General features: G+C 58.0%; 37 protein-coding genes. 27 read left to right on the plus strand and 10 right to left on the minus strand.

What is annotated here, in order from left to right:
• Positions 1 to 722: 722 nt before the first annotated feature.
• The 7 genes from K5D32_RS08435 (at position 723) to K5D32_RS08465 (ending at position 7,738) form a co-directional block, all read left to right on the plus strand.
• The gene (locus K5D32_RS08435) at positions 723 to 1,637 is read left to right on the plus strand and encodes a glutamate/aspartate ABC transporter substrate-binding protein (protein WP_221576094.1); all 915 of its coding nucleotides are present in this window, start codon (positions 723 to 725) and stop codon (positions 1,635 to 1,637) included.
• Between the two features lie 192 nt (positions 1,638 to 1,829).
• On the plus strand, positions 1,830 to 2,576 hold the full coding sequence (locus K5D32_RS08440) for an amino acid ABC transporter permease (protein WP_221592571.1): 747 nt from the start codon (positions 1,830 to 1,832) through the stop codon (positions 2,574 to 2,576).
• Positions 2,573 to 3,241, plus strand: coding sequence for an amino acid ABC transporter permease (locus tag K5D32_RS08445; protein WP_198723824.1), 669 nt, complete (start codon positions 2,573 to 2,575; stop codon positions 3,239 to 3,241). Before K5D32_RS08440 ends, K5D32_RS08445 begins: the two co-directional genes overlap by 4 nt.
• The gene (locus K5D32_RS08450) at positions 3,238 to 3,972 is read left to right on the plus strand and encodes an amino acid ABC transporter ATP-binding protein (RefSeq protein ID WP_025261520.1); all 735 of its coding nucleotides are present in this window, start codon (positions 3,238 to 3,240) and stop codon (positions 3,970 to 3,972) included. Before K5D32_RS08445 ends, K5D32_RS08450 begins: the two co-directional genes overlap by 4 nt.
• A gap of 68 nt (positions 3,973 to 4,040) precedes the next feature.
• Positions 4,041 to 5,936 (plus strand): ATP-binding protein, encoded by a 1,896-nt coding sequence (locus K5D32_RS08455; RefSeq protein WP_221576096.1) that lies wholly within the window; start codon positions 4,041 to 4,043, stop codon positions 5,934 to 5,936.
• A gap of 118 nt (positions 5,937 to 6,054) precedes the next feature.
• Positions 6,055 to 7,380 carry a sigma-54 dependent transcriptional regulator gene (locus K5D32_RS08460; RefSeq protein WP_221576197.1) on the plus strand — a complete coding sequence of 442 codons (1,326 nt, stop codon included), beginning with the start codon at positions 6,055 to 6,057 and terminating at the stop codon, positions 7,378 to 7,380.
• A gap of 19 nt (positions 7,381 to 7,399) precedes the next feature.
• Positions 7,400 to 7,738: a GlpM family protein gene (locus K5D32_RS08465; RefSeq protein WP_025261523.1), complete on the plus strand. Its 339-nt coding sequence runs from the start codon at positions 7,400 to 7,402 to the stop codon at positions 7,736 to 7,738.
• A gap of 124 nt (positions 7,739 to 7,862) precedes the next feature.
• Here the strand turns inward: K5D32_RS08465 and K5D32_RS08470 are convergent, their stop codons facing one another.
• Entirely contained in the window at positions 7,863 to 8,528 is a 666-nt protein-coding gene (locus tag K5D32_RS08470; protein ID WP_221576097.1) for a GntR family transcriptional regulator, read from the minus strand.
• A 252-nt stretch (positions 8,529 to 8,780) separates the two neighbouring features.
• On the opposite strand from K5D32_RS08470, the gene K5D32_RS08475 reads away from it, so the two are divergent.
• From K5D32_RS08475 to K5D32_RS08500, 6 genes are all read left to right on the plus strand, one after another.
• The gene (locus K5D32_RS08475; RefSeq protein WP_221576098.1) at positions 8,781 to 10,013 is read left to right on the plus strand and encodes an NRAMP family divalent metal transporter; all 1,233 of its coding nucleotides are present in this window, start codon (positions 8,781 to 8,783) and stop codon (positions 10,011 to 10,013) included.
• Positions 10,014 to 10,033: 20 nt separating this feature from the next.
• Positions 10,034 to 10,792, plus strand: a complete 759-nt coding sequence (locus K5D32_RS08480; protein WP_221592569.1) for a LamB/YcsF family protein — start codon at positions 10,034 to 10,036, stop codon at positions 10,790 to 10,792.
• An 8-nt stretch (positions 10,793 to 10,800) separates the two neighbouring features.
• Positions 10,801 to 12,405, plus strand: coding sequence for a 5-oxoprolinase/urea amidolyase family protein (locus K5D32_RS08485; RefSeq protein ID WP_221599852.1), 1,605 nt, complete (start codon positions 10,801 to 10,803; stop codon positions 12,403 to 12,405).
• A complete protein-coding gene (locus K5D32_RS08490; protein WP_221599854.1) occupies positions 12,402 to 14,141 on the plus strand; it encodes a biotin carboxylase N-terminal domain-containing protein in 1,740 nt (579 codons plus the stop codon). Before K5D32_RS08485 ends, K5D32_RS08490 begins: the two co-directional genes overlap by 4 nt.
• A gap of 149 nt (positions 14,142 to 14,290) precedes the next feature.
• On the plus strand, positions 14,291 to 15,532 hold the full coding sequence (locus tag K5D32_RS08495; RefSeq protein WP_221592566.1) for an OprD family porin: 1,242 nt from the start codon (positions 14,291 to 14,293) through the stop codon (positions 15,530 to 15,532).
• A 167-nt stretch (positions 15,533 to 15,699) separates the two neighbouring features.
• Positions 15,700 to 17,583 carry a methyl-accepting chemotaxis protein gene (locus K5D32_RS08500; protein ID WP_221599856.1) on the plus strand — a complete coding sequence of 628 codons (1,884 nt, stop codon included), beginning with the start codon at positions 15,700 to 15,702 and terminating at the stop codon, positions 17,581 to 17,583.
• A 129-nt stretch (positions 17,584 to 17,712) separates the two neighbouring features.
• Here the strand turns inward: K5D32_RS08500 and K5D32_RS08505 are convergent, their stop codons facing one another.
• Together K5D32_RS08505 and K5D32_RS08510 are read right to left on the minus strand one after the other, a co-directional pair.
• Positions 17,713 to 18,360, minus strand: a complete 648-nt coding sequence (locus K5D32_RS08505) for a DsbA family oxidoreductase (protein WP_221576104.1) — start codon at positions 18,358 to 18,360, stop codon at positions 17,713 to 17,715.
• Between the two features lie 46 nt (positions 18,361 to 18,406).
• On the minus strand, positions 18,407 to 19,399 hold the full coding sequence (locus K5D32_RS08510) for an alpha/beta fold hydrolase (protein ID WP_221599858.1): 993 nt from the start codon (positions 19,397 to 19,399) through the stop codon (positions 18,407 to 18,409).
• A gap of 284 nt (positions 19,400 to 19,683) precedes the next feature.
• On the opposite strand from K5D32_RS08510, the gene metR reads away from it, so the two are divergent.
• On the plus strand, positions 19,684 to 20,601 hold the full coding sequence (gene metR, locus K5D32_RS08515; RefSeq protein WP_221576106.1) for a LysR family transcriptional regulator: 918 nt from the start codon (positions 19,684 to 19,686) through the stop codon (positions 20,599 to 20,601).
• Positions 20,602 to 20,666: 65 nt separating this feature from the next.
• On the opposite strand, the gene K5D32_RS08520 is transcribed toward metR, so the two are convergent.
• The 3 genes from K5D32_RS08520 to K5D32_RS08530 form a co-directional block, all read right to left on the minus strand.
• Complete coding sequence (locus K5D32_RS08520; protein ID WP_221599860.1) at positions 20,667 to 21,074, minus strand: NUDIX domain-containing protein; 408 nt, start codon at positions 21,072 to 21,074, stop codon at positions 20,667 to 20,669.
• Entirely contained in the window at positions 21,071 to 22,162 is a 1,092-nt protein-coding gene (ddlA, locus tag K5D32_RS08525) for a D-alanine--D-alanine ligase (protein ID WP_221599862.1), read from the minus strand. Before ddlA ends, K5D32_RS08520 begins: the two co-directional genes overlap by 4 nt.
• 155 nt (positions 22,163 to 22,317) lie before the next feature.
• Entirely contained in the window at positions 22,318 to 22,596 is a 279-nt protein-coding gene (locus K5D32_RS08530; RefSeq protein ID WP_025261537.1) for a type B 50S ribosomal protein L31, read from the minus strand.
• A gap of 322 nt (positions 22,597 to 22,918) precedes the next feature.
• Here K5D32_RS08530 and K5D32_RS08535 point away from each other — a divergent pair, with 322 nt between their 5' ends.
• The 7 genes from K5D32_RS08535 to K5D32_RS08565 all read left to right on the plus strand — a co-directional run bounded on the left by K5D32_RS08535 (position 22,919) and on the right by K5D32_RS08565 (position 31,589).
• Complete coding sequence (locus tag K5D32_RS08535; protein WP_221576109.1) at positions 22,919 to 23,284, plus strand: hypothetical protein; 366 nt, start codon at positions 22,919 to 22,921, stop codon at positions 23,282 to 23,284.
• Between the two features lie 468 nt (positions 23,285 to 23,752).
• Positions 23,753 to 24,499 (plus strand): antibiotic biosynthesis monooxygenase, encoded by a 747-nt coding sequence (locus K5D32_RS08540; protein WP_221592563.1) that lies wholly within the window; start codon positions 23,753 to 23,755, stop codon positions 24,497 to 24,499.
• A 71-nt stretch (positions 24,500 to 24,570) separates the two neighbouring features.
• Positions 24,571 to 26,478, plus strand: a complete 1,908-nt coding sequence (locus K5D32_RS08545) for a hypothetical protein (protein ID WP_221599864.1) — start codon at positions 24,571 to 24,573, stop codon at positions 26,476 to 26,478.
• A gap of 5 nt (positions 26,479 to 26,483) precedes the next feature.
• On the plus strand, positions 26,484 to 27,524 hold the full coding sequence (locus K5D32_RS08550; protein WP_221599866.1) for a ferritin-like protein: 1,041 nt from the start codon (positions 26,484 to 26,486) through the stop codon (positions 27,522 to 27,524).
• Between the two features lie 179 nt (positions 27,525 to 27,703).
• Positions 27,704 to 29,317 (plus strand): FMN-binding glutamate synthase family protein, encoded by a 1,614-nt coding sequence (locus K5D32_RS08555; protein WP_198725506.1) that lies wholly within the window; start codon positions 27,704 to 27,706, stop codon positions 29,315 to 29,317.
• Between the two features lie 163 nt (positions 29,318 to 29,480).
• Complete coding sequence (locus K5D32_RS08560; protein ID WP_221599868.1) at positions 29,481 to 30,617, plus strand: OpgC domain-containing protein; 1,137 nt, start codon at positions 29,481 to 29,483, stop codon at positions 30,615 to 30,617.
• A gap of 258 nt (positions 30,618 to 30,875) precedes the next feature.
• Positions 30,876 to 31,589 (plus strand): hypothetical protein, encoded by a 714-nt coding sequence (locus K5D32_RS08565; protein WP_221599870.1) that lies wholly within the window; start codon positions 30,876 to 30,878, stop codon positions 31,587 to 31,589.
• Positions 31,590 to 31,639: 50 nt separating this feature from the next.
• Here K5D32_RS08565 and K5D32_RS08570 read toward each other — a convergent pair whose 3' ends face one another.
• On the minus strand, positions 31,640 to 32,548 hold the full coding sequence (locus K5D32_RS08570; RefSeq protein WP_260407313.1) for a hypothetical protein: 909 nt from the start codon (positions 32,546 to 32,548) through the stop codon (positions 31,640 to 31,642).
• Positions 32,549 to 32,826: 278 nt separating this feature from the next.
• On the opposite strand from K5D32_RS08570, the gene K5D32_RS08575 reads away from it, so the two are divergent.
• Entirely contained in the window at positions 32,827 to 33,513 is a 687-nt protein-coding gene (locus tag K5D32_RS08575; protein ID WP_221599872.1) for a hypothetical protein, read from the plus strand.
• Between the two features lie 51 nt (positions 33,514 to 33,564).
• On the opposite strand, the gene K5D32_RS08580 is transcribed toward K5D32_RS08575, so the two are convergent.
• Entirely contained in the window at positions 33,565 to 34,476 is a 912-nt protein-coding gene (locus K5D32_RS08580) for a hypothetical protein (protein ID WP_221599874.1), read from the minus strand.
• A 305-nt stretch (positions 34,477 to 34,781) separates the two neighbouring features.
• Here K5D32_RS08580 and K5D32_RS08585 point away from each other — a divergent pair, with 305 nt between their 5' ends.
• The 3 genes from K5D32_RS08585 (at position 34,782) to K5D32_RS08595 (ending at position 39,324) form a co-directional block, all read left to right on the plus strand.
• Entirely contained in the window at positions 34,782 to 37,889 is a 3,108-nt protein-coding gene (locus K5D32_RS08585) for a biosynthetic peptidoglycan transglycosylase (RefSeq protein WP_221599876.1), read from the plus strand.
• Positions 37,890 to 37,960: 71 nt separating this feature from the next.
• Positions 37,961 to 38,557 carry a PadR family transcriptional regulator gene (locus K5D32_RS08590; protein WP_221576116.1) on the plus strand — a complete coding sequence of 199 codons (597 nt, stop codon included), beginning with the start codon at positions 37,961 to 37,963 and terminating at the stop codon, positions 38,555 to 38,557.
• Positions 38,554 to 39,324: a siderophore-interacting protein gene (locus K5D32_RS08595; protein ID WP_221599878.1), complete on the plus strand. Its 771-nt coding sequence runs from the start codon at positions 38,554 to 38,556 to the stop codon at positions 39,322 to 39,324. Before K5D32_RS08590 ends, K5D32_RS08595 begins: the two co-directional genes overlap by 4 nt.
• A 29-nt stretch (positions 39,325 to 39,353) precedes the next feature.
• On the opposite strand, the gene K5D32_RS08600 is transcribed toward K5D32_RS08595, so the two are convergent.
• Both K5D32_RS08600 and K5D32_RS08605 read right to left on the minus strand, forming a co-directional pair.
• Positions 39,354 to 40,016, minus strand: coding sequence for a Pr6Pr family membrane protein (locus K5D32_RS08600; RefSeq protein ID WP_221576118.1), 663 nt, complete (start codon positions 40,014 to 40,016; stop codon positions 39,354 to 39,356).
• 38 nt (positions 40,017 to 40,054) lie between these two features.
• Positions 40,055 to 40,282, minus strand: a complete 228-nt coding sequence (locus K5D32_RS08605; protein ID WP_025261551.1) for a VF530 family DNA-binding protein — start codon at positions 40,280 to 40,282, stop codon at positions 40,055 to 40,057.
• 252 nt (positions 40,283 to 40,534) lie between these two features.
• Between K5D32_RS08605 and K5D32_RS08610 the strand changes: the two genes are divergently transcribed.
• Both K5D32_RS08610 and K5D32_RS08615 read left to right on the plus strand, forming a co-directional pair.
• Positions 40,535 to 42,565 (plus strand): TonB-dependent receptor, encoded by a 2,031-nt coding sequence (locus K5D32_RS08610; protein ID WP_221599975.1) that lies wholly within the window; start codon positions 40,535 to 40,537, stop codon positions 42,563 to 42,565.
• 348 nt (positions 42,566 to 42,913) lie between these two features.
• Complete coding sequence (locus K5D32_RS08615; RefSeq protein ID WP_221599880.1) at positions 42,914 to 45,331, plus strand: glucose/quinate/shikimate family membrane-bound PQQ-dependent dehydrogenase; 2,418 nt, start codon at positions 42,914 to 42,916, stop codon at positions 45,329 to 45,331.
• Positions 45,332 to 45,412 lie beyond the last annotated feature (81 nt).

The raw sequence follows: 45,412 nt of genomic DNA on the forward strand, positions 1-45,412 counted from the left end.
GAATATCTCTGCTCATCCCGGTAGGAGCGAATTCATTCGCGAATAAATTCGCTCCTACACACAATCGTGAGGACACCGCAGAACGCGACGTTGGTGAAGGCTGAGTGTAGGTAGTGATCCGGTGGGAACTCTGCATGGATGCAGAGTTAGCCGCACAGGGCCATGGATGGCCCATTGCGGCGACCGCCGGATCACTGCCGGAACGAAGGAACCCTGCCGTCAGGCGGGGCCGAACCCGGAGCAATGGCTTTGGTTACTTTGGCCGAAACCAAAGTGACGCGCCGTAAAGGCGCAAGGCGGCCTCAAGCCGAACCCTTAATCCGCAAACACATGGCCCATGTTTGCTGCGCGACAGCGCGGTGCCAAGGCGGCGGGTGATCTCCTACGAAATTACGCGCAGGAGTTTTCGCGGATAAATCCGCTCCTACGAAATTCCGCGTAGGAGCGAATTCATTCGCGAAAACCCAACCCCATTCCCCATTCGGTTTTCCGAACAAGCCATTACCCGGAGTTCGGAAACCCGGACACAGGCTATTCGTTGCGCCTCCAGAAAAAACAATTAAATCAAATAAAATCAAATACTTGAACAACCACAAGTCCCTTGGCACGACTCCTGCTCTACACTTTTAGTCGATCGCTTCGACTGTCGCGTGTGTCTAGCCCGGACGCGGTTGAAGCATTCACTGAGAAATCTTAATAAAAACGAATTCGAGGATTCATCGATGCGTATCGTTCCCCAACTGTTGGGCGCAGCAATCGCTGCCACTCTGATCAGCACTCCGGTTTTCGCAGAAGAATTGACCGGCACACTGAAGAAGATCAAAGAATCAGGCACCATCACCCTCGGTCACCGTGACGCTTCCATCCCGTTTTCCTACATTGCCGATGCTTCCGGCATTCCGGTTGGCTACTCCCACGATATCCAGCTGAAAATCGTTGAAGCCATCAAGAAAGAACTCGACATCCCGGACCTCAAGGTCAAGTACAACCTGGTCACGTCCCAGACCCGTATCCCGCTGGTTCAGAACGGCACCGTTGACGTGGAATGCGGCTCCACCACCAACAACGTCGAGCGCCAGCAGCAAGTGGACTTCTCGGTCGGCATCTTCGAGATCGGTACTCGCCTGCTGTCCAAGGTCGATTCGTCCTACAAGGACTTCGATGACCTGAAAGGCAAGAACGTCGTGACCACCGCCGGCACCACCTCCGAGCGCATCCTCAAGGCGATGAACGCTGACAAGCAGATGGGCATGAACGTGATTTCCGCCAAGGACCACGGTGAATCCTTCCAGATGCTGGAATCGGGTCGCGCAGTCGCTTTCATGATGGACGACGCACTGCTGGCAGGCGAAATGGCCAAGGCCAAGAAGCCGACCGACTGGGCTGTGACCGGCACCGCGCAATCCTATGAAATCTACGGCTGCATGGTTCGCAAAGGCGACGCACCGTTCAAGAAAGCGGTCGATGACGCCATCGTCGCCACTTACAAGTCCGGCGAAATCAACACCATCTACAACAAGTGGTTCCAGTCGCCGATTCCACCAAAAGGCCTGAACCTGCAGTTCCCGATGAGCGACGAACTGAAAAAGCTGATCGCCGAGCCGAACGACAAGGCTGCTGAACCCAAGAAAGCCTGAGTAACCGACACACCGTGAACTCACGGTTTTCCGAACGGGCTGCGGTCTGTTCGGAAAACCGCTCATCACTCACTGTACCCAGACGATAAGCGCCAGGACGGAGTCCGAAGGCGGGTCTGGTGTGCATAAGGGCTCGAACGGATTCATGCGAGACGGGTGCGTGCATTTCGACAACAAGAGGGGGAGACCCTGATGAATTACAACTGGGACTGGGGCGTATTCTTCAAGTCCACCGGTGTCGGCAGCGAAACCTATCTGGACTGGTTCATTTCCGGCCTGGGCTGGACCATCGCCATTGCCGTCGTCGCCTGGATCATTGCCTTGATACTGGGTTCCATACTCGGTGTCATGCGAACTGTGCCAAGCCGTCTGGTGGCTGGCATCGCCACGATCTACGTGGAAATCTTCCGTAATGTGCCACTGCTGGTGCAGCTGTTCATCTGGTACTTCCTGGTGCCCGACCTGCTGCCTGAAAACCTGCAGGAGTGGTACAAGCAAGACCTCAACCCGACTACTTCAGCATTCCTGAGCGTCGTGGTCTGCCTGGGTCTGTTCACCGCTGCACGGGTTTGCGAACAAGTGCGTACCGGTATCGAAGCCCTGCCGAAGGGCCAGGAGTCCGCGGCCCGCGCCATGGGTTTCAAACTGCCGCAGATCTACTGGAACGTCCTGCTGCCACAGGCTTACCGGATCATCATTCCGCCACTTACCTCCGAATTCCTGAACGTGTTCAAGAACTCTTCGGTGGCATCGCTGATCGGTCTGATGGAGCTGCTGGCGCAAACCAAGCAGACCGCCGAGTTCTCCGCGAACCTGTTTGAAGCGTTCACTCTGGCGACACTGATCTACTTCACCCTGAACATGAGCCTGATGTTGCTGATGCGCCTGATCGAGAAGAAAGTCGCAGTGCCGGGCCTGATTTCCCTGGGGGGTAAATAATGGACTTCAGTGGAATCATTCCAGCTCTTCCAGGCCTGTGGAACGGCATGGTCATGACCCTGCAACTGATGGCCCTGGGCATCGTCGGCGGTCTGGTCATCGGTACCATCCTGGCCCTGATGCGCCTGTCATCGAACAAGCTGCTGGCCAATGTGGCCGGTGCCTACGTGAACTACTTCCGTTCGATCCCGCTGCTGTTGGTCATCACCTGGTTCTACCTGGCTGTGCCGTTCGTGCTGCGCTGGATCACCGGTGAAGACACGCCGATTGGTGCATTCACCTCCTGCGTCGTGGCGTTCATGATGTTCGAGGCTGCGTACTTCTGCGAAATCGTGCGTGCCGGTGTGCAGTCCATCTCCAAGGGTCAGATGGGCGCCGCCAAGGCCCTGGGCATGACCTACGGGCAAATGATGCGCTTGATCATCCTGCCTCAGGCGTTTCGCAAGATGACTCCGCTGCTGCTGCAACAGAGCATCATTCTGTTCCAGGACACGTCTCTGGTTTACACGGTCGGTCTGGTGGATTTCCTCAATGCCTCGCGCGCCAGTGGCGACATTATCGGCCGCGCCAATGAGTTCCTGATCATCGCCGGTGTGGTGTATTTCACGATCAGCTTTGCCGCCTCGTTGCTGGTGAAGCGTCTGCAAAAAAGGTTTGCCATATGATTTCCATCAAGAACGTCAACAAGTGGTATGGGGACTTCCAGGTACTGACCGATTGCAGCACCGAGGTCAGCAAGGGTGAAGTGGTTGTGGTCTGTGGTCCGTCCGGTTCCGGCAAATCGACCCTGATCAAATGCGTGAACGCACTGGAGCCTTTCCAGAAAGGCGACATCGTGGTCGACGGCACGTCGATCTCCGATCCGAAGACCGACCTGCCGAAACTCCGTTCGCGGGTCGGCATGGTGTTCCAGCATTTCGAGCTGTTCCCGCACCTGAGCATCGTGGAAAACCTGACCATCGCGCAGATCAAGGTGCTGGGCCGCAGCAAGGCCGAAGCCACCGAGAAAGGCCTGAAGCTGCTGGACCGGGTCGGTCTTTCCGCACACGCCCACAAGCATCCGGGCCAGCTTTCCGGTGGTCAGCAGCAGCGTGTGGCGATTGCCCGTGCTCTGGCGATGGACCCGGTGGTCATGCTGTTCGACGAACCGACTTCCGCCCTCGACCCGGAAATGGTCAACGAAGTGCTCGACGTGATGGTGCAACTGGCCCACGAAGGCATGACCATGATGTGCGTGACCCACGAAATGGGCTTTGCCCGCAAAGTGGCCAACCGCGTGATCTTCATGGACAAAGGCCAGATCGTCGAAGACTGCGCCAAGGAAGAGTTTTTCGGTGATGTCAGCGCACGTTCCGAGCGCGCCCAGCAGTTCCTCGCCAAGATCCTCCAGCACTAAGGAATACCGTTCGCTACCCTGCCCTGCCTCCCGGGGCACGGGTAGCTGTTCGGCTCAGGACGACTGTGATGAAATGCGACCCTCATATCTATAGCGCTGCGCCGCCATCACTCGCCGTGAAACCCCGTCTGATACGCCAACTGTTTCTGCCCCCGCTGATCCTCCTGCTGATGATCGGCCTGGGCTATATCGCTTATCTGTTCAGTGAAACCCACGGCATCAAGAGCCTCAGCGAAAATGGCGAACGCCAGCTGGAGCTGCATGCCCGTACGGTCGAAAGCGAGATCAACAAGTACACCTACCTGCCCAGTGTCCTGGAGCTTGAGTCCAGCGTTTCGCAACTGCTGAGAAACCCGACGCCCGACCTGCAGGGCAAGGTCAACAGCTACCTGGAAGGCCTTAACCGCCGCAGCCGCAGCCGCGCCATTTATGTCATGGACACCACCGGACGCGTGCTGGCCACCAGCAACTGGCGCGATGCTGATAGCTATCAGGGTGAAGACCTGTCGTTCCGCGCCTATTTTCAGGATGCCGTGCGAGGCTTGCCCGGCCGTTTCTACGGGATCGGCACCACCGTGGGCGAATCCGGTTATTACCTGGCCCACGGGCTGGAAGAACGAGGCCGGATCATTGGCGTCGCCGTCATCAAGGTGCGGCTCGAAGCGCTGGAAGAACGCTGGCAGCGGGCGCGCATGGAAGCCTTTGTCAGCGATGAGAACGGCATCATCATCCTGTCCAGCGACCCGGCCCGTCGCCTGAAGTCGGTTCGCCCGCTGAACCCGACCATCAAGGAGCGTCTGGCGCGCAGCCTGCAATATTACTGGTGGCCGCTGAACGAACTGGTGCCGCTGGAACGCGAAACCCTGGCCGAAGGTGTCGAAAAGCTCACCTTCCCGGCCAATGTCAGTGTTGACAAGGAACACACGCAAGTCAGCTATCTGGCCCAGACCCGCCAGTTGAGCGACACGCCCTGGCACCTGACGCTATTGACGCCGCTTGAAGATCTGCGCCGCGAAGCCGCCAGCCAGGGCATGCTGGTTGCCGTAGCCTGTGCGCTGGTGGCGTTTTTGCTGATTGCCTGGAACGAGCGTCGCAAAGTGATTTCCACCCGGCTGGCGGCCCGTGAAGCCTTGCAGGCTGCCAACGACGAACTGGAACGCAAGATCGCGGAACGCACCGAACACTTGCGCGCCAGCAACGAACGCCTCAAAGCACAGATCCGAGAACGCCGACAGGCCGAGGACACTCTGCGCAAGGCCCAGGATGAACTGGTTCAGGCCGGCAAACTGGCCGCCATCGGCCAGATGTCCACCAGCATCGCCCATGAACTGAACCAGCCACTGGCGGCGTTGCGCACCTTGTCCGGCAATACCGTTCGCTTCCTCGAACGCGGCGCTCTGGACACCGCCAGCACCAACCTGCGCACCATCAACGATCTTGTGGATCGCATGGGCCGCATCACCGCCAGCCTGCGGGCCTTTGCCCGGCGCGGTAACGATCAGGGCCAGGCGCAGTTGCGCAAGGCGGTGGATGCGGCCTTGCAGTTGCTGAGCGTCCGGCTCGAGAACATTGCCCTGAACCTGCATCAGGACTTCACCGATGCCGGGCTGGGAATCGATCAGACGCGGCTGGAGCAGATTCTGGTCAATCTGATCGGCAATGCTCTGGACGCCATGCACGCCCAACCGCTGCCCGAATTGTGGCTTGAAGGCGAGGTGGTCGAGGATCGCTATCGCTTGCGCGTACGCGACAACGGCCATGGAATCGACGACGAAGCCCGCAAGCATCTGTTCGAGCCGTTTTTCACCACCAAACCCGGTGAACAGGGTCTGGGCCTGGGCCTGACTCTTTCCGCCAGCCTCGCGGCAGCAGCAGGTGGCAGCCTGAGTGCGGAGTATCCGGCAGGCGGCACAACCTTCGTGTTGTGGCTACCGCTGGTCAAGGATGTGGGGGCGGACTCATGAGGGTTTCCATATGCCTTTCGACCTTCACAGCGCCTTTCGCGAATGAATTCGCTCCTACAGATGTGGGTATTTGCGAACACCTCAAAGGACTTGAGCGTTCACCATGAGTAATTCCAAAATGACCACCGATCTGACTGTACTCATCGTCGAAGACGATCCCCATGTGTTGCTCGGCTGCCAGCAGGCGCTGGCGCTGGAAGACATTCCCAGCGAAGGCGTATCCAGTGCCGAAGAGGCTCTGGCGCGCATCGGTGACAATTTTGCCGGAATCGTCATCAGCGATATCCGTCTGCCGGGTATCGACGGGCTGGAGTTGCTGACCCGTCTCAAGGCCCGCGACGGCAGTCTGCCGGTGGTGCTGATTACCGGGCATGGCGATATCTCCATGGCGGTCAATGCCATGCGCGACGGCGCCTATGACTTCATGGAGAAACCCTTCTCGCCGGAGCGGCTGGTGGATGTTGCCCGCCGCGCACTTGAGCAACGCGGGCTGGCGCGGGAAGTCTGGGCGCTGCGCAAGCAACTGGCAGAGCGTAATTCGCTGGAGGGCAAGATCATCGGGCGCTCACCGGCCATGCAGAATCTGCGAGCGCTGATCGCCAACATTGCCGACACCTCGGCCAACGTACTGATCGAAGGCGAAACCGGTACCGGTAAGGAACTGGTCGCTCGCTGCCTGCATGACTTCAGTCGTCGCACCAAGAATCAGTTCGTGGCACTGAACTGCGGCGGGCTGGCGGAAAGCCTGTTCGAGTCGGAAATCTTCGGTCACGAAGCCAATGCATTCACGGGTGCGGGTAAACGCCGGATCGGCAAGATCGAACATGCGCACAACGGCACGCTGTTCCTCGATGAAGTGGAAAGCATGCCGATCAACCTGCAGATCAAGCTGTTGCGGGTCTTGCAGGAACGCACTCTGGAACGACTGGGCTCCAACCAGAACGTCGAGGTGGATTGCCGGGTCATCGCGGCGACCAAGTCCGACCTCAACGAACTGAGCAAGGCCAACCAGTTCCGCAGCGACCTGTATTACCGCCTCAACGTGGTCACCCTTGAGCTGCCGCCATTGCGTGAGCGGCGCGAAGACATCCTGCAATTGTTCGAGCATTTCTTGCAGTTGTCTTCCCTGCGCTTCGACCGCGAGCCGCCACAACTGGACCGGCAAACGGCATCGGCCTTGATGAGCCATGACTGGCCGGGTAACGTGCGCGAGCTGCGTAACGTGGCCGAACGCTATGCGCTGGGATTGCCGGTGTTCAAGAAGTCCGATCAGGCCGAAAGCGAGAGTCTGGGGTTTGCCGAAGCGGTGGAAGCCTTCGAGCGAAGCCTGTTGCGCGAAGCCCTGCAACGCAGCGGCGGCAACCTCAGCCAGGCCAGTCAGGAACTGAGCATGGCCAAGACCACGCTGTTCGACAAGGTCAAGAAATACGGGCTCCAAGCCTGAAACCCTACAGGAAGAAATCGTGGATCTGTTACTCAAGGCCCTGCTGGGCGCAGCCGTTGTCGTGATCCTGGCCGCACTGGCCAAGACCCGCAATTACTACATTGCAGGCCTGGTACCGCTGTTCCCGACCTTTGCCCTGATTGCTCATTACATCGTCGGCAAGGGCCGCTCGCTGGATGACCTGAAAACCACCATCCTGTTCGGCATGTGGTCGATCATCCCCTACTTCGTTTACCTGGCGGCCCTGTACCTGATGGTGGACCGCTGGCGCCTGGAAGTGTCCCTGGCGATGGCCGCACTGGCCTGGCTGGTCGCCGCCAGCGTGCTGGTAACGTTATGGGTGCGGTTTCACGGCTGATTGATTGTGCAGACTGTGTGGGACCGAATTTATTCGGGAAGAGGCCTGCACACTCACTGCCTCTTCATCGTCAGCCATACCGCCTCCCGGATAAATCCGGTCCCACACCAACCATGACCGAAGCCTACCGCTTCATGCTGCGCTCATAAGCCGCCAGAACGGTGCGTTCCGATTGCACCAGATAGGTTTCAAGCATGGCGGTCGCGTCATCGACACGCCCCTCTTCGACGCAGCGCAGGATCGCGGCGTTCATGTCCAGATAAGGCAAGTGCAGGAATTCGGGATCGTCGAGCAGCCCGAAGGCCAATCGCAGTTCAGCTGATATCTGCCCGTAGAACACCACCAGCCGCGGGCTGTCGGCCAGTTCGACAATCCCCCTGTGAAACATCATGTTGGCAGTACCGACCGCCACCCAGTCCCTGGCTTCCCTGGCACGCATGCCCGCCTCTACCGCTTCACGCATCTTCAAGGCACCCGGGTGCAACGGGAAGCCCTGCGCAATGGCCTTGCATTCGATAAAGCGGCGCACGCGGTAAATGTCGATGATCGACGCCATATCGGGCTCGGCCACGGTCACGCCACGGTTGGGTTCGTGCTTGAGCAATCCTTCGCGGGTCAGGACCCTGAACGCTTCTCTCAAGGTGTTACGGGAAATCTCCAGGCTCTCGGCCAGTGCCGCTTCAGACAGGCGCTGACCGGGAACCAGTTCGCCCTCAACCAGCATTCTGCGGATTTCCTGGGTGATGGTTTCTCCCAACGTGCGAGGAAGTGAGGGAGATGCGTCGTTCATGAGCAATCCAGAATGAGAAAAACCGGCAGATGTTCCCTGAGAGCTTAGTGCGTGGCAAGGCACAAGCGTGCCGCGTGCGTCATTAAGTAGCGTATCTGAGTGAAAGGGTAACAATATGGTGCAAATGATTCATTCAAGCAGCTATGATTGTTCAACAATTTATCCTTTATAAACCTACATCTCAGCGGTATTGAATGAAGCTTGGCACGCTCATTGCTCAAGCAAGGTACCACTCACTGTAGGAATCATGCCGTGACACAGACCACCAAAGAGTTTACAAAAGCGCGGCGCGCATCTTTGATCGCCGCCATTTTCATGATGGCCACGTCAGCTATCGGGCCAGGCTTCCTGACCCAGACGGCGACGTTCACCGCGACTCTGGGCGCTGCGTTTGCCTTCGGCATCCTGGCTTCGATCCTGATCGACTTTGTCGTTCAACTGAACGTCTGGCGAATCGTGACACTGACCAAAATGCGCGCAGCCGATCTGGCCAACGCAGCCATTCCAGGGAGCGGGTATCTGCTGTCGGTACTGGTGATCTGCGGCGGCCTGGTTTTCATGCTGGGTAACATTGCCGGTGCGGGCCTTGGGTTGAATGCCTTGACAGGCCTTGATCCCAAATGGGGCGGATTGTTGAGCGCGCTGCTCGCCATCGCGATCTTCTCGTCCCATCGGGCGGGCGTTGCCATGGACCGCATCATGATCGTGCTGGGACTACTGAAAGTGGGCCTGATTCTTTTCGCGGCCTTCGCGACCCATCCGCCGCTGGGTGAAGCCTTGCGTCAAACGGTATTGCCCGACCTGATCGACTTCGCCTCCATCACGACCATCGTCGGTGGCACCGTCGGCGGCTACATCACTTATGCCGGTGCTCACCGCCTGCTCGATCGCGGTACGGTGGGTGTGGAAAATATTGAAGCGGTATCTCGTGCTGCACTGACGGGCATTCTGGTCACCGGCGTTGCCCGTTACGTCCTGTTTCTGGCTATCCTCGGCGTCGTCGCCAGCGGTGTCGTGATCGACGTGTCGGGCAAAGGCGCAAACCCTGCTGCCCAGGCGTTCCATGCGGCTGCAGGCGATATCGGCATGATGATGTTCGGTCTGGTGCTGTGGGCTGCGGGTATCAGCAGTGTGATTGGTGCGTCTTATACGACGATGTCCTTCACCACCGTGTTCTCGAAACGCATTACCGAGCGTGTCCGTAACCTGGCCACCGTCGGTTTCATTGTCATCACGCTGTCGGTGTATATGGTGTTGGGCAAACCACCGGCAGCCCTGCTGATATTCGCGGGCGGCTTCAACGGCCTGATTCTGCCGCTGGGCCTGAGCATTTTCATGTACGTGGGCTGGCGCCGTTCGGACCTGATGGACGGCTATCACTACCCTCGCTGGCTGCTGGTACTGGGCGTGCTGACCTGTCTGCTGTCGTGGTTCATGGCCTACAAGTCCGCAGGTGCCATCTTTGCCTTCATCGGCGCGGCCTGATTTCAACGGAGATAATTTAGATGCGTGCAATTGACCTCAACAGCGACCTGGGCGAAAGCTTCGGCGCATGGAGCATGGGTGACGATGCGGCGGTTCTCGAAATCGTCAGCAGCGCCAACGTCGCCTGCGGCTTTCACGCCGGTGACCCGGCCGGAATCCTGCGAACCCTGGAAGCAGCAGCGGCTCGTGGCGTTGCCATCGGTGCCCATGTGTCCTACCCGGACCTGGTGGGTTTCGGACGACGCAACATGGACGTGCCCTCCGACCAACTGACTGCCGATGTGATTTATCAAATCGGCGCGCTGCAAGGCCTGGCCCGCAGCGTCGGCACTCGGGTGAGTTACGTCAAACCCCACGGCGCGCTGTACAACACCATTGCCGGCGATCAGCGTCAGGCAGCGGCGGTTATCCAGGCGTTGCTGCGCATCGATCCCCAGTTGAAGCTGGTATGCCTGGCCAACTCGCCACTGATCGGCTGGGCCACGGAGGCTGGTCTGTCCTGTGTTGCCGAGGCCTTTGCCGACCGCGCCTATACCGCCGAGGGCACGCTGGTATCGCGATCGAAACCGGGAGCCGTGCTGCACGACCCCGAACTGATCGCTCAGCGCATGTTGCGTCTGGTACGCGATGGCGTCATCGAGGCGGAGAACGGCAGCCTGATCAATCTGCAAGCGGATTCGATCTGTGTACACGGCGACAACCAGGACGCGGTCGCTATCGCCCGCAACCTGAAAAACTGCCTGCTTGAAGCAGGCGTCACCATCCGAGCATTTACCTGAGGTGGATCATGCGTTTCTATCCGGTCAGCCTGGACGCGCTCCTGGTTGAGTTGGCGAATCTGGACGAGACTCTCGCCCTGTTCGACTCGCTACAGCAGGAGCCCATTGTCGGCGTGCAGGAAATCATTCCCGCTGCACGTACGGTGCTCGTGAGCTTTCGTCCCGCATCCATCAGCCGTGAGGTGCTGGCGGCAAGGATCGCTTCGCGCAATGTCCACGGCAAGGTTCGCGAAGCCGGCAAGCTGGTCGAGATTCCCGTGCATTACAACGGCGAAGATCTGGCCGATGTGGCCCGCGAACTGGACATCAGTGTCGAGGAAGTGATCAAGCGCCACACCGGCAGCGATTACGATGTGGCCTTCTGCGGCTTTGCGCCGGGTTTTGCCTACCTGAGCGGCGGTGCCGGTTTCCAGGTGCCACGCCGCAGTACGCCGCGCACCCGCATTCCGGCAGGTGCCGTGGCGCTGGCGGGGGGGTTCAGCGGAGTCTACCCACAGGCCAGCCCCGGCGGCTGGCAGATCATCGGCGTGACCGAGTCGAAAATGTGGGACCTGGAACGTGATGAACCGGCCTTGTTGCAGCCGGGCTATCGCGTGCGTTTTTGCGATGCCGGTCCCCTGCCCGTCCAGAATGTGTCGGTAAGTGTGCCAAGCCGCCCGGCAACATCGCCCGTCACCGGGGACTGTCTGGAAATTCTCTCGCCCGGCCTGCAAACCCTGTTTCAGGATCTCGGTCGCCATGGCCGCGCCGGACAAGGCGTATCGGCCTCGGGTGCCATGGATCCGGGATCATTGCGCGCCGCCAACCGAGCGGTGGGTAATGATCCGGGCAGTGCCTGCCTGGAAATTCTCATGGGTGGTCTGAACTTCACCAGTCACGGCCCGTCAGTGGTCGCCGTCACCGGAGCCACTGCCGCGATAGAAGTGCGTACCGTTGAAGGCCAGTTGCTGCGCCCGGCGCTCTACACACCGTTTGCCTTGCAGGACGGTGATCGGGTCAGCATCGACGCGCCTACGGCGGGGCTGCGTAACTATCTGGCGATTCGTGGCGGCTTTACCCATGAACCGGTGCTGGGCAGCCTGTCCACCGACACCCTGGCTCAGGTCGGCCCTGCGCCTCTGGCGACAGGTGATCGTATCGGCTTCAAACAAAGAGTCGGCGGGCCTGCGGTATCGGTCACCGAGCAACCGGCATTCGATATGCCACGCGCCGATCAGGTCATCACCCTGGATGTGGTCATGGGGCCACGTAGCGACTGGTTCACGCCAGAAGCTCAGGCGCTGCTGGCCGAACAGACTTGGAAAGTGACACCGCAGTCGAACCGTATCGGCATTCGACTGGCGGGCGATCAATCACTGGAGCGTGTCATTGAAGGTGAGTTGCCCAGCGAAGGCACCACCGTTGGCGCCATCCAGGTTCCGCCCAGTGGCCAGCCGGTGTTGTTCCTGGCCGATCACCCGCTGACCGGTGGCTACCCGGTTATCGGCGTGGTTGCGCCTTATCACCTGGACCTGGCCGGTCAGATTCCGGTCAATTCCCGTATTCGCTTCAAGCCGCTGGGCGCCTTTGAGCCCGTGCGTCCTGCCCTTTCAGACGAGACAAAAAACCAATGAAAAAGGTTCTGATTGCCAACCGTGGCGAAATTGCCGTCCGTATTGCCCGTGCCTGCCGCGACTATGGCATTGCCTCGGTGGCGGTGTATGCCGATGCCGACATCGATGCGTTGCATGTGCGCCAGGCCGACGAGGCCTATGCGCTGAACGGCGAGCGGCCTGCCGATAGCTACCTGAACATCGAAAAGCTGCTGGCCGTCGCAGCACGCGCCGGTGCCGACGCCGTTCACCCCGGTTATGGCTTTCTCTCGGAACGTGCCGAATTCGCCCGCGCAGTGATCGATGCAGGCCTGACCTGGATCGGCCCGGACCCGAGCACCATCGATGCCCTGGGCGACAAGGTCCAGGCCCGAAAAATTGCCCTGAAGGTTGGCGCACCACTGGTGGCCGGTACTGAAGACCCGGTGAACGACGCCAGCGAAGTGGTTGCCTTTGCCGAGCAACATGGTTTGCCGATTGCTATCAAGGCAGCGTTCGGTGGCGGTGGTCGCGGCTTGAAAGTGGCCTGGAAGCTCGAAGAAGTCAGCGAGCTGTACGAGTCGGCAGTGCGTGAAGCCATCTCGGCATTTGGCCGTGGCGAATGCTTTGTCGAACGCTTCCTGGACCGCCCTCGGCATATCGAGGCACAGATCATCGCCGACCGCCATGGCCGGGTCGTGGTGGTGGGAACCCGCGACTGCTCGCTGCAGCGCCGTAATCAGAAGCTGATCGAAGAAGCACCGGCGCCTTATCTCGACGAAGCCTTGCGTCAGCGTATTCACGATTCGGCACGGGATATCTGCGCCGAGGCCGGTTATGTCGGCGCGGGCACAGTGGAGTTCCTGCTCAGCGCCGATGGCACCTTGTCGTTCCTTGAGGTCAACACCCGCTTGCAGGTGGAACATCCAGTGACCGAAGAAACCAGCGGCATCGATCTGGTCATCGAGCAGTTGCGGGTTGCCGAAGGCCTGCCGCTGTCGTTCGAGGGCACGCCGACGCCTCGCGGCCACAGCTTTGAGTTCCGCATCAACGCCGAAGACGCGGGCAACGGCTTCCTGCCGACGCCAGGTGCTATCGAACTGTTCCAGGCACCGTCCGGCCCTGGTGTACGACTGGACACAGGCGTGGTCGAAGGCTCGCGAGTGTCGCCGAACTTCGACTCGATGATCGCCAAGCTGATCGTCACAGGCGCAACCCGCGAGCAGGCCATTCGCCGTGCCCGCCGCGCCCTGGCCGAGTTCCGCGTAGACGGCGTGGCGACGGTGCTGCCGTTCCATCGCGCCGTGATGGACCATGACGACTTCACCGCCGCCGATACTTTCGCCGTACATACCCGCTGGATCGAAACCGATTTCGCCGAAAAGGTCACCATCGCTCCGCGCAGCGCTGCACCCGCCGATTCTGGCGTGCTGCGCACCTTCGTCGAGATCGACGGCAAGCGCCATGAACTGGGTTTGCCTGCGGCACTTCTGCGTGGCGTCAGCCTGAACGCGGCAGCACCCGGCACTGAAAGTGTGGCGACAGCCGAAGCGCAAGACCCGCAAGCGATTGTCACTCCGGTTGCAGGCAATCTGCATGCCTGGGTCGTCGCTGACGGTGAATCCGTGCAGGCCGGGCAAGTTATCGCGGTGATGGAAGCGATGAAGATGGAAACTTCGATTCTGGCACCTTGCGCCGGTCAATTGCAGATATCCAGACAGCCCGGTAGTTACTTTGAAGCCAAGTCCATCATTGGCCGTATAGAAACATCACGCTGATTCATAGTTTTCCTGCTGGCAAGTTACGCACAACCGGGTATTCCCCCGGTTGCGGCGTGCTGCCCGCAGGAAATGTTCCCGGCAAGTTGCAACACCCATAAAAACAAACGATATCGATTGAATCTGCCATTCCTCGGAGCATAACGAAAATGTCGATCAATAAGACTTTTGCACTCGTCAGTACATGCGCGCTGTTTATTCCAATGACCGCTTCGGCAGACTTCATTGCCGATAGCAAGGCCAGTGTCGACCTGCGCAACTTCTACTTCAACCGTGACTTTCGCAACGGGCCACCCACCGCCCAGCGCGACTCGGCTCAGGAATGGGCGCAAGGTGCGATGCTCAGGTTCGAGTCGGGTTACACCGCCGGAACCGTAGGCCTGGGCATCGATGCCCTCGGCATGGTCGGCCTCAAGCTGGATGGCGGTGATGGCTCCGGTGGTACGGGTTTGCTGCCTGCCGACCTGAGTTCAAGAAACGGCCGAGGCTCCCAGAACGAATACTCCAAACTGGAACTGACGGCCAAGGCCAAGGTGTCCGAAACCGTGCTCAAGGTCGGCTCCCTGGCCTTCCGCTCTCCGGTGGTGTCGAGCAATGACACACGCCTGCTGCCCTCCACGTTCGAGGGTGCGATGCTGACCTCGAAGGATATCGACAAGCTGGTCTTGCAAGGCGGCAAGCTGGAGCAGATCAAGTTCAACAGCTCCTCGAACTATCAGGACTTCACCGGTAACCGCATCGGTGGCGTCAGTGATGAGTTCAACTTTGCCGGCGGCACCTACAACTTCAGCAAGACCCTCAGCACCAGCCTGTATTACGGCAATCTGGAAAACGTCTATCGGCAGTTCTTTGGTGGCGTGGTCTACGAGATTCCGCTGGCGGCTCAGCAGTCGCTGAAGTTCGACCTGCGCTATTCCAAAAGCACCGAGGACGGTAACTTCCGCAACCTCGACAATCGCGCCGCCAACGGCATGGTTTCCTACACCCTGGGCTCCAACGTGTTCAGCGCCGCCTACCAGCGCATGAGCGGCGATGATCCGTTCCCCTACATCGCCAATACCGACCCTTACCTGGTCAACTTCGTGCAGATCAACGACTTCGCCAACACCGAAGAACGTTCGTGGCAGTTGCGCTATGACTACAACTTCGCCGCGCTGGGCATTCCCGGCCTGACCTTCATGAGCCGTTATGTCAGTGGTGACAATGTGCGCGTGTCGGGCAGTAACTCGGGCAAGGAATGGGAGCGTAATACCGATATCGGTTATGTCATTCAGAGTGGTTCGCTGAAGAATGTGGGTATCAAACTGCGCAATGCAACCGTTCGCTCGAACTTCGGCAATGACCTGGATGAAACCCGGTTGATTCTAAGTTACACAGTCGCCTTGTGGTAACACCAATAAGCTTCAAAGACTTTTAGCTGTAGAGCCTGTTACTTAACTGGAAAAACTTCACATGTAGGCCTCTACACGTGCGGGACTCGTGCGCCCGGAAGTTATCGATAGCAGGGATGCTTTAAACCGAACTGTTGTGCAACCGATCCATACGCAGAGAAACAGCGATGAGACATCTCAGGTTCAACCAGAAGATATTACTGATCGCCGCGCTGGTGATCATGACGGTGTTTTGCGCGTTCTCCGCGCTGAATGACGCTCGCTTGCGTGACGACAACCTACAGAGAATCGAACAGAACACCCGTGCACTCTCGGCCTCCATGGCCCATGACATTCAGAGCTGGCTGGACGGGCGGATGATTCTGATCAAGAACGTTGCCGAGTTCATCAGCCAGGATCCGACGTCCGAAAACATCCTTGGCAAGTTGCAGGGTCAGGTATTGATGGAGCAGTTCATTGCCGGTTACGTCGGCACCCGCGACGGCAGCTTCCATATCTATCCCCCACGCCAGATGCCTGCCGGATACGACAGCCGGGAACGGCAGTGGTACAAGGACGCCCTCGATCAAGGCACAGCGATGACCGAACCCTACGTCGGCGCAGGTATCGATTACCGGATCATCACTCAGGCGGTTGCCATCCGTTCTGGCGGGCAAACCATTGGGGTTCTGGGTGCCAGCCTGAACATCGAGACGATCTCCAGGACCATCAACGCGCAGGAGTTCGATGGTGGCGGTTACGCCTTGCTGGTGAGCAAGGCCGGCAAGATTCTGGTTCACCCGGACAAGGCGCTGATCGGCAAGACCCTGGCTGATCTGTTTCCCACCGAGACGCCGACCCTGAGCGACAGACTGGTCGAAGCGACGTCAGTAGATGGCCCGAAATTCACGCTGTTCACTCCCGTCAAAGGCTTGCCTTCGCAGGACTGGTACATCGGCATCGTGCTGGACAAACAGGCGGCGCTGGCCAGTATCTCCGCGTTCCGTAACTCAGCGATCATTGCCACGGTCGTGGCCGGCCTGATTACCTTGCTGCTGCTCGGACTGCTGATGCGTGTGCTGATGAAACCCCTGCACCTGATCAACCATGCGATGGAAGACATTGCCTTGGGCGATGGCGACCTGACACGGCGCTTGTCGATTGTGTCCCACGATGAGTTCGGGCACCTGGCCGAAAGCTTCAATCGCTTCGGCGACCGGATTCATGCCTCCATCAGCGAAGTTTCATCCACGACCAAAGCCCTGAACGAAGCCACTCGCCGGGTTCTGTCGGCGTCCAATTCTTCGGTGGAGAAGTCGGAACATCAGTCGGGCTACACCACTACCGTTGCAGCGGCTATCGAAGAACTGGGAGCGGCCGCACAGGAAATAGCTTCAAGCGCATCGTCAGCCTCAAGGGGTGCATCCAGCGCCAGAACCCAGATCGACTGGACCAGCACGCTGGTGGAGAAAACCGTCGATACGATGAGTCAGTTACAGCAGAACATCGAAGCGACCCGCTCCCAGATCGAAGACCTCAACGCCAAAAGCGCCAATATCGGCAAGGTGCTGGAAGTCATTTCGACGATATCCGGCAAGACCAACCTGCTGGCCTTGAACGCGGCCATCGAAGCGGCCAGGGCCGGTGAGGCAGGCCGCGGTTTTGCCGTGGTGGCGGACGAAGTCCGAAGCCTGGCCCATCATACCCAGAACGCGACCGAAGAAATCCGGGCGGTGATTCAGGCGCTGCAGGACGGTGCCACCCAGGCCGCCCAGACCATGTCGCTCAGCCATGAAATGGGCAGCGAGAGCGTACGGGTAGCCACCGAGGCCGGCGCAAGTCTGTTGAGCGTGGTATCACGCATCAGCGAAATCGACGACGTGTGCCTGACGGTCGCTGCGGCAACCGAAGAACAGACCACCGCCGTCGATCAACTGACCCGGGATGTGCACGCCATCAGCCAGTTGAACCATCAGGCCACCGACAACCTGAACGCAACCCTCAAGGCCTGCGGCGAACTGGACTTTGAAGCCGGACGGCTCAGGAGTGTTGTCGATACCTTCAAGTTGTAACTTGGCAACCGGCCTGTGTAGGACCGGATTTATCCGGGAAGGCGGTATTTCTGCCGATGAAGATGCAGAGCATACAAAGGCCTCTTCCCGGCTGAAGCCGGTCCTACAGACGATGCCATCAGCGCAGTTCTACACGCTCTTGCTGATGATCTGCCGGATCGCGCCGACGAACACATCCACCGGCTGGCCGCCGGATACGGCGTATTCGTCATTGAAGACGATGGTGGGAACCGAGCTGACGCCGCGAGAGATCCAGAGTTGTTCAGCCTCGCGAACTTCAGCGGCATATTCATCGCTGGCCAGAATGGCTTCGGCACGCAGGCGGTCCAGTCCCACTTTTTGCGCCACGTTGGCCAGGGTCTGGTGGCTGGACGGGTCGCCCAGATCGGTGAAATAGTTGGCAAGCAAGGCGTGTTTCAACGCTGGCTGCTTGCCTTCCAGCTCCGCCCAGTGCAACAGGCGATGGGCGTCGAAAGTGTTGTAGATGCGCCGCTCGCCCTGGGTAAAGACAAACCCCAGCTCCGCGCCACGCGCCCGGATGTTCTCATGAATGTCGTTCATCTGCTCAGGCGTGGAGCCGTATTTCTCGGCGAGGTGTTCCTTGATGTCCTGGCCTTCGGCGACCATGTTCGGGTTCAGCTCGAAGGGCTGAAAGTGAATCTGTGCCTGCACTTCATCACCCAGCGCTTCAAGCGCCTGCTCCAGCGCACTCAAGCCGATGGCGCACCACGGGCAGGAAACATCGGAAACGAAATCGATTTTCAGGGGAGTGGTCATGGTGACGCTCGCGGTTGGCAGAAAACAGTCACCATACACGTGCCTCTTACAACTGCGCCATATGCCGCCCGTCTTCGTGCTGCGCCTTGAGATAAGGCAACACCGCCGCCAGCAACGGCGCCTTGAACGCTTCCTGAAAACGATGCGCCAGACCAGGAATCAGGCGCAACTGACTGCCCTGTATGTGAGCAGCCACATGAACGCCATGCATGACCGGCAACAGCGGATCGGCCGTGCCATGCACCACCAGCACCGGAAGGCGCAGGCGATTGAGCAGTTCTACCCGGCTGGGCTCGGCCAGAATCGCGGTGATCTGGCGCTTTACACCTTCGGGGTTGAACGCCCGGTCATAAGAAGCGGCGGCCTGTTGCAGGAGCATGGCCCGGTCGTCCTTGATCTGCGGGCTGCCCAGCGCGGCCAGCAGGTCAGCTTGCTGCTCGATGGCAATCTCGCGATTGGGCGCACCACGACGGGCCAGCAGTTGCAGCAAGGCGGCATTGGGCATCGGCAGGCCTTGAGCACCGGAACTGGTCATGATCAGGGTCAGACTTTCGATGCGTTGCGGGGCCAGGTCGGCGAGGTGCTGAGCAATCATTCCGCCCATGCTCGCGCCCAGCACATGAAACTGCTCAACGTGCAGTGCATCCATCAAGCCCAGCGCATCGTCGGCCATGTCGGTCAGGGAATACACCGCCGACACCGGCAGGCCCAGCTTGTAGCGCAGCACTTCATAAGTGAGGTTGGCATCCGCCGGTGGCTGGACCCAGGACGACAGGCCGACATCGCGGTTGTCGTAGCGAATCACCCGATAGCCTTGCTGACACAGGGCAACCACCACTTCGTCAGGCCAGTGGATCAATTGCCCGCCAAGGCCCATGACCAACAGCAAGGCAGGGTCGGATTCATTGCCGATGCTTTGATAGGCAATCCGCACTTCCTTGAGTTCGGCAATCTGTACAGGAGCACTGACATCGCATCGAGAGGCCGCAAAAGACGGCAAGCCGCACAAGAGTGCAGCCAGAAAAAGTAAAACCCGCATGAAAAACACCAAAAAACAGATCCCCAGTAGGCACCAAGTCTGATGATGTTTTTCAAAGCGCGCTGCCACAGTTGCGTGACAGTTTGATGAATCGGGATCAACGGCAGAATGGCCGCTGAAAATCCCTTACCGGCGCTCGGCGAGGATGCGTGGAAATCCAAGGTTGTGCCAAAGCCATACTACGTCCGCCATAAAAGATGGCGCTATTGTCGACAGCCAGACGATCATGAGACAAACTCATTGTTTTTTCGTTAGTCACAAATTTTATTCATGGAGCGCTGAAGGTGCTTGAAATACGCCACCTCAAAACCCTGCACGCGTTGCGCGAGGCCGACAGCCTTGTGGAGGCAGCCGAGCGCTTGCACCTGACCCAGTCCGCCCTCTCCCATCAGTTCAAGGAACTTGAAGAGCGCATGGGCATGCAACTGTTCGTGCGCAAGACCAAACCGGTGCGCTTTACCAGCGCCGGGCTGCGCCTGTTGCAACTGGCCGATTCATTGTTGCCCCAATTGCGCAGCGCCGAACGCGACATTGCGCGACTGGCGGGCGGTACGGCCGGGCGTCTGCACATGGCTATCGAATGCCATAGCTGCTTTCAGTGGCTGATGCCGACCATCGACCAGTTCCGTGACTCCTGGCCGGAAGTGGAGCTGGATCTGTCCTCGGGCTTCTCTTTCGCACCTTTGCCAGCTCTGGCCAGAGGCGATCTGGATCTGGTGGTCACGTCGGACCCGCTGGATATTCCCGGCATCACCTATGTGCCGCTGTTCACGTACGAAGCGATGCTTGCCGTGGCCAATCAGCATGCGCTGGCGGGCAAGCCTTACATCGTGCCGGAAGACCTGGTGACCGAAACGCTGATTACTTATCCGGTGGAGCGGGATCGACTGGATATCTTCACGCGCTTTCTGGAGCCGGCCGACATTGAACCGGCGCAAGTCCGCACCTCGGAACTGACGGTCATGATGATGCAACTGGTGGCCAGCGGACGCGGCGTATGCGGCATGCCGCACTGGGCACTGCACGAGTACAGCTCGCGCGGCTATGTAAAGGCCAAGCGGCTGGGGGAAAAGGGCCTGTTCGCGACGCTTTATGCAGGTATTCGCGCCGACATGCTGGATGCGCCTTACATGCGCGACTTCCTGCTGACTGCGAAAGACACATCGTTCTCGACCCTGGACGGGGTGAGTGCAGTGCGTTGAATGAAAGCAGGAGCGGATTTATTCGCGAAGGCCGATCTTCGCGACTGAAGTCGCTCCTGCTGTGATCAGGCTTCTTCGCGCATCTCGCGATACAGCGGCAGGATCAGGTCGCGGGTCAAAGGAGCCAGCACCAGTTCCGGGTGTTGCTCTGGCCCGACCCAGATGATTTCCTCGATCTCGGCTCCTGATACGACCTGCGCCTCAGTGCGTACGCCGAACAACTGGCAGTGCACTTCAAAGCCCGGCTCGTTGGCCGCCGGTGCGCTGAACTCGCCGAGGAAAATGGCCTGCTGGGGATCAATCACCAGACCCAACTCTTCTTCCAGTTCCCGAACCAGCGCATTCACCGCTGGCTCACCCGCTTCAATCTTGCCGCCTGGCTGCATGAAGGCCTCGGTGCCGCGCTTGCGTACCAGCAAGGTCTGGCCATCCGGTGCAACCAGCAAGGCAGCGGCAATACTGATGGTCTTCATGCAAAGATATCCGTCTTCAGCAAACGAGCTTCATCATCACGCTCCAGTGCCAGTACGATCAAGCGATCGATCAGCCCGGCGTAAGACAGACCGCTGGCCTGCCAGAGCTTGGGGTACATGCTGATGGAGGTGAAACCGGGGATCGTGTTGATTTCGTTGATGATGATCTCCCGCGCCTCGGTGACAAAGAAGTCGACACGCGCCAGACCGGCACAGCCCAGAACACGGTAGGCCCGCAAGGCAACCTCACGCACCTGCTCGCTGAGTTCAGGAGCAAGTTCAGCGGGGATGGCAATAAGCGCCTGATCGCCATTGAGGTATTTGGTGTCGTAGGCGTAGAACTCGTCGTTGGCAATCACTTCGCCGCAGACGCTGACCTGCGGCTCGCGGTTGCCCAGCACTGCACATTCCACTTCACGACCGACAATGCCCTGCTCGATGAGCACCTTGTGGTCGAACTCGAAGGCCAACGCCAGAGCCGCGTCGAAACCGGCTGCGTCGGTCACTTTGCTGACGCCCACCGAAGAACCCTGGCTCGCCGGTTTGACGAACATGGGCAGCCCCAGTTGCCCGGCCACGTCGCTGAACTGCGCCGTCTGGCCACGCATCAGCACCACGAACGGCGCGACGCTGATGCCCGCATCGCGCAGCAGGCGTTTGGTCACGTCTTTATCCATGCAGGCCGCAGAGCCCAGCACATCCGGCCCTACAAACGGAATCGCCAGCAGGCGCAGCAGGCCTTGCAGGGAACCGTCTTCGCCATAGGCACCGTGAATCAGCGGGAACACGACGTCGATACGCTTGAGTTGCTCGCCCGATTCGACCTCGACGAACTGCCCACCCGCGCTGCCTGGCAGCAGGGCCAGCAGTTTGCCTGAAGTGCTCAACCTGATCTTTGCAGGGTCGCTGGCATTGAGCAGGTAATCGCTTTCCTCGAACCGCAGCCAACGGCCCAGCTTGTCGATACCGATCAAGGTCAGCTCGTAGCTTTGGCGATCAATCGCATTGATCACGTTGCGTGCCGACTGCAACGAAACCTCATGCTCGCTGGATTGCCCACCGAAAACGATGGCGACTGATTTTTTCAACGCGGTTACTCCTGTTTTTCAGGCCGCGAAGATAAAAGCAATGCCCGGCATTAGTCCAGAGGCTCAGTGGTCGCATGTCTGAAAAGCAGGCAAAAAAATCCCCGGTCCGGGCAATCCTGCACAGATCGCCCAAAATCGGGGAACGGGGCACCGCATCAAGCGGACGGAGTGCCCGCCTTGCTGCCGGAGCCAAAACCTGCGAAACGCTTGTTGAAGCCTGCGATACGGCCTTCGGTGGTGGTCTTGCGTTGCTGGCCGGTGTACATCGGGTGCGAGGCACTGGATACGTCGAGTGCCACGTAAGGATAGGTATTGCCGTCGGTATGCTGTTGCGTGCGATCGGTATCGACCGTGGAACCGATCAGGAAATACACGTCGGCAGCCGTGTCGTGGAACAGCACGGTGCGGTAAGCAGGATGGATGTCAGGTTTCATGAGGGCCTCCGGGCAAGTCATTTCAGTACCGTTATACCATAACACAATGCTTTCCATTAATGATAATCAGTGCCGTTTGCCGGTTCACCCCTGAACTTGATCGGGCTGGCGCTTGGAGCTATGGTTCGCCCCGCCTCTGCCAAATCAGCGGCCCGGGATGGTTCTCCCGGCTTACTGGTAGCCAGGACAGCACGCCCGCCAGCACGGCATCCAGTCAAGGGCGAGCCGTGGGCACGCCAGCGCCTACTACTCACAGCCGCACGGATCCGTCCACCGATCGGTTCTGGACTGCGGATGAAATAACACGTCAGTAGGATTTCTCATGCCTGATATCACCCACTATGACCTTCCTCATTCGGCTTACGAGCGCCTGATCGAAGCCCGCGACTCGCTGCGCCTGCTCGATGGCTACGTCAACAAGACCGATGTGCTCTGCAACCCTTCGATGCTGGTGGGTTATGTCTCGATGCTGCAAAGCGCCTTGCAGGAAGTGATTGCTGCCAGCACTCCTGCAGAGCCACGCGACAGCTTCATGCGCAAGGCCGACGAGCTGGGCTTCGTTGCGCTGAACCCCAAAGAGCAGGCATTGATCCAGCATCTTCGCTGGACCAGTCTGGAAGGACGTGAAGATATCTATTCAATGGCCGAACGGCTGCGACATATAAAACCGTGGGTATTGGAGAGTTGAGGCTGAACTCACAACTTGATGTTTATCAAGCTGTTGAATGGCAAACAGCAACCTCATCATGAAGCACGATATAAAAACTGGCGTGCTGCCATAAAACCCTGTTGAAAATGAGAAACATTCTCCAGTTTTTTTAATCATGATGTTTATATCGAAAAGATCCGTTCGATAAATATATTTTTCATCATCCGTGTGGCATTAATCACGAAGTCATCTACTTTCAAACTGCCTTTCCAGGCCGCATGCATTGGAAGTTTTCCATAGACAGCACAAGTGCTTGGCATTTTGCCTTTATTGCAGTGAGCACTCTTTGATCTTGCAATGATCCGTGGACTACACGTCCGGGTTTCTGCCGGCCTGTGATCGGGCTGGCTTCTCGTAAAACCGTACGCAGCCGTCACGATATCGGGAGAGTGAAGTGCGCTGTATCGCCGTGTCTGCACAGCACCTGTTTATATTCAAGGAGGAAGTATGCCGATCAGCCTGACTTCACAGTGGTTCATCCAGCCGGGCCAGGAAATAGAAGCGCGCCAGGGATTGATGCAACTTGCCCTCGACGTACAAGCCAGCGAGCCCGGCACCCTCACCTATCTGGTAAACACCCCCTTCGGTGCCGATGCCCGGCTGCAATCGCTACCGCCACCTGATCCATTGCTCGTGTTGTTCTTCGAGACGTATGCAAGCCCCGATGCGTTTCTCGCCCATGTGAACGGGCCGCTCTTCACCGACTTCGTGGCGCAGTATGGCCATTGCTTCGTGTCGTCGAACGGCAAGCCCTATACCACCGTGCAGTTTCTCGACAAGTTGGCCGGTTTTTCCGGGCGCAACGTTCAAGAGGCAGAAGAGGTCGGTAATCGGCATCCGGTAGTCATGTTTGAAATCATCGCCAAAGACTCGACAGCCGCCAGGGCTTTCTATCAGCAAGTGTTCGGCTGGCAGTATCAGACCGGGACGGGCGGTTTTTCTTACATCCACTTTCCGGCCGGTATTCCGCCGCTGCTTGGCGGCATCGGTCAGGCTGACTCTGCCATTCCCGGTTTCGAGCCCGGACACAACTTCTATCTGCTGGTCGATGCGCTGGAGCCGGTGCTTGAAGCCGCTTTGGCAGCAGGCGGATCAGCGCTCATGCCGCCAGCCGCCATCGATGGCTACCGCTTCGCGATGTTCAAGGACCCGGAAGGCAATCCGGTCGGCCTCATCGAGCCCTTCAACACCTGAACACGCTTTTTGGCAGGACGCAGTACGGACACACCCTTTCGCAACATGGACGCAACAAGGAGGTATTCGACGTGAGTTATCTGAACTCCCTCAGGCTTCACTTTGCCGGGCAATTCCAGGCGAATGTGTCGACGGTAAACAACGACGCTGGGCACTATGACAATGATGCGTTCAAATCCAGCTATCAAGAGCTGCAAGGCAAGGGTATACACCAAGCTAACGGGTGGTTCAATCCTCAAGGAGATGCTGCTTTTCGCCTGCTGGGTTGCACCATCAATTCAGCCTGGACCTCGGCTGGCGCAGTGACTCAGTCCGATCCAGTACTACGCTACATCATTGCCGACTCCAACGGCCGTGTGCCAGCCAAGATGGTCGATCTCGACCCCGAACAGCAATTGGTGTCGGAAATATGGGGGCTGGAGGTGCGGATCGCGGACCTCAATGGCGACACACTTTTTAGCGGGCAATTCCTGCCTGCTGCCTTCATCGATATATGGGATCGCGCAACCGGTTCGGGCTCGGGAGACATCGGTGCAGGCGCGATGTATCAATCGGTATTGCAGAATCTGCAATGGGGCGATGTTTCTCACTCTGCATTTCTGAGCCAGTTGAAACAGGCCGCCCAAGCTACAGGACAGCTGTCAATCAAGTTCAATGTTGACGGCCTGAACATGGACAATACATCGCCGAACTTCATGTGCGGTCGAATCGTAGGCACTATAGGGCCTTACCTGACAGAGGAGCCTCGACATCTGGTGCTTGGCCGCCACTTCATGGCAGCGGCCTCACCTAAGGGAAACTTCTTCACCCCGATTGGCGGCATCAACTTCTTCCCGGCTGTCATCGACACAGGATCGAGTTGCATTTACCTCGATCTGGGTAATGCGCTCTCCACAACAGCTCCGGGAGCAGGCCTAAATGACCTCGGGGATCTGCAGCTCGGCGCTTATGAACCGCTTCTGACGCCGACACAGCCGAAGGGCACCATCATTGCTCTGGGCACCGTTGCGTCTCAAGGAAGTGATGGCTATTCGAGTAATCCCGACTGGTATGCAAAGACCGCAGGCATCGTGGTGCTGCCTCTGTCGGCGCAGCAACTTCAGGTTGCCCAGACCAGTGTGCTGGTCCTGTCAGGCAATAAGGGCATCCTCATCAACGAATGGGCCAATGCAGCCTTCGTACGCGCCGACAAATTTGTCTATCGTCTGAGCCCAGACGAGAAAGTCGACATCCCGGTCTACGCAACGCAGTATGGCCAACCGCTGGCCGGGATTTCGGTGTCCTTCACTCGTGACAGCTCTCAGCTACAAGCATCACCCGACCCAATACTTGTCATGACGCCCCCGCCGGTAGGGCAACCAGAAAGCGCGCTGCACTTCGCCGACACAGCAGTAACCGACGTCAACGGCAAAGCCGTGCTGTCACTCAGCGTAAGCGATCCGGGCATCCCTCGCGGCTTCAAAAACAGCAACTCTTCAATCGACGGTCAGGTCTACGGCATCCGCCCGGCCTTCACAGAAGTTGGCATGAATGCAGGCCCCATCAACCAATGGGATTTCATCAGCGTTCTGCTCTGGAGCGGCTACACCGTTCCTGCTGCACCGACCTGGGACGATATCCAGCCGATCTTCCAGCAATACGCCAACCTATACCCGGTGATGCTGCGCTTTCTGAACATGGCGGATTTCGACTCGGTGGTGAAAACCTCCGGGTTACTGACGCTTGCTTTCAGCCTGGATATCCACGATGCCAACTCGATGCCGGTGACGCGAGATCTGTCTCCCGCCAAACGCCAAGCCATTCTTGCCTGGCTCAAGAATCCTTTGCCAGGCACAAAGGCAACCCCGAAAGCTGCACTCCAGACCCGTGAAGCCACTTCTTCCACGCCCCCGGAAGAAGCCGCCTTAGCAAACGCCGCCCGAGGTGGCAAAGCCGCAGCGGCTGCTCGTCGTCTGATCAACCAAACCCAAAGGGGGTAATGCCCATGATCCGTCTTCAACTTTCGACCATTGCGGGCCTGCAAGGCCCGACCGTAACGGTACAAGCGGTGCTTGAAGCGCTTCAACAGGCTGTCGAGCTGGAGCACTCCACGATCCCGCCTTACCTCTATGCGCTCTATTCGCTCGATGCCACCAAGAACCCGGAAATCGCCGCCATCATTTCCTCGGTGGTCGTCGAAGAAATGCTGCACATGACCTTGGCAAGCAATGTGATGAACGCCCTCGGCGGCTCGCCAGTCATCGACTCACCGGGATTTATTCCTAAATACCCGGGCCCGTTGCCCGGTGGCGTGCAATCGGACCTGACCGTGCATCTGGCTCCGTTCTCGCAGAAACAACTGGAGACTTTCCTGCAGATCGAAGAGCCTGAACACGCCCTCGACTTCAAGCTGCTCGCCGCGCAAAAAGACCTCACCATCGGGCAGTTCTATACCGCCATCATCCAAGCCATAGAACAGCTCGGCGACGGTGCCTTTCTCAATCCGTCACCCAATCAGGTCGGCCCTGATCTGATGCGCGAGTCGGTGGTGGTCAGCAATGTCGCCACGGCCAGACAAGCCATTAAGACCATCATCGACCAGGGCGAAGGTACTTCGCTTTCCCCTCTCGAAGTCGTAGGCCCTGGCTACGCGCACTACTATCGTTTCATGCAGATCAAGAAAGGCAAGCGACTGATTGCAACACCCGATGGCGGCCCGACGCCTGAGGATAAATATGCCTATGCCGGTGACCCGATAACGCTCGACCACACAGGCGTCTACCCTGTTAAAACCGACCCGGGCCCTTATGATCCGGGCACGGTACAATCCTTTGCCAACGACAATTTCAACTACACCTACACCAGCCTGCTCCAGTCGTTGCATGCCCTGTTCAACGGCGATTCGAGTCAGAACCGGATGAATACGGCGATGGGCCTGATGATGTCGCTCAAGGGCCAGGCCAAGGCGATGATGTCCGGCATACCTGATCCAAAAACCTTCACCGGGCCGACGTTCCAGTACCAGCCAACCAACCCCGCCAACTGACAATAGCCTCGATCAAGGGCGAAGAACCGCACGATAGCGGCCTTCGCCCTTATTCATTTATCCCCCGCCTGCTACATTTCTCATGCAACGGCTCATGAGCCGACCACCGATGTATGCAGTCCTGCGGCAAAAAGACGGGGCGCATGTGTAGAAAACCGTTATCAGCCCAAGGATGTCATATGAGCCTATCGCTACTCAGTCGTTATGCAGTCTTCGTTGGTTGCGTGCTGTTTACCCTGCTCAGCCTGCCGTTCTGGCATCACGAGTGGCTTTGGCCATTTACCTTGCTGACCGCGGTCCTGAGTGTGGTCGGTATCATCGACTTGCTGCAGTCCCCGCATTCGGTACGTCGCAACTACCCGATTCTGGGCAATATCCGTTACGCCGTGGAGGCCATCCGCCCGGAGATTCGCCAGTATCTGCTGGAGTCCGACAGCGACGCCCTGCCCTTCTCCCGCGCCCAGCGCTCGCTGGTGTATTCACGGGCCAAGAACGAAACCGCCGACAGGCCGTTCGGTACGCTGATCGATGTCTATGAAACCGGCTTCGAGTTCATCGGCCACTCCATGCGCCCTGCACCTTTGAGCGACCCGAATTCGTTCCGCGTGCAGATCGGCGGCCCGCAATGCACACAGCCGTATTCGGCCTCGATCTTCAATATTTCGGCGATGAGCTTTGGCTCCCTCAGCGCCAATGCCATCCGGGCATTGAATCAGGGCGCCAAGCTGGGCAACTTCGCCCATGACACTGGTGAAGGCAGTATCAGCCCGTATCACCGGGAACATGGCGGCGACCTGACCTGGGAGCTGGGCAGCGGTTACTTCGGCTGCCGTGGCGCAGACGGCCGCTTCGATCCAGAACGCTTCGCCGCTCAAGCACGTGACCCGCAGGTGCGCATGATTGAAATCAAGATGAGCCAGGGCGCCAAACCGGGCCATGGCGGTATTCTGCCCAAGCACAAGGTCACCCAGGAAATCGCCGATACCCGCGGCATTCCCATGGGCGAAGACTGCATCTCGCCGTCCCGGCACAGTGCATTCTCGACACCTTGTGAATTGATGCAGTTCATCGCTCAACTGCGCGAGTTGTCTGGCGGCAAGCCGATAGGCTTCAAATTCTGCCTGGGCCATCCGTGGGAATTCATGGGGATCGCCAAGGCCATGCTGGAAACCGGTATCTATCCCGACTTCATCGTTATCGACGGTGCTGAAGGGGGTACCGGTGCGGCGCCTGTCGAGTTCACCGACCACATAGGCTCACCAATGCGTGAAGGCCTGCTTTTCGTACACAACACACTGGTGGGTCTGAACCTGCGGGACAAGATCAGGCTCGGCGCCAGCGGCAAGATCGTCAGTGCGTTCGATATCGCCAGCGTACTGGCCATCGGCGCCGACTGGGCCAACTCGGCGCGGGGGTTCATGTTCGCCATCGGCTGTATCCAGTCGCAAAGCTGCCACACCAATAAATGCCCGACCGGCGTTGCAACACAGGACACCTTGCGACAACGAGCCCTGGTCGTGCCGGACAAGGCCCAGCGGGTCTTCAACTTTCACCGCAACACCCTCAAGGCCCTGGCCGAGATGCTCGCGGCAGCCGGGCTTGACCAGCCATCGCAACTGGAACCCAAACACCTGGTACGCCGTATGTCGGCGACGGAAATCAAACTGTTCTCGCAGACGCATGTATTCCTGCAACCGGGCCAGTTGCTCAACGGCGTGCAGGACGACAGTTTCTATTCAAGGATGTGGCAAATGGCACGTTCGGACAGCTTCGAGCCTGCCGAACTCAACTGAACCGGCCACAATGGAGACATTCTGTAATAGCCCGGCTTTTGCATTTCTCGTTGATTAACGCCACCCTGCCGCGCCGCCGACCGACTACTGACTGGCGGTGCGGAACCTCAACCCTCTGCGGTTGATCCTTAATCAATCGACAAACTTTCAAGAGCCCACCGTTATGACTAACGGACGCGATTATCGAATCGACTTCTTTCGAGGTTTGGCGCTGATCTTCATTTTCTGGGATCACGTGCCCGACAACCCTTTGGCGCAACTGACCTTGCGCAATTTCGGCTTCAGCGATGCCGCAGAGGTATTCGTCTTCCTGGCTGGCTACGCCGCAATCCTGGCCTACGGACGCATCGCCCGGCGCGACGGCATGATGGTGGCCTGTGTGCGTATCCTGCGCCGCACATGGGTCTTGTATGTGGTGCATATCTTCCTGCTGACGCTGTTGATGGGCATCGTGTTCGTGGCCAACAACCATGTCGAAACCCGCGATATGGTCCAGCAGATGGGCCTCGAATACTTTGTCGGCAATCCGCAACAGGCGCTGGCCGACGAATTGCTGCTGCGCTTCAAACCCAATCTGACCGACCCGCTGCCCCTCTACATCCTGCTGTTACTGGCGCTGCCGCTGATCCTGCCGTTGATGCTGCGCAAGGTTGAAGTGGCGGTGGGCCTGTCCATTGCGCTGTACATGATGGTGCCGCTGTTTGGCTGGAACCTGCGCGCTTACGAAGGTGGCGGGGTCTGGTATTTCAATCCGGTGGCCTGGCAACTGCTGTTCGTACTGGGCGGTGCCTGCGCATTGCAAACCACGAAACCGGCCATCGCCAGGGTCGAACAACGCCCATTGCACCAACAGCCACTGTTTCTGCTGAGCGCCATGTATGTGGTGATTGCAGGCGCGCTGACCTTCAGCGAAAAATGGCCCGGACTGCATGGCGTACTGGTTTCGACCCTCGGCCTGGAAGTCTTGTACCCCATCAGCAAGACCGACCTGGAACCTGCCCGCCTCGTACACTTCCTGGCTCTGGTCTATGTAGTCGCCAAATTGCTGCCGACCCGCCACACCTGGCTCGACAACTGGCCTGCGCAACAGACCTGCCGTATGGGGCGTTACTCCCTTGAAGTCTTCTGCCTGGGCGTATTGCTTGCACCACTGGCGGATATGGCCAACGCCCTGGCAGGCGATACCTGGCCGATGCAAGTCACCACCGCGATAGTCGGACTGGGTTTGATGGTATTGATGGCCAACGGGTTGGAATTGAACAAGCGGTTGGGGAGCCCGCAGAGAGTAGTCACGGCTTGAGGCAGGTTTTAATGTAAACGGGCTGGCAAATATGGACTTTGCTAGCTCGTTTATTTGCAAGACTCCGCTGATCAAAGATGATTTGTCTCTTCAAAAAAATCGTCCTGCAAAACTGACTTAACGGGTATAAAAAAGAGAAACCTCTTACAAGCATCCTTAATGCACTTGTCTCTGGGACTATTCCTACACACTTATCAGGACAAGTTTCCTCAAAATCCGCCGCTAAACAGTCGACTGTATAAACCATGAGACTGTGCCATGAACATCAATTCGCCTTCCCCTGCCTTGCAAAACTGGCAACCCCCAGCAATTGAGCCTGCCTTAAGCGCTGTTTCTACTGACAAAATATCAAGCACACCGCCAGCAGCCATCAAGAGGGGACATGATGCCAATGAAGCGTTCTATCGACCAGAAAAGTCGCCTTGGCTACCCAAGACATCAAAAGGTGAGATTTTAGAGCCTTATAAAAACTTGTCCGACAAAACCACTGAAGACATGAGAAAAAACTATCTTGAGAAAGAGTTAAAGACCTTCACCACGTCCATGCATGCCATGTTCGACAATTTTCACGACTTCAAGCAGCAACTCTCCTTTCTGAATACGGCGCTGTCAAAGAAACACTTCGGCTTCACGCTCGGCCTGGACCAGCAGATAAAAGTGACCGACCCCGATGGCGTGCTGACACCGGCCGAACTCAGCTACCTGACGGAAAGTCTCAATGACCGCAGTGGGCTCAAGAAGAATCTGCTCACCCATGCAAAAAGCGTCATGACATTGACGGATCACTACACCGAGAAGTTCGGCAACGAGCACAAGCTCAATCTGGAGGCCTACAGCAAGGTCATTGATTACGGCCAGATATTCAGCCGCAACACCATCGGCAACTTTATGAACACCATCATCTACCAGATTGAACGCTTTGCACCCAAGCGAGAGGACAACGAAAAGCCTCTGGTCGATATCCGCGCCTGAAACAGACTGTTCGCTGCCTGAGCCATCAGGCAGCGAAACTTTCCTGTCGTTTAACTACCAGACCTGTTAACCAGCGAACGCTTGCAGATATGTCCGAAAGCGTACTCCTGCCGTTTATCGTCCAGGCTTTCAAGGAGTACATTATGTGCACTGTATTTCCCGACTTTATAACGGGTGCTCCATATATTGTTACCCGTACTCGGGTGAGCAAAATCCCCCGCAAGATCCCCGCCCTCACAGCGACCGAACTCGATAAACCTTGAAATTTTCCCGCGGCTATCAGAGGTGAGCACTTTATTGATCTCTGCATATCCTTCATGAGGCTCCAGCTTGAAATCCATGACACCTCCCGCCAATGGATAAGCCTTGCTATCGGTAAAGGTAGCCTCAAGCAATACCTTGGTATAAGCCTGAGTGGCCAGGAAGGAAGGCCTGGTCAATCCATAAGGAATTTTCAGGAAACCGCCTTCATCATGAAGGTCATACTGCATATAGGGATACGAACCCAACACCATGCGGTAGTCAGCTTTTTCAAAACTGGCACCCTCGGCAGCCATCACCCGGACATTGACCCGCGATCCAGGCTTCAAGTCTCGGATGGCTTGCGGCTCCCTATTCGTCTTGGGTTTCCAGTCGCCATGATCGACTTGATACTCGACCTTCCACATAGCACTTGATGCATCATAGTCAGGCGTCGCCAACAGTACATCCTGACCACGCAATGATATGAACCGATAGCGATGCACCGACGCGGCACTCTGCAATGTCTGATTGATCTGGTTAAGGCGGTCACCCAAAAAGGTTGAGGCCTGTCCTGAAACTTCCTGCACTTGCGGCGCTTGCCCGGCAGGTAAACCGGGAGACTTGGCTATCTCTTTAGTGTGCGCAAAGGACTGGCATGTCATCACTAAAGCGCCAGACATCAGGAAACGATAAAAAAACCTTTTATTCTTAGGCATGATAGCTCTCTCAATATTCCATTATTCATCCAGGGCTCTCTTGCCACTGACATGCAGGACATAATCATCAGGGGTCATGAAGATCAACCCTGGACAATATGAAAAAAGAAAACTCCTACAAAATATAAAACTCAACGCCAATCACCTCATCTGCAATAGATTTGAGAACAGCGTCTCACACAAACCTCCTCTCGGAACTTTCCCACAGCGTTATCAGGCCAAGTTTTACTTCCAGCGGCCGCTACTGATAGGGAGCCAATTCTATAAAGGAGCAAGACATGAATATCAGCAGCGTTGTATCAAATGCGGTGAAACCTCAACTGCCCTCTGTTCAACCCGGCCTTTCAACACCTGCAAAAACGGCTGTTTCAGAAGCGGAGCCCACCCTGAGTGCCAAAGAGGCACGAGCCAAAGAGTTTTATACGCGGGAGGAAGAGCCATGGAAGGGGAAATTCTATATATATAGTGATGACTTTATAAAGTCAGAAAAACGTCCCATGACCAAAGAACACTATCTAAAGCATCTAGAATCAAGTGCCTGGATCAACTTGACTGTCCAGCAAAGCTACTACGATAGTTTTAGAAAAGAGCTTATCGAGCTAAGGCCAGACCTGGCCAACAAAGGCTTCAGCTATACCTTGGGAGACGATGCCCAGATAAAAATAATCGCGACTGAAAACAGCCTGAGCGAGGATGAAATAAAGTGGCTTACAGACACACTCAACAATATTGAGGCCTTCAAAGAAAGCGTTCAGTCTCACGCAAAAGCCATGATGGCTCTTGTCGACCATGATACAGAAAGATTTGGCGGAAAATACATTCTGAATCTCATGAACTTTCAAGACACCATTGATTATGGAAAAATCGTAGCCGTCAGAAAAAATGACTTGAGCGAAGAGTGGATACGGCAGATTCATGAAAATGCAGAGAAACGAGAGCCCTCGTTGATTGATATCAGGGCTTGATTGATAAAGGGGTGATCTGCCGCCTTCAGACAGATCACCTTGCTTATACTCTCAGTTTCTGGACCAATTAATCAGCGTTCGCTTGCAGATATGCCCAAAAGCGTACACATGCGGTTTATCCGCCATGCTCCCCAGCAATACATTGACCGCACCGTACTTCCCGACAAGATATTGAGTACTCCAGGTATTGCGGCCATTGTGCTTATGAACGAAATTATCTGCATAGTTACCGCTCTCACAACGATCAAATTCGATAAGCTCGGAAATCCGGCCCTCTGCATCAGAGGTAAAGCTTTTAGGAATTGATTCAAGACCCTCATGGGGCTCCAACTCAAAATTCATCACCCCACCTTCCAACGGATAAGCCTTGCTATCGGTAAATGTCCCCTCAAGCAATGCCTTCGTAAAAGCCTGTGTGGCCAGGAAAGGCGGTTTGGTCAAGCCATAAGGTATTTTCAGCAAGCCCTCTTCGTCATGAAGGTCATAGCGCATATGGGGGTACGAGCCGAAAACGATGTTGTAGCCCGCTTTATCAAATCGGACTCCGTCAGAAGCCAGCACCCGAATATTGACCCGCGCTCCCGGTTTCAGACTCCGGAAGGCCTCAGGCCCGTCGTACTTCTTGAGCTGCCATGCTCCGCCATCGACCTGATATTCAATTTTCCATACCCGGTTCGAGATACCGCCTCCGGGCGTTGCAAGCAATACATCCTGCCCGCGAACGGCTGTAAAACTATAACGATCCACCGAGGTGACGCTCTGCAATATCTGTTCGATCTGATGAATGCGGTCGCTCAATACCGTAAACGTTTCACCGTCGATATCTTGTAACTGTTGCTCCTGCCCGGCAGTCGAAGCGGGAGGTTCGACAGTGCCCTCCGTCTGCGCCAGGGAGTGGCCTGAAAACGCCCATATAACCCCGGATAAAAACACAGGGTAAAACGAGTTCCTGTTTTTGTTCATGATAACTTCCTTGGTATTTTTTATTCAGGGCACCCTTGCCACTGACAAGCCGGACATAATCATCAAGCCCCATCAGGTTCAATCCCGAATAAAACAAAAGGAAAACTCCTACATATTTTAATTTCAGAAGTAACTTACGCCTTTCCGGGCAACATCCTTGCCCATCAATACAGATACCGTGAAGCAATCATCACGCCCTCTTTTGCCCGAAATGTCCCACACCCCAAGACATTTTTTCCCGCCGCCCCGGTCAGCGTCTAAGCTTGAGACAAGTGCGACTGATAGCGTGACCGGGCCAATCGATCATGGGCGTATTACGGCATTCCGATACCAGGCAAGGTGTGATTTCTGCTGAGCGTCAGGATGACCCTCCCATGTCCAGCCCTCCCCGGCGAAAGCGTTACGGGTGGAGGGTGTTCTGGGTTGTGGTGGTCATGGGTGGCGTTGCACTGGGGGCAGCCATTGCCGTCGAAAGCCGCAGTTCCAGGCTCCAGGCCAAGGAGTTCAGTCGCTTTGCTGCCAGCTTGAGTTACACCCTGGAGCCCGGTCCGAGCGATGCGGTGGTCTATCCCGGTGCGGGTCCGTTCGACAAGCGTCTGGGCTATTCGTCGATGGATGAGTTCCTGTCGCGTCTGCTCAAGCGCGACTATCTGATTACCCGCCAGACACGCTTTTCTCCCGAACTGTTGCGCTACAGCCAGCACGGTTTTTTCGTGCCTTACGAGGAGAAAATCCAGGCCGGCCTGTCGATCACCGATTGCCGTAGCGAGCCGCTGTATGAGTTTCGCTATCCGCAGCAACTCTACGCGGACTTCACCGCCATCCCGCCCTTGGTAGTGAACAGTCTTTTATTTATCGAGAACCGGGATCTGCTAGATGAACAGCAGCCGTTGGCCAACCCGGCCGTGGATTGGCCGCGCTTCGCCAAGGCTGCCCTTTCGCAGGTGGCCAAGATTTTTGCGATACCGGGTCAGTCGGCAGGCGGCAGCACCCTGGCGACGCAACTGGAAAAATATCGCCACTCGCCAGACGGCCTGACGCAATCGGGTTCGGAAAAGTTGCGGCAGATGATTTCTGCCAGTGTGCGGGCCTATCTGCCGGGCGAACAGACCTTGCAGGCGCGCCAGCATGTGGTGCGCGATTACCTCAACAGTGTGCCGTTATCTGCCGTACCCGGGCATGGCGAGGTTCATGGCATGGCCGAAGGTTTGCGGGTCTGGTTCGGTGCCGACTTCGTAAAAACCAATCAGATACTTGCCTCAGAGCCGAGCGACGCAAAAGGCCTGGCCGAAAAAGGTCTGGCACTGCGCGAAGTGTTATCGCTGGTCATCGCCCAGCGCCGTCCTTCGTACTATCTGACCAAGGGCCGACTGGAACTGGCGGACCTTACCGACAGCCATATCCGCTTGCTCGCCCAGGCCAAGGTCGTCGATGAGCCGCTGGCAAATGCCGCACTGGCCAGCACCGTCACCTACCGTGACTGGGTACAGCAACCGACGATCCAGCCCATCGAAACCAACAAGGGCATCAGCGTTGCGCGCAGTCGGTTGTCCAATCTGCTCAATCGCCCGCTTTATGATCTGGACCGGCTCGATCTGTCGGCCACCAGCACCTTGCAGGGCGAGCTGCAAAACAGCGTCAGCCAGTACCTGCGCGACCTGGCTAACCCGGAGTTCGCGGAAAAGATCGGTCTGTTCGGCGAGCGACTGCTGTCACCGGCCAGTACGGCTCAGGTGCGCTATAGCTTCACGTTGTTCGAGCGCGGCCCCGACGGTTCTCGGGTAAGGGTCCAGACCGACAGCACCGACCAGCCGTTCGACATCAACGAAGGCAGCAAGCTGGAACTGGGCTCCACTGCCAAGATGCGGGTACTGACCACCTACCTGGAGATCATCGCCGAACTGCACGGACGCTACGCCGCCACGAGCGTGGCAGAGTTGAGAAAGACGCCAGTGGAAGAACCCGACCGACTGACCCGCTGGGCCGTGGATTACCTGATACAGAACAAGGACCGGGACCTGTCGAAAATGCTCTCCGCGGCACTGGATCGGCAGTACTCGGCCAGCCCCGGAGAAAGCTTTTTTACCGGCGGAGGCCTGCATCGTTTCAACAATTTTCGCCGCGAAGACAACGAGCGGATTCCGACCCTGCGCGAGTCCTTGCGCGAGTCGATCAACCTGCCGTTCATTCGTCTGATGCGCGATCTGGTGCGCTACAGCACCTATCAGGCACCGAACAACAGCGCCGCGTTGCTCAAGGACGACAACAACCCGCGCCGTCAGGAATACCTGAGCCAGTTTGCCGATCGAGAAGGCACGGTTTTCCTGCTCAAGTTCTGGAAGCGCTACAAGGACAAACCCACTCAGGAACGGCTGGACACCTTTCTCGATGGCATCCATCCCACCGCAATCCGCCTGGCGGCGGTGCATCGCTATCTGTTGCCGGGTGCCGATCAGGAAGCCTTCAATGCCTTTGTCCGCGCTCATCTGGTCGATGCCGCAACCAGCCCGAAACTTACCGACAAGCGCCTGGCCGAGCTGTACAAGAACTACGGGCCTGGTGCCTACGACTTGCCGGATCAGGGCTATATCGCTCGTGTCCATCCTCTGGACCTGTGGCTGCTCGGCTACTTGCTCAAATACCCCGAAGCGCAGTTCAAGGATGCGGTTGCCGCCAGCCGTCATGAACGCCAGGAAGTCTATGGGTGGCTGTTCAAGAGCCGACACAAGAGCGCTCGGGACAGCCGCATCCGCACGATGATGGAAGTCGAGGCGTTTCTGGATATCGAACAGCGCTGGCAGCGGGTGGGTTATCCGTTCGATCATCTGGTGCCCTCACTGGCGACGGCCATCGGCAGCTCGGGCGACCGTCCTGCGGCATTGGCCGAGCTGATCGGCATCATCCAGAACGATGGCATCCGCCTGCCTGCCCTGCGCATCGACAGCCTGCATTTTGCTGCTGGCACGCCTTATGAAACCGTGCTGGCCAGCAACCCGGAGCTGGGCAAGCGCGTGCTGCCTTCCGAAGTGGCAGCCGCCATGCGCGAAGCGCTGTCGCAGGTGGTGGATGGCGGTACGGCAAAGCGTGTGCAAGGCACTTTCAAACTGCAGGACGGCAGCATCCTGGCCATGGGAGGCAAGACGGGCACCGGCGACAACCGTATCGAAAGCATTGGTGCGGGTGGACGGGTGATCAGTTCGCGCGCCATCAACCGCACAGCCACTTTTGTGTTCTACCTCGGTGAAAACCACTTCGGCACCCTGACCGCTTTTGTCCCTGGCCGCGCCGCAGAAGGTTTCAGGTTTACCTCGGCCTTGCCGGTGCAAGTGCTCAAGGGTATGGCTCCCATTCTTGTGCCCTATCTGGAAAATGGCGGGCATGCCATGTGCGGTGCGCCCTCTCCAAGCGCATGAGACCGTTCGTCTGTATCTCTTTGCGAAACATTTAAGATATATCTTAAGGTATATCTAAATCGTAACGAGAGATGAAGAGAATGCGTGATGACCCTCACCGCCCCCACGACCGTCCACTGCTTCGCGAATATGGCGATGGCCGCGATGGATTTGAAAAACGCCCAGGCCGTGAACGCGGCGGACGTGGCCCCCGAGTGTTCGCGCCCGGCGACTTGAAGCTGTTGCTGCTGGCCTTGATTGCCGAACAGCCTTGCCATGGCTATGACCTGATCCGCCAGATCGAAGGCATGTTCGACGGTGCTTACAGCCCAAGCCCAGGCGTGATCTATCCCACCCTGACCTTTCTTGAAGAAAGCGAACTGGTCCTTGGCGATGCCCAAGGCGGCAAGAAGCTCTACACCATCACGGCTGCCGGTCTGGAGTCGCTGACTGAACAGGCCGTTGCGCTCGATGGCGTAAGAATGCGGATCGAAGTCAGCAAGCGCTCCCTGCGCGGCCATGACCGTCCACCGGAAATCCATGAAGCGGTGCATAACCTGCGTCACGCGCTGCAGATGCACCATGGCCGCTGGAGCCCGGAGGAAATTCTTCGCGTTCGCGACCTGCTCAATGAGACTGCCAAATCCATCGTTGATGGCCCCCAATCTGTGTCGGAGAAGTCCGTATGAATTCGCAGCAATCGATCCATCGCGTCAACCATGAAATCCGCATGCGCAAGCTTGAAGTCCTGCGTGTCGCCGAGCTGACCCCGCTGATGCGTCGCGTCACCCTGCACGGGCCGCAACTGGCGGGCTTCATCAGCCTGGGCACCGATGACCACGTAAAGCTGTTGTTCGCCCAGACACCCGAAGAGCAAACGGCGCTGGACAACTTCACACCCGGCAGCAGCGGCGATGGCCCACGCCCTGCCATGCGCGACTACACGCCGCGTCGTTACGACGAAGCCACAGGCGAACTGGATATCGATTTCGTCCTGCACGGTGACGGCCCTGCCGCGACTTGGGCGGCGCAGGCCGAGCCGGGGCAGTTCCTGCATATAGCAGGCCCACGCGGCTCGATGGTGGTGCCGGATATCTTCGACAGCTATCTGCTGATCGGTGACGAAACCGCCATCCCGGCCATTGCCCGACGCCTGGAGTCGCTGCCGGCGAATCGCAGCGCCCGGGTGGTAATCGAGATTGCCAACAAGGATGAGCAACAGGCTCTCGCAAGCCAGGCAAAGGTGGATGTCACCTGGGTCGTGCGCGACGAACAGAACCTGCTGGAAGTTGCCCGCGGCCTGGAAATACCGGCAGGCAAGCTCTACGCCTGGGTCGCCACCGAAGCGGCCTTGTCACGCAAGATCCGCCGTGTGCTGCTGGACGAATTCGGGCTTGATGAGGGGTTCGTCAAGGCGGCTGGTTACTGGCGTCTGGATGAGAATGACGAAGGCTGATCAGGCTGCCTCTTCGCGAATGAACGCACTCATCGAAGCGTTCTTTCGCGAAACCCTTTATCAATCCCCAGCAAAACCAGCGCAATCACTACAAACCCCAACAGCACGCCACCCGCATTGATAAAGGCCTGCGCATACCCGAGCGTGCCGACATCGATGAAGGGGTACATGTAATCCCCCAATGCATCGCCGCGCAGCAGGACATAGCCGAAGTAGAGGATCGGGTACAGCGTCCACAGCAGCACATGGTTAAAACGCAGCCTGCCTCTGGGCACATACAGCCACCAATACACCACGAAGATCAGCGGCATGACGTCGTGCAGCAATTCGTCCGCGACCCACTGCCAGCCTTGTGGTTGCCACAGATGGCGCAGCAGCAGGTTATAGGCGATACCTACCAGCGCAATGCTGGCAGCAATGCCGCCGCACACGACCGGATTGCGAAAGAAATCATGCCCGCGGGACTGGCGGTGACTCAATGCACAGGTGAGCGCCACCGCGACCAGCGTGTTGCTCAAGACCGTAAAGAAGCTGAAAAAACGAACCAGACCACCCAGCAGGCTGGCCTGATCGGCCCAGCGCGCCCAGAAAATCAGATACATCTGGATAGCCAGGCCGGACCAGCCCAGGCAGGCGGCAACAAGCGTGTAGCGACGCTGTCCCTGCGTCAGTTGCGGATGTTCGCTGTGCATCGTTTGATCCTTGAAGGCCAGCGTCCATGCCGAGTGTCTTACCAGCCCTTGCTGCGATGCAGCTTCACGTACAGCGCTTCCACTTTCTCGCGAGCCCAGGGCGTCTTGCGCAGAAAAGTCAGGCTGGACTTGATACTCGGATCACTCTTGAAGCAGCGAATATCGATGCGCTCAGACAAACCGGACCATTGATAGTGCTCGACCAGAGCCTTGAGGATCTGTTCCAGCGTGACGCCGTGCAGAGGGTCGTTCTGGGTTGTTGTCATGACTGACCTTGAAGCTTGATGAATGCGAAGGTGCGCACCTTAGACGAGTCATCAGAAGGTAGGAAGAGCTTAGCGTGAGATGACCGAAGTTTCGTTGGCTCCGACCACAGGAAAGCTTCAGAGCACCTGGCAGAAAGTTCCCCTTCTCAAGCCAAAAAGAGATGTTATATTGTAACTATAGATTACACACCCACACTGCTCTCGACCTGGGGCTCTGCTACACGCCCCGCCAAGGAAATCACCATGTCATCGATGCACCGCAACCTGCTCTGGCGCCTGACGCCACTGGCAACCGCTCTGCTGCTTGCCGCTCCTGCCCATGCAGCCGAAAGCCTTGAGCTGCAACCTCAGGTCATCACGGCCAACCCGCTGGGCAGCGATCAACTGGCAACGCCGACAACGGTTCTGGAAGGCGATGCCCTGACCCTTGAGCAGAAAGGCAGCCTGGGTGAAACCCTGAACAAGCAGCCTGGCGTTTCTTCGTCTTATTTCGGCCCGGGCGCTAGCCGCCCGATCATTCGCGGCATGGACGGTGACCGGATTCGCATTCTGCGCAACGGCGTAGGCGCGCTGGATGCTTCGTCCCTGTCCTACGACCACGCCGTCCCGCTGGACCCGGTGAATGTCGACCGTGTGGAAATCGTGCGTGGCCCGACGGCTTTGCTCTATGGCGGCAGCGCCATCGGCGGCGTGGTCAACACCTTCGATAACCGCATCCCCACCGAAGCCATCGAAGGCATTCACGGTGCTGGCGAGTTGCGTTACGGCGGTGCCGATACCACCCGCAGCAGCGCGGGCAAACTGGAAGCCGGCAACGGGCAGTTCGCCTTGCATATCGATGCCAACGCCCGTGAGTTCAATGACCTGCGCATCCCGGGATACGCCCGCACCCGCGAATTGCGTTCACAAGGCAGCGAAGACGGTGACAAGAACAAACGCCTGAGCAACAGCGATGGACGCCAGGACGGCGGCGCCGTCGGCGGCTCTTACACCTGGGATGACGGCTATGCGGGCGTGTCGTACAGCAACTACGACTCCAACTACGGCTCACCCGCCGAGCAGGACGTGCGTATCCGCATGCAGCAGGAGCATTACGCTTTTGCGTCCGAGATCCGCAATCTGTCCGGGCCTTTCACGTCGGTCAAACTGGACGCGGGCTACACCGACTATGAACACCGCGAGATCGAAGGCGGCGAAGTCGGCACCACCTTCAAGAACAAGGGTTACGAAGCCCGCATCGAAGCTCGTCATCAACCCATCGGGCCAGTCAATGGCGTGGTGGGCGCACAGATAACCCGCAGCGAGTTTTCTGCCCTGGGTGAAGAGGCCTTCGTGCCGCAGACCGATACCGATGCTGGCGCGCTGTTCATTCTTGAAGAACTGCAAGCCACCGAGCGCTTGAAGCTGAGCCTGGGCGGACGTATCGAACACACTACGGTCAATCCCGATGCTCAGGGCAAGGATCGTTTCGCTGCCGCCGACAACTCCAGCAAGTTCACGGCGGGCAGCCTGTCGTCGGGCGCGGTCTACACCCTGACGCCGGTCTGGTCCCTGGCGGCAACGCTGGGTTACACCGAGCGGGCGCCGACCTTCTATGAGCTGTATGCCAATGGCGCTCACGTGGCCACCGGCACTTACGAGCGTGGCAATGCCGACCTGTCGAAAGAGAAAGCGGTTTCCAGCGATCTGGCCCTGCGCTTCGACAATGGCACCCACAAAGGCAGCGCGGGTGTTTTCTACAGCCACTTCTCCAACTACATCGGCTTGCTGGGCAGTGGTCGTACCGTCGATGACGACGGACAGGACGATGCCAACGGCATCCCGGAATTCAACTACGCTGGCGTTCGTGCGCGCTTCAGCGGTTTCGAGGCCCAGGACCACTGGAAGCTGGGTGAAAACCGCTATGGCAGCCTGGCACTGGAACTGTCCGGTGACTACACCCGCGCCACGAATCTGGATACCGGCGAAGCCTTGCCCCGTATCGCACCCTTGCGTCTGAACAGTGGCCTGCTGTGGGAACTGGACAAGTGGCAGGCTCGCCTCGATATCGAGCATGCCAGCGCTCAGCGTCGAGTCCCGGATAACGAATCCACGACCGATGGTTACACCACGCTGGGAGCCAGTGCCGGTTACCGCTTCAATCTGGGCAGCAGCCAATGGCTGGCTTTCGTCAATGGCGAGAACCTGACCAACCAGACCGTGCGCTACGCCAGCTCGATCCTGCGGGATATCGCACCGGCCCAGGGCCGTAGCGTGCAAGTCGGCTTACGCACCACCTTCTGACCCCTCGTGGAAAAGCGCCTGCGTGCAATGCGCAGGCGCTTGCGAGCAGCACTGTTGCCAATGGCGCAACAGTGCCTGTCAGGTTTGTGTCTGGTCAATAATTAGTTAGCTCCCTATCATTCTCTACCCTGGCCTGACGTCGTACGCCATCGGGCAGTACGTGTCATCGCCATTTCAATGCACGAACGCCAGCCATGGCGGTCTACGCCTCAATGCCGCTTTCTGACCAATGGTTGATATCGGCTGTCGGAAATTCGTTTCAAGAACTAGCGTTCAAAAACATGACGCCAACGTGCGATGCGCACAACAGCGTCAATAAAACATTCAATCGTCACGGAGATTCGCATTATGAGCACTGAAGGTGCTTTGAGTAGAAATCGCCTGTTACCCACATTGCTCGGTCTGGTGATCGCGCTGATGGGACTGGTCCTCTTGGTTGGCGGCCTCAGACTGATGCAACTGGATGGTTCGCTCTACTACCTGCTGGCAGGCATCGGTTTTACAGTCACCGGCGTGCTGCTCATCCTGGGACATCGCTCCGCCCTTGGCCTGTATGCGCTTCTGTTGTTTGCGAGCACGGTCTGGTCCTTATGGGAAGTCGGCCTCGACTGGTGGCAACTGGTGCCACGTCTGGCGCTCTGGTTCGCACTGGGTATCGTCCTGCTGTTGCCATGGTTTCGTCGGCCTCTGCTGCGTGGCGAACCTGCCCGCCTGGGCACAGGAGCCCTGACGGTCGCGGTCGTGCTAGCAGGCCTGACCGCACTGGCCAGCCAGTTCACAAATCCCGGTCGTATCGAAGGACAACTGGATCGCGAAACAGCAGGCACCACCAACACCGCTCCTGCCATGCCCGATGGCGACTGGCAGTCCTATGGCCGTACCGGCTTCGGCGACCGCTACTCGCCACTGGCCCAGATCACGCCACAGAACGTCAACACCCTGGTGCCCGCCTGGACCTATCGCACCGGCGACATCCCAGGACCGAACGATCCGGGAGAAACCACAGCCGAAAATACACCGCTCAAAGTCAACGGCATGTTGTACGTGTGTACACCGCATAGCCAGGTGATCGCCCTGGACCCGGACAGCGGCAAGGAAATCTGGCGCTTCGATCCGAAGATCAGCACCCAGAACGCCGCCAACTTCAAAGGCTGGGCTCACATGACCTGCCGTGGCGTCTCGTATCACGATGACGCCGCCTATGCCGCGAGCGACCCTGCTCAAAGCCCGGCCACACCGGCTGCCGGAAGCAATGCCGTCAATGCATGCCCGCGCCGTATCTTCCTGCCTACTGCCGACACCCGTCTGATCGCTCTGAACGCCGATACCGGCAAGATGTGTGAAGACTTCGGCAACAAAGGCTCGATCGATCTGAGCGCCAATATCGGCACCTTCGCGCCGGGCGGTTACTACTCCACGTCGCCGCCAGCGGTGACCAGGGATCTGGTGGTGATTGGCGGCCATGTCACCGATAACGTTTCCATCGACGAGCCTTCGGGCGTCATCCGTGCCTACGACGTTCACACCGGCCGCCTGGTCTGGAACTGGGACAGCGGTAACCCGGACGATACGACACCTATCGCCGAAGGCAAGACCTACACCCGCAACTCGCCGAACATGTGGTCCATGTTCAGCGTCGATGAAAAGCTGGGCATGCTCTACCTGCCGATGGGCAATCAGATGCCTGATCAGTGGGGCGGCAACCGCACGCCAGCCTCGGAGAAATACAGCGCAGGCCTGGTAGCGCTGGACATCGCCACCGGTAAAGTGCGCTGGAATTACCAGTTTACCCATCACGATTTGTGGGACATGGATGTGGGCGGTCAACCGACGCTCATGGACATGAAAACCGCCGATGGCGTCAAACCGGCAGTGCTGGCTTCGACCAAGCAAGGCAGCATCTATGTGCTGGACCGCAGCAACGGCCAGCCCATTGTGCCGATCAATGAAGTACCAGTACCGCAAGGCGCAGTCGAAGGGGATCACACCTCGCCGACCCAGCCCAAGTCCGACCTGAACTTCATGCCACCGCCCCTCAAGGAACGTGACATGTGGGGCGTAACGCCATTCGATCAGATGCTGTGCCGGATCGATTTCAAATCCTTGCGCTACGAAGGTCCCTTCACTCCGCCATCGCTGCAGGGCTCGATCGTTTATCCAGGCAACTTCGGTGTGTTCGACTGGGGTGGTATCTCGGTTGACCCGGTTCGTCAGATCGCGTTCGTCAACCCGAGCTACATGGCGTTCCGCTCGAAACTGGTGCCGGCGGCCGAGGTTGAAGCCGGGCCGGGTCGCAAGAGCGAAACCGAAGGCGTGCAACCCAATAAGGGCGCACCTTATGGCGTGATCCTCGAAGCGTTGCTCTCGCCAATGGGCCTGCCTTGCCAGGCGCCAGCATGGGGTTATGTGGCAGCCGTGGACCTGACCAACCACAAGACCATCTGGATGCACAAGAACGGCACCGTGCGTGACAGCTCGCCGGTCCCGATTCCCCTGACCATGGGCGTTCCAAGCCTGGGCGGCACCTTCACCACCGCCAGCGGCGTGGCTTTCCTGAGCGGCACTCTGGATCAGTACCTGCGCGCCTACGACGTCCGTAACGGCAAGCAGTTGTGGGAAGCACGCCTGCCCGCAGGTGCCCAGACCACACCGATGACTTATACCGGCAAGGACGGCCAGCAATATGTGCTGGTGGTAGCCGGAGGTCACGGCTCACTGGGGACCAGACAAGGCGACTATGTGATGGCGTTCAAACTGCCGAAGTGATGTTTCGCTGAAGCAATAAAAAAGGAAGGGTCCCCGCGGGGGGGGCCCGTTTTTTTTTTGTCTCCCCCGACGTGGTGGACC

This window comes from Pseudomonas cichorii (genome assembly GCF_019719005.1).
In the GTDB taxonomy this organism is placed as follows: domain Bacteria; phylum Pseudomonadota; class Gammaproteobacteria; order Pseudomonadales; family Pseudomonadaceae; genus Aquipseudomonas; species Aquipseudomonas cichorii_E.

Bases quoted from the DNA above. Each gene is read 5' to 3' on its own strand.
- K5D32_RS08435 (WP_221576094.1), top strand. From the start codon at position 723: ATGCGTATCGTTCCCCAACTGTTGGGCGCAGCAATCGCTGCCACTCTG.
- K5D32_RS08440 (WP_221592571.1), top strand. From the start codon at position 1,830: ATGAATTACAACTGGGACTGGGGCGTATTCTTCAAGTCCACCGGTGTC.
- K5D32_RS08450 (WP_025261520.1), top strand. From the start codon at position 3,238: ATGATTTCCATCAAGAACGTCAACAAGTGGTATGGGGACTTCCAGGTA.
- K5D32_RS08455 (WP_221576096.1), top strand. From the start codon at position 4,041: ATGAAATGCGACCCTCATATCTATAGCGCTGCGCCGCCATCACTCGCC.
- K5D32_RS08460 (WP_221576197.1), top strand. From the start codon at position 6,055: ATGACCACCGATCTGACTGTACTCATCGTCGAAGACGATCCCCATGTG.
- K5D32_RS08470 (WP_221576097.1), bottom strand. From the start codon at position 8,528: ATGAACGACGCATCTCCCTCACTTCCTCGCACGTTGGGAGAAACCATC.
- K5D32_RS08480 (WP_221592569.1), top strand. From the start codon at position 10,034: ATGCGTGCAATTGACCTCAACAGCGACCTGGGCGAAAGCTTCGGCGCA.
- K5D32_RS08485 (WP_221599852.1), top strand. From the start codon at position 10,801: ATGCGTTTCTATCCGGTCAGCCTGGACGCGCTCCTGGTTGAGTTGGCG.
- K5D32_RS08490 (WP_221599854.1), top strand. From the start codon at position 12,402: ATGAAAAAGGTTCTGATTGCCAACCGTGGCGAAATTGCCGTCCGTATT.
- K5D32_RS08495 (WP_221592566.1), top strand. From the start codon at position 14,291: ATGTCGATCAATAAGACTTTTGCACTCGTCAGTACATGCGCGCTGTTT.
- K5D32_RS08500 (WP_221599856.1), top strand. From the start codon at position 15,700: ATGAGACATCTCAGGTTCAACCAGAAGATATTACTGATCGCCGCGCTG.
- K5D32_RS08505 (WP_221576104.1), bottom strand. From the start codon at position 18,360: ATGACCACTCCCCTGAAAATCGATTTCGTTTCCGATGTTTCCTGCCCG.
- K5D32_RS08510 (WP_221599858.1), bottom strand. From the start codon at position 19,399: ATGCGGGTTTTACTTTTTCTGGCTGCACTCTTGTGCGGCTTGCCGTCT.
- K5D32_RS08520 (WP_221599860.1), bottom strand. From the start codon at position 21,074: ATGAAGACCATCAGTATTGCCGCTGCCTTGCTGGTTGCACCGGATGGC.
- K5D32_RS08530 (WP_025261537.1), bottom strand. From the start codon at position 22,596: ATGAAACCTGACATCCATCCTGCTTACCGCACCGTGCTGTTCCACGAC.
- K5D32_RS08535 (WP_221576109.1), top strand. From the start codon at position 22,919: ATGCCTGATATCACCCACTATGACCTTCCTCATTCGGCTTACGAGCGC.
- K5D32_RS08540 (WP_221592563.1), top strand. From the start codon at position 23,753: ATGCCGATCAGCCTGACTTCACAGTGGTTCATCCAGCCGGGCCAGGAA.
- K5D32_RS08550 (WP_221599866.1), top strand. From the start codon at position 26,484: ATGATCCGTCTTCAACTTTCGACCATTGCGGGCCTGCAAGGCCCGACC.
- K5D32_RS08555 (WP_198725506.1), top strand. From the start codon at position 27,704: ATGAGCCTATCGCTACTCAGTCGTTATGCAGTCTTCGTTGGTTGCGTG.
- K5D32_RS08560 (WP_221599868.1), top strand. From the start codon at position 29,481: ATGACTAACGGACGCGATTATCGAATCGACTTCTTTCGAGGTTTGGCG.
- K5D32_RS08565 (WP_221599870.1), top strand. From the start codon at position 30,876: ATGAACATCAATTCGCCTTCCCCTGCCTTGCAAAACTGGCAACCCCCA.
- K5D32_RS08570 (WP_260407313.1), bottom strand. From the start codon at position 32,548: ATGCCTAAGAATAAAAGGTTTTTTTATCGTTTCCTGATGTCTGGCGCT.
- K5D32_RS08575 (WP_221599872.1), top strand. From the start codon at position 32,827: ATGAATATCAGCAGCGTTGTATCAAATGCGGTGAAACCTCAACTGCCC.
- K5D32_RS08580 (WP_221599874.1), bottom strand. From the start codon at position 34,476: ATGAACAAAAACAGGAACTCGTTTTACCCTGTGTTTTTATCCGGGGTT.
- K5D32_RS08585 (WP_221599876.1), top strand. From the start codon at position 34,782: ATGGGCGTATTACGGCATTCCGATACCAGGCAAGGTGTGATTTCTGCT.
- K5D32_RS08590 (WP_221576116.1), top strand. From the start codon at position 37,961: ATGAAGAGAATGCGTGATGACCCTCACCGCCCCCACGACCGTCCACTG.
- K5D32_RS08595 (WP_221599878.1), top strand. From the start codon at position 38,554: ATGAATTCGCAGCAATCGATCCATCGCGTCAACCATGAAATCCGCATG.
- K5D32_RS08600 (WP_221576118.1), bottom strand. From the start codon at position 40,016: ATGCACAGCGAACATCCGCAACTGACGCAGGGACAGCGTCGCTACACG.
- K5D32_RS08605 (WP_025261551.1), bottom strand. From the start codon at position 40,282: ATGACAACAACCCAGAACGACCCTCTGCACGGCGTCACGCTGGAACAG.
- K5D32_RS08610 (WP_221599975.1), top strand. From the start codon at position 40,535: ATGCACCGCAACCTGCTCTGGCGCCTGACGCCACTGGCAACCGCTCTG.
- K5D32_RS08615 (WP_221599880.1), top strand. From the start codon at position 42,914: ATGAGCACTGAAGGTGCTTTGAGTAGAAATCGCCTGTTACCCACATTG.